This window comes from uncultured Megasphaera sp. (genome assembly GCF_900539295.1).
In the GTDB taxonomy this organism is placed as follows: domain Bacteria; phylum Bacillota; class Negativicutes; order Veillonellales; family Megasphaeraceae; genus Megasphaera.
This window is the reverse complement of record NZ_UQBH01000004.1, coordinates 1-55,179: the sequence shown is the minus strand read 5'-3', so window position 1 is coordinate 55,179 and position 55,179 is coordinate 1. Positions and strand designations below refer to the sequence as shown.

The window sequence follows — 55,179 nt, the reverse complement described above, 5'->3', positions numbered from 1 at the left end:
ACAGAATTTGAAAGTCATGCACGGCAGCCACTTCTGGGCCCGGCAGGACGCCATGAACGAAGACGAAATGATGGATGCCCTGTTCAGCGGCCTTCAGATCGGCGAGAACCTGGCTGAAGAAGGCTATACGGCCGTCGGTCTCGGTAATATCGGCGAACGAGCTCTCCTGACGGCCTTTATCGTGACGGCTGCCTTTTTCCGTGGTCAGTTAGATGAACTTCCGGCGCCGATGAAGGCCGGTCAAAAGTTGGATTCTTTGAAAAAGGTCATCGATGAGCTGGACCTCAATCCGGAAGCTCCCTTGGATTTGCTGCGCCGCGCCGGATCTCCCGATATTGCGGCCATGGTCGGCTTTATCTTGTCGGCGGCCCGGTGCAAAATGTTCATTGTCTTTGACAATGCCGTAACCGGGGCGGCGGTTCTCTTAGCCCGTGCCCTGTGCCCGACTGTCGATGACTATGTCTGCCCGTCGGCCCGGTATCTCGAACCGGTCCACCAGATGCAGATGAAAAAATTGGGACTCAAGCCCTTCGTCGAACTCGACCAGAATCTCGACCAGGGGATGGGATCTGCTATGGGACTTACCATGCTCGATGCGGCTGTTCAAATGATGAACGACAATTTAAAATAAGGAGTCCACTATGAAAACCTTACATCTCGACTGTTTCTCAGGTATCAGTGGCAACATGTTCGTCGGCATGCTCATCCAGGCAGGCGTTCCCTTTGAGGCTTTTCAAAAGGCTATGGCGTCCTTGCAGCTTACGGGATATGAACTCCTGTGCCGCAGTGAAAATAAGTGCGGCGTACAGGCTGTCTATTATAATGTCCTCTTAGATTCCGAAAAGGAAGGACATCACGACCATCATGATCACGACCACGGCCATCATGACCACGACCACGTCCATCATGATCACGACCATGATCATGATCACCACCATCATGATGACGCGGCTTCGGGACACCTCGTCGATACGACCGGTCACCACCATCATCACCAACACCGCGGATTGGCGGAAATTACGCAGATTATCGAAGGTTCGCCCTTAGCGGACGACGTCAAGGCCAAGAGTTTAGCCGTTTTTCAGGCCTTGGCCGAAGCGGAAGCCAAGGTTCACGGTGTCCCCGTCGAAGCCATTCACTTTCACGAAGTCGGCGCCATTGACTGTATCTTGGATATCGTCGGCACGATTTGGTGTCTGAAATACCTGGGCATCGAACAGATCAGTGCGTCGGCCCTTCACGTTGGAAGTGGTTTTGTCCGCTGCGCTCACGGCATCATGCCCGTGCCGGCGCCGGCAACGGCAGAACTCTTAGCCGGCACTCCCTGGTACTCGACGGATATCAAAGGCGAATTGGTTACGCCGACGGGAGCGGCTTTGGTGAAAGTCTTGGCCCATACGGAAGGAAAACCGGCCGACTTTGTCTACCATACCGTAGCCTATGGGGCCGGAACGAAGGATTTGACGACGCCCAATGTCCTGCGCGGCTTTGTTGGCGACGCAGCACCCATACACGGTTAATCTTTCTGATTGTGTCTGCAGAGGCATCTCTTAGGGATGCCTTTGCAGAGGCATCAGACCTTATTTTACTAATTTCTTCTTGACAATTTTCAGGCCCTGTGTTAATATGATTAAGCACTTGTGATTTGTAAAAAATATTTACAAAGGGTGTCGATTTTTCTCGCCTCGGCGGCGGGACAGATCACTTTTTATGCGGAAGTAGCTCAGTGGTAGAGCACCACCTTGCCAAGGTGGGGGTCGCGAGTTCGAGCCTCGTTTTCCGCTCCATTTATTCCTCAATAGCTCAGTTGGTAGAGCAATCGGCTGTTAACCGATTTGTCGTAGGTTCGAGTCCTACTTGAGGAGCCATACAGGGGTGTCGCCAAGCGGTAAGGCAACGGACTCTGACTCCGTCATGCGTAGGTTCGAATCCTACTACCCCTGCCAAATATGATCCACTAGCTCAGTTGGCAGAGCACCTGACTTTTAATCAGGGTGTCCCGAGTTCGAATCTCGGGTGGATCACCACAATCCACGTAACGTGGCCCCTTGGTCAAGTGGTCTAAGACATCGCCCTTTCACGGCGAGAACATGGGTTCAAATCCCGTAGGGGTCACCACATGGGCGATTAGCTCAGCTGGGAGAGCGCCTGCCTTACAAGCAGGATGTCAGCAGTTCGATCCTGTTATCGCCCACCATGAAGAAAGCTGTACAACTTCGGTTGTACAGCTTTTTTTTGTAATAAAAAGGTAAGAGGATACTCTCAGTGTATAGAAAATCCCTTGTCATTGCGGAATTAGTATAATATATTTCTTATGCTCATTTTATATATGCGTAATAATAGGTTTGATTCCCTGGCAATTTGTATTATAATGAAGAATAGTGATAGGAATATTTTCCTTATCATAAGGCCTATTTATCAACAAATTTCTAAGAACTTACAAGGAGTGGTATCCAAATGAGATTTACAGAAGATTTAAAAGCCCGTGTTTCCAAGGCTCAAAAGAAAATTGTCCTTCCGGAAACGAACAGCCGTCGTGTCCTGAAAGCTGCTGAACGCGTTTTGGCTGATGGTTTTGCTAAAATCGTTCTCGTAGGTAAACTGGAACAGATCAAAAAAGATGCTGCTAAATTCCAAATCGATCTCACTGGTGTCGAAGTTATCAATCCGGAAACGTACTATCGGATGGATGAACTTTGCGAATACTTTGCAAAACGCCGTGAAAAGAAGGGCATGACGCCGGAAAAAGCTCGCGACATCATGATCCACAACAACACCTTCTTTGCGGCTGGTCTCGTCGCTCTCGGCGAAGCTGACGGCTGCGTATCCGGTGCTGCTACGACGTCGGCAGAAGTTATCCGTGCCGGCCTTCAGGTCATCGGCCCCCGTCCGGGCAACAAGACCGTTTCCTCGGCATTCATTCTCTTGACGAACACTCCTCAGTACGGCGACAATGGTATCCTCGTCCTCGGCGACTGCGGCGTTATCCCCAATCCGTCGGCAGATCAGCTGGCTGATATCGCCTGCATTTGTGTCGAACGTGCCCGCCGCACCGTTCAGATCCTCAACCCGAAAGTTGCCTTCCTTTCGTACTCCACGAAGGGTTCCGGCGCCGGCGATTCCGTTGAAAACGTTCGCCAGGCCGTTGAAATCTTGAAAGAACGCAACGTCGACTTTGCTTTCGACGGCGAAATGCAGGCTGACGCTGCTCTCGTTCCTGAAGTCGGTGAACACAAGGCTCCGGGCTCGACCGTTGCCGGTCATGCCAACGTCCTCATCTTCCCGAACCTCGATGCTGCCAATATCGGTTACAAGATGGTTCAGCGCTTTGCTAACGCAACGGCACTCGGACCTTTGGTTCAGGGCCTCGACAAACCTATCCTTGACTTGTCCCGTGGCTGCTCGTCTGAAGACGTAGCTGACGTCGTCGCTGTATGCTGCTCCGACGCTATTACGGCTGACTTCTACAAAAAAGAACGTGCCGAACATGAACACGACATGCAGTAAGTTCCATGCATAAAAGAAAAGCCGCTCCTCGGAGCGGCTTTTTTATATATCCTTTGAAATCACGGGTCATTTGACTTTGTGAGTACACCGTGCTATGCTGAATGAGAGGCTGCTTGTGTGGCTGCAAAAGGCGTTGTCCCAAGGAGACAGCGCCTTTTTTGTTCGATCTTAAGGTGTTTTTATAAGGATGTGGCGTATATGAAATCAGTAAAAAACTATGATGTCATCATTATCGGAGCCGGGCCGGCAGGGATTTTTACGGCCTTGGAACTGGCCGATAAGGGCCTCGATATCCTCATGGTCGAAAAAGGCCAGGATATACGGGAACGGATTGCTACCAGCCTGAATCGCGATGCCAAACCGCAGGACCGGGTGCGCAACGTCGTCTGCGGCTGGGGCGGTGCCGGTGCCTTTAGTGACGGGAAACTGACATTGACCACGGAATACGGCGGCAACCTCGATGACTATATGCCTAAAGCCGATTTAATGGATAAGATCCGCTATGTCGACGATGTGTACTGCCGCTTTGGCGGGGCCGACCGCAAGGTATACGGCGATGAAAATAAAGAGCGCATTCGGGAGATAAAGCGAAAGGCCGCTGCTGCTGACCTCAGCTTCATTCCGGCCCGTATCCGCCATTTGGGAACTGACGTCAACGGGCAGATATTGACGCATATGCGCGACTTCCTCGAAGGCAAGGTCGATATCATGGCCGATACGGCTGTGGACCACTTAGTCGAAGAACAGGGGCAAATCAAAGGCGTTTTGATTGACGATCAGTTTTACGCCTGCCGCTATCTGGTCAGTGCCCCCGGAAGGGAAGGGTCGGAATGGTTCGTCGGCGAAGTTGAAAAGATGGGCCTGCGCCTGACGTCCAATGCCGTCGATATCGGCGTCCGCGTCGAAATGCCGGCGGAAGTGCTGGAGACGATTACCGACGTCGTCTATGAATCGAAGCTCATTTATTTCAGCAAGTCCTTCGATGACCGGATCCGGACTTTCTGCATGAACCCCTACGGCTTTGTCGTCGAAGAAAATAATGACGGCTTACTGACCGTCAACGGCCACAGTTATGCCCATAAGAAGAGCGAAAACACGAACTTCGCCATCTTGGTATCGAAGAAGTTTACCGAACCCTTCCACGAACCGATCAAATACGGGAAATATATTGCCAATCTGGCCAATATATTAGGCGGAGGCGTCATCGTCCAGCGCCTCGGCGATTTCCTCGACGGCCGGCGGTCGACGCCGGAACGGATTCAGCGGGGCCTCGTCCGGCCTACCATGACCAAGGCGACGCCAGGCGACTTGTCCCTGGTCCTTCCTTACCGCCATATGCAGGACATCAAGGAGATGCTCGAAGCCCTCGACGCCATCGCACCGGGTTCTAATTCCAGGCATACCCTGCTCTATGGCGTAGAAGCGAAATTTTATTCCAATCGCTTGGAGCTCAGCTCGGTCTTAGAAACGAAGATACCGAATTTCTTTGCCATCGGCGACGGTGCCGGCATTACCCGCGGACTCGTTCAGGCTTCAGCTGCCGGCGTCATCGTCGGTCAGGAAATCCTGCGCCGTGAAGGTGGTAAGGATTAGGATTCTTTAAAGCGATAGCCGGCCCCCCAGACCGTTTCGATGTAGATGGGCTTTGCCGGATCGGGTTCTATTTTTTCGCGGATGCGGTTGATGTGGACCATGACCGTCGCCGTATCGCCTTCGGCGTCAAGGCCCCAGACCCGTTCAAAGAGGCGGTCGCGGCTGAAGACCAGGCCGGGATGCTTGGCCAGAAAGACTAAGAGCTCGAATTCGCGGTTGGTCAGGCTTATTTCCCGACCGTTGACGTATACCCGGTGCTTATCGATGTAGATTTCGAGATCGCCGCTGCGGAGGACTTCACCGTCGCTGTTTTCCTGACGTCCTTTGCCGGTCAGCCGTTCATAGCGCTGGATGTGGGCTTTGACGCGGGCGACGAGTTCCGTCGGGCTGAAGGGCTTAATGATATAGTCGTCGGCGCCGAGGCCGAGACCGCGGATCTTGTCCATGTCTTCTCGCTTGGCCGATACCATGAGGATGGGGACCTCCTTGTCCTCGCGGATACGGCGGCAGATGTGGAAGCCGTCCGTACCGGGGAGCATGATGTCCAGCAGGATGAGGTCGAAATCATCGGCAAGGGCCCGCTCGAGGCCTTTCGTCCCGTCTGTTTCGATGACGCTTGCAATGCCGTTGGCTTCGAGAAAATCTCGTTCGAGTTCGGCGATTTCCGTATTATCTTCAATGATCAGGATGTTCTTCATGATTATCCTCCTCTGCTGCCGGCAAGGTGATGACGACGGTCAGGCCGCCGCCCGGCGTTTCGGCAGCGTATATCGTGCCCTTTAAGGTGGCAATGATTTGTTTGACGATGGCAAGGCCCAGACCGCTGCCTTTCTTCACGTCCGTCCTGGCTTCGTCGGTCCGGTAAAAACTGTCGAACAGCCGGGGCAGGTAGGCCTTAGGGACGCCCGGGCCATGGTCGGCGACGGACAAGGTGACTCGATCTTTCGTCGTCTTCAGACTGATGTCCATGGCAATCGTTTCCGTGTCTTTATATTTCAAGGCGTTTTCTAAAAGATTGTCTAAGACCCGCTGGAACTGCATCCGGTCGATGTTCACTCGTGCCGGTTCAAGGGGCGGCGTATAATGGATGAGGAGGCCGCGCTCTGCAAGGGGCGCGGCATTTTCGGCGGTAAAATCGATAAAATAGTCGCGGAGAGACACCGTTTCCAAGGTAAAGTCGACCTGCCCTAAGTCGAGCTTTGAAAAGAGGAACAGGCGGTCTACGAGTTTTTCTAAGGAGCAGGCATTTTGGTAGATGAGCTCCATATAATGGCGGCGCTTTTCTGTCGTTTTGGCAATGCCGACTAAGATGCCGCTGGCATAGCCTTTTAAGAGGGTCAAGGGGGTCGACAGGTCGTGAGAGATGCCGGCGATGAGTTCCTTTCGATTCTGTTCGTATTTTTCCTGAGCCGTTCGGGCGGCGCGGAGCTGGCGGCGCATGCGGTCGAAGGCGGAGCAGGTCTGGCCCAGTTCATCGCGGGACGAGAAGGTCAGTTTATAGTCGAGGTTGCCCTTTTCGATTTCGGCGGCTGCGGTGCGAAGGGCAGCCAAGGGGCCCAGAATTTGACGCGATAAGAGGCGGGACAGGATGAGGCCGCAGGCGATGATGATGATGCTGGCTGTCCCGACGATGAAGATCAGGAGGTCTTGGATGACGTTTTTGGCCATGCCTTCGCGAATGCCGGTCTTGGCGATGAAGGGCGTATTTCCGGCGGCGATGATCGTCGTTCCGCTGCGAGGCGACGAATAGCGGAAGAAGAAGCCGTCGCCGTCCCAGGTCATGACCGTCTGCTGGCCGTGAGCTTTTTGCAGGACCCTGTCGGCCAGACCGTAGAAGTCGACGCCCGGCGTGACGTAGGCTACCTGGTCGTGACGAATGATGGCCGTTGCAATGCCCAGGCTTTCTAAGACCTGGCAGTCTTCACGCAGGTCATTGAGCTTGAGCGGTCCCGGCCGTTCGGCTTTCACTCGCAGGGAACTTACTGTATATTGAATGGACAGGGCCGGTCCCTTTTCGGGCCACAAGGTCGTCAGGTCGTTGTGAGGCGACGTGAAGCGCAGTCCTGAAATCAGGAGGAAGCCGAGGACCGTCAAGATGAAGATGGGGACGAAGACCATGGTGAAATTGGCGAAGAGCAGGCGGTGTCGTAAGGAAATATCGCGTATGTGGAGCATAGGGCAGCATCCTTTCTGTATGATATTTCTATTATAGCTTGTTTTTTAGGCAGAAAAAAGGACCGGCCGATGGAGCACCTGCCCGGCCTTCCACAAACCGGAGGGGAAATCCGGCTTATGGGAAGCCATTCAGGATACGTCATCGGTCAGTCCTTTTCGGTTAGTCATCAATCTGTGTGTGGATGACCGAGCCGGTTACGGCATCGATGAGAATGTTGTAGCGAACGTTGCCGGAGACGGCGCGGACGCTATACATGGGGTGGAAGCCTGGCTGCATCGGATTCGCTGCCGGCTGCTGGCCTTGTTGCGCTTGCTGCTGGCCCTGTTGTGCTTGCTGCTGGCCCTGCTGTGCCGGTTGCTGACTCTGCTGAGCCGAAGGCTGTTCCTGCTGGCCCGTTGGCGGCGTCATCAGTTCCTGCGGCGGCTGGAGGGCCATGGCAGGTGCATCGCCTTGGCGGCCTTGTTCACCCATAGGACCTCTTTCGTCAGGCTGACCCGGTCTCATGCCTTCGGGCATGCCCTGTCTGTCGTGGCCGTCGCGGTCACGGCCTTTTTCGCGGTCTCTGTCGCCGTGTCGGTCTTTCTTGTGTTCATCGCGGCCGTCATGGTGTTTCATGCTGGCCATGTCAAAGAGGGCGACTTCCTGAAAGTCAAGCTCACTTTCGTCTTTGCCGATGGCTTTGGCAGCGGCAGCGCGAGCCTGTTCTTCATTGATGAGGCTGACGCCTTTTTGTTTGGCCTGGGCTTGGGTCATGTCGGCCATGGCAGCGACTTCTTCGGCATGGCGGGCCATGTTCCGCTGGTGGAGATAGTAGCGGCCGCCGGCACCGGCTAAGGCAGCGACGACGATGAAGGATGCAGCGATTTTTGCATTGCGGGCGGTGAAAATCTTATTTTTGATGGAAATGAGTGTATCTTGCCATTTTTCTTGGGTCATGATGAATTCCTCCTGTCTGTCCTTGCTTCTTCTTGAGTACAAACACAGTATAGCCGCTAAATCTAAAATCGAGCTAAACCGGGGCGTAAGAATTGCAAAAATCGACGAAGGCATAACCCTATGGGCGAAATTATAGTATAATATAGTTATTAAAAGAACCGAATCCCCACAGCGGGTTTCGGTTATCCTTTGCGAGGAGGTGGTTTTATGGAAGATGAATTGAAGTTAACTCATATGGCATCCTGCGCCGGTTGAGGCGCTAAATTAGGGCCAGGGACGCTGGCTCAACTGTTGGAAAGTCTTCCGACACACACTGATGACCGCCTCCTCGTCGGCTACGATAAGAGTGACGACGCGTCGGTCTACCAAGTTACGGACGATTTGGCCATTGTCCAGACCGTCGATTTCTTTCCGCCCATCGTCGATGATCCCTATCTATTCGGGCAGATTGCAGCTGCCAATGCCTTAAGCGACGTCTACGCCATGGGGGCTGAGGCCAAACTTGCCATGAACGTCATGTGCGTCAACTTGAAGATGGGACGTGAAGCCATTCGCCGCATCTTAGAGGGCGGTTACAACAAGGCTTATGAAGGCGGCGTCATCATCACCGGCGGCCACACCATTGAAGATAAGGAGCCGAAATACGGCTTGTCGGTTACGGGCTTTGTGAATCCGCAGAAACTACTGCGCAATTCATCGGCCCGACCCGGTGACGTCCTCATCCTGACCAAGCCTTTAGGCGTCGGCATCTTGATGACGGCAGCCCAGGGAGATTTTGTTGCCAGGCCCCTTTTGCAGCAGCTCTATGACCAGATGGCTCAGCTCAATAAGACGGCTCGGGACGTGATGGTTCGCTATGACGTTCACAGCTGTACCGATGTGACTGGTTTCGGCCTCTTAGGCCATGCCTGCGAGATGGCTGACGGCAGCGAAACGACGATCCACTTTAAGGCGTCGTCCATTCCCTTTCATAAAGAGGCCCTCGACATGGCCGCCATGGGCTTCATTCCGGCCGGTGCTTACCGCAACCGTGACTTTGCTGCCGGCCGCGTTTTGGCGGACGGTATCGATAAAGGGATGATGGATATTTTATACGACCCCCAGACGTCGGGCGGACTGCTCATGGCCGTTTCTGAAAAAGACGCGCCCCTTTTGGAACGGGCCTTGAAGGATTCCCTTCCCTGCGCCGAAGCCATCGGCTATGTGACCGAGCGGGAAGATTCCTCGATTGTGATTGAATAAAACTTACAAAAACGGCTACCTTCGGCACTATAGATAGTGTATAATAATGACGGTGAGTTTTTTTACCGTACTCATGTCAATGATAAAGGAGAGATCAACTGTGATTGAACGCTATACGAAACCGGAAATGGGTCAGATTTGGACAGAATTCAATGAATGGGATACGCTGAAACAGGTCGAAATCCTGGCCAGTGAAGCCCAGGCTGAATTGGGGAACATCCCCAAGGAAGCAGCGAAAGAAATTCGCGAAAAAGCTGCCTTTTCTGTCGACCGCATCCATGAAATCGAAGCGGAAACACACCACGATATTGCTGCTTTCGTCTCTAACCTTTCCGAAAATATCGGGGAAGCCGGAAAGTACGTCCACCTGGGCCTGACGTCGACGGACGTCAAAGATACGGCCTTAGGTTCCATGCTGAAACAGGCTTCGGATATCCTCATCAAGGACCTCGAAGACTTCCACGCCGTATTGCGCCGCCGTGCCGTTGAATTTAAATATACGCCGTGCATCGGCCGTACTCACGGCATCCATGCTGAAGCGACGACTTTCGGCCTCAAGCTGTGCAACTGGATGGCTGAAATCGAACGCGACATCGACCGCATGAAACACGCCAAGGAAACGATTGCCGTCGGTAAGATTTCCGGTGCTGTCGGTACTTATGCCGACGTTGATCCCTTCGTTGAACAATACGTCTGCGAACACCTCGGCATTGCGCCGTCGCCCATTTCTTCGCAGACCCTGCAGCGTGACCGCCATGCCGAATATGTTACGACCTTGGCCGTCATCGCCAGCTCCATCGATAAAATGGCAACGGAAATCCGTCACCTCCAGCGGACGGAAGTCCGGGAAGCTGAAGAATATTTCAGCCCCAAACAGAAAGGTTCGTCCATCATGCCTCATAAGCGCAACCCCATTACTTGTGAACGCATGTGCGGCTTAGCCCGCGTCATCCGCGGCAATGCCCAGGCAGCTTTGGAAGACGTCGCCCTCTGGCATGAACGCGACATTTCCCATTCTTCTGTAGAACGAGTTATCCTGCCGGACAGCACGATCGCCCTCGACTATATGCTCCAGACCTTTACGCGGGTCATCGATAAACTCCTCGTTTATCCCGACAAGATGATGGCCGATCTCAACCTGACGGGCGGACTCATTTACAGCCCGATCATCCTCAACACCCTCGTTGAAAAAGGTGCCGTTCGTGAACAGGCTTACCGCTGGGTACAGCGCAATGCCATGAAGCGCTGGATCGACGGCGAAGATTTCCTGGAAAATCTGAAAAAAGACGAAGACGTTAAGCAGTTCATGACCGAAGCAGAAATCGAAGGCTGCTTTGATGTCAAGAAGATGCTCAGTCACGTCGATACGATCTTTGCTCGCTTTGGCATTTAATTAGTAACCTTGTAAAAACCTGACGACCTGCTTCGGCAGTCTCGTCAGGCCTTTTTTATAGGGTTGTTCTGAAAGGAGGGCGTCATGTATTATTTTGACAATGCGGCGACGACGGCTAAAAAGCCGGAGGCTGTAGGGAAGGCCGTCTTTAAAGCCTTGACAGCCGGCGACGTCGGCAATCCGTCTCGTGGTGCCCACGGATATTCCTTGAAGGCCTATGGCATCGTCTTGGCGGCTAAAGAGAAAATCAAGGCCTTATTTCACGGTCATGATTTATATGACGTCGCCTTTACTCATAATTCTACGACGGCCCTGAACATGGTCCTCAAGGGACTCATCCGTCCCGGCGACGGCGTATTGACGACGGCTTGGGAACACAATGCCGTTTTACGGCCCTTATACCAGTTGGAAGCACTGGGGGCTGAACTGGCTGTCATTCCTGCTGTCGCTTCAACGGGAGCCTTGGTTTATGATCAAATGGAGAACCTGCTGACGCCGAAGACCAAGTGGCTGGTCTGCAATCATGCCTCCAATGTGACCGGCAATGTCCTCGATTTGAATCGTATCAAAGCTTTTTGCCGGGCTCATCATTTGGGGCTCATCGTCGACGTATCCCAAACGGCCGGTGCTTATGACATCGATCTCTCCGACGGCAGGGTGACGGCGGCCTGCTTTACAGGGCATAAATCCCTCTATGGACCGGGCGGAACCGGGGGAATCATCATTCGCCGTGATGTCGAAGTGCTGCCGTTTATTACCGGCGGTGACGGTGTTCATACCTTTGAGCAGGCGCAGCCTTCATCGGTTCCCACTGTCTTTGAAGCGGGGACGGCCAATGTCGCCGGTATTGCCGGCTTGAGCGCTGCCGTCGGCCTTGTTTTGGAAAAGGGGATTCCGGCGATTATGGCTCATCAAGAAGCCTTGGCCCGAGCTTTTATTCCCGCCGTGAAGGCCATTCCCGGCATTCGCCTTTACGGTGATTTTTCCGGCCCCCGGGTCGGCGTCTACAGTCTCAATATCGGTGATGCTGAGTCGGCTGTCGTCAGCGACATCCTGTGGGAGACGCATCACATGGCGACGCGGCCGGCCTATCATTGCGCACCCCTTATGCATCAGGCTTTGGGGACGGCCGTTCAAGGAACGGTCCGCTTTTCTTTTTCCCAATTTACGACCGTTGACGACGTCTTGGCGGCGGCAGAGGCATTAGATGTCATTGCCCGCTCGTAAGCCCTTTTTGACGATTTTGTAAATTTTTTCGGAAAACTTGACTCGATTGGTGTACTAATATATAATGAAATTAGTTATAAAAGGCAAATAGTCAAAATAAGAAAGGTGGCGTCTATTATGGAATATAAATTTTCAATGGATAATTTTGAAAAAGAAGTTTTGAACAGCAGCGAACCCGTTTTGGTCGATTTCTTTGCAACCTGGTGCGGCGTATGCGAAAAGGAAGGCCCGATTATTACAGAACTTGCTGAAGAATATACGGGCAAGGTAAAAATCGGTAAGCTCGACGTCGATGAAAATCCGGCCCTGGCCCAGGATTACGATGTCAGCACGATTCCCAACATGGTCTTTTTCAAAGACGGGAAAGTCGTCGATCGGGCTATCGGTTCCGTTCCGGCCAATGTATTGAAGGGCAAATTAGATTCCCTGCTGAAATAATCCGTTCCTTCTACGGATATTCGAGGTGATTTTTTATGAAAAGCTATTCCTATAAGACCAAGGGAACTTGTTCTCGTGAGATTTCTTTCGCCATCGAAGACGGAAAGCTCCATGACGTCCGCTTCGTCGGCGGATGCCCGGGCAATACCCTGGCTCTCGGCAAGCTTCTTGAAGATGCCGATGCCAAGCGGGCTGTCGCCATCTTAAAGGGCAATCCCTGCGAGGACCGGGGAACGTCTTGTGCCGACCAGCTGGCACTGGCCGTTGAACAGGCCTTGGCTCAGGAAGGGTAATGGCGGTCAGTGAATACGGCATCGTCTTAGTGCCGTCGACGAAGCAGGCTATTGAAGGCGAGCGCCTTGCTAAGGAAGCGGGACTTTCGGTACGCATCATTCCTACACCGGGAAAAATCGATGCGTCCTGCGGTTTTTCTTTAAAATACGAGTTGAATGATGAAGCGGCCCTCACTGCCTTGCTCGACAAAGAGTCGGTGGACTGGGCCGCTTTATATCATGCCTGCCGTCAAGGCCTTGCCGTTTCATATACGAAGATAAAAGAAGGTTGACAAGATGACCAGACATATCGTCATCGGGACAGCCGGTCATGTCGATCATGGCAAGACGACCCTCGTGCGGGCCCTGACGGGAATCGAGACCGACCGGACGACTGAAGAGAAACGGCGGGGCCTGACTATCGATTTAGGCTTTGCCTGGCTGGACCTGCCCGATGGGACGCGGGCCGGCATCGTCGATGTACCCGGTCATGAAAAGTTTATAAAGAATATGGTCGCCGGCTTGCCGGGCCTCAACATGGTCCTTCTCGTCGTCGATGCCAATGAAGGGGTCATGCCGCAGACGCGAGAACATCTCGGCATCTTGACCCTTTTTGGCGTTCGTAAATTTATTGTCGTCGTCACTAAGGCTGACACCGTTTCGCCGGGAGCTCTTGACGCAGCCTTAAATCAGATGAGGCAGGACCTCGGCGGTACGGCGGCGGAGTCGGCACCGGTCGTCGTTACCGATGCCGTAAGCGGCCGCGGCTTACCGGAACTTATTGCTGCCATTCAGCAGACGGCGGAAACGATTTTGCCCCAAGTTTCCGGCGGTCATGGCCGCCTCCATGTAGACCGTTCTTTTTCTATCAATGGTGTCGGAACCATCGTCACGGGTACCCTCCTCGACGGGGCCGTGGAAAGGGGGCAGTCTCTATGGCTTTATCCCGGCGGGCGGCAGCTGCGCATCCGCAATATCCAGGTGCATGAAGAAAGCGTTCCGCGAGCGGAACCATCACAGCGGACGGCTTTCAACTTGGCCGGAATTTCCAGTGTGGACGTCCTCCGGGGATCTGTCCTCTGTACGGTGCCGGATATGACAGCGACGCGTATGATCGATGCCAAGGTGACCTGCCTTGGTGAGGCGCCGCCCCTCGTTCTTTGGCAGCGTGTGCGCCTCCTGGTCGGGACGCGGGAAGTCATGGCCCGTGTCGTCCCCTTGGGGGTTGAGCAGATAGAACCCGGGACAGCCGGATTCTTGCAGCTGCGGCTGGAGCGAGATGAAATCTATGTCAAAAGCGGCGATCCCTTTATTCTGCGTTCTTTTTCTCCCATGCATACCCTGGCCGGCGGGAAAATCCTCGATGCCCGGCCGGAAAAACACCGCCGCTTTAAAGAGGAGCTGCTGACGGCCTTACGGGCTCGCGATGCCGGTCTGAAAGGCGAATTGATTGCTCATTTTTTGCAGTGTTGTCAAGTGCCCTTTTCGACGGCTGCGGCCGTTTCTGCCGGGACCGATCTGCCGCTGGAACAGGTTGAAGAGGCCCTCGAACATTTAAAAAGTCAGGGACTGGCAAAGGAATTTCACCTGGGCTGGCTTCATCTGGAAGCCTTCAAATCATGGCAGGCTCGGAGCCTTTCCATCCTCCATGAATATCATCAAAGGTGGCCCTTGCGCCTCGGCATGCCTCAATCGGAGTGGCGGCAGCGGTTGGGCCTTGGTGAAAGAGAAGGACGGGCGCTGCTGCAATTGTTCTTGTCGAGGAAAATCTGCCGCCTGTCGCGGAATTTCGTGGCGGCTAAGGATTTTCGCCGCGTCTTTTCACTTCGCCAGCGTCAATATCAGTCGGAGATTGAAAAGCGATTGGCTCGAAGCGGGTACAGTCCCGTTGCGATTGCTGACCTCCTTTCTTTGGGGACGGAGGTACCGGAAATCCTAACCGCCTTGCAGGGGAAGAGCCTCATCTTTCTTTCACCGGATTTTGTCTTATCCAAGGACCGGATTCATCGGGCAGCGGAAATCATCGTTCAGTATTTTAAGACGGAGGCGGTCTTGAAAGTAGGAACCTTGCGGGATCTCTTGAAGATTAACCGCCGTCAGGCCCTTTTGATCCTGACCTATTTTGACGGAAAAGGCCTGACGGTGAGAGCCGGCGACGGCCGGGCTGCCGGACCGAAGGCGGCCGACTATGAATCAAAAGGAGAGACTTTTTATGAATGAAGCCATTCAACAGCTGCTTCGCCAGCTGCCAGATGTGGATACCCTTTTGCAGCGCCCGGCTTTTCAAGGGCTGGGAAAGCCTCGCCATGTCATCCGCGATGCCATTCGCACCGTTCTCGATGACTGGCGGCGCGCTATCTTGGAAGGCCGCCGGGAGGAGCCTTTTTCTATGGAGCTTTTTGAAAAGGCCGTTCTTTCTGCGATACAAAGGGCTGATCGGACACACCTGCGCCGAGTCATCAATGGAACCGGGACCATCCTTCATACCAATTTGGGCCGGTCTGTCCTCAGTCCGGACATCGCCCGGCAGATGGCGGACCTCGTCGGACATTACAATAATTTAGAGTACGATTTAGCTCAAGGGAAGCGGGGCCTTCGCGATGACCATGTGCGGGACCTCCTCTGCCGGCTGACCGGGGCCGAAGATGCCCTGGTCGTCAACAACAATGCCGCCGCTGTCCTGTTAGTGTTGGCCAGCCTGGTGCCTGGTAAAGAAGTCGTCATTTCCCGAGGAGAATTGGTTGAAATCGGCGGCTCCTTCCGCATTCCCGATGTCATCGAACAGGGAGGCTGTACCATCCGTGAGGTGGGGACGACCAACAAGACTCATCTGGCCGATTATGAACGGGTTATGGGTGAAGCCACTGGTGCTTTGATGAAGGTCCATACCAGCAACTACCGCATCATCGGCTTTACGGATAGTGTAGCAGCCGCTGACCTGGCTGAACTGGCACATTCAAGAAACCTGCCCTGTATCACTGATCTCGGCAGCGGCCTCTTTGTCGACTTGGAGACACTGGGACTCCCTCATGAACCGACGGTCCGCGAAGCTGTCGAAGCCGGCTGTGACGTCGTTACCTTTAGCGGGGATAAACTTTTAGGCGGCCCCCAGGCGGGCATCATCGTCGGCAAGGCTTCTTATATTGAATCCATGAGACGTCACCCCTTGCTTCGGGCCCTTCGCATCGATAAGATGACCTTAGCTGCTCTCGAAGGGACGCTCATGATATATCGGGACGGTGAAGGCCTTCAGAAGATCCCGACCTTGGCATCTCTCGCCCAGTCTGGCGAACTTTGTCGTACGCGCGGAGAGGCCTTGGCTGCGCTCTTAGGAAAGGAAAATCTTCCCGTTGAAATCACCCTCGTCGAAGTCGAAGATGCCGTCGGCGGCGGGGCCTGTCCCGGTGTTGTCCTTCCCGGCTGGGGCGTTGCTGTCCGGCCGATGACGGTGTCGGCAGCCGCCTTGGAAGAAGGCCTTCGAAAAGGATACCCAGCGATTATTGCTCTCATTCGCCATGAAAAACTGATTTTTTCCGTCCGCACCCTTTCTGATGACGAATTTTCCGATATTGCAGAGGCATTGAAAGCTTTTTTTCGGTCTGAATCATAAAAAAACGCATACGAAACAACCTGTCCCCTAAAGACTGTATCTTTAGAGGACAGGTTGTTTTTGGCAATATAGGGAGGTTAAAGCATAAAGCCGTTATTCTGCAGGAGAGGACTGGCCGATGATTTCCCGGCCTTCGACGAACTGAACTGTCGGATTTTCTTTTTTCTTTTCGATGAGATCGACCATGAGATGCAGGCAGTGCTGTCCGATTTCACCCATGGGGATGTCGACGCGGGACAGGGACGGAATGGCATAGTCGTTGAGTTGAGCCATATTGATCCCGATGGTAAAGACTTCTACTTCTTTCGGAATCGATATGCCCAGGTCGTGGCAGGCGTAGAGCATGCCGTGAGCCAGGACGTCCGATTCGCAGAACATGGCACGGGGCATGCGTTTTTCTTCATAGAGTTTTTTCGTTGCGGCGACGGCACTGGACGACGCCGTGTCGCAGAGGACGATGTTTTCTTCCGGAACGGGATGGCCGTTTTGGGCAAAGGTATCGAGGAAGCCCTGCATCCAAGTACGCATGATGGGGAAGGTCGTATCATGAGTCAAGACGCCGGCGTCAAAAATGCCTTTGTCGAGGAAGTGACGGGCGACGTTGCAGCCAATCTGATAGTTGTCCATGGTGACGCTGCTGTATTTATCCGATTCTCTGTTGAACAGTACCACCGGGCAGGGAATATGGATGGAATTGAGGTAATCCATATCCTTGTTGGACATGTTGGCGATGATGATGCCGTTGAAAAATTCATTTTGCATGGCCTCGAGCTGTTTTTGGAGCTGATCGACTTTATATGGGACGACGGTTAAATGAATTGTTTTATTCTGTTTCATGATTTCTTCTTGGATACCGAGGGTAATACGGGCCAAGTAGTTGATACGAAAGTCTGTTGCCCAGTAGAATGCAATGGCGTAGCTGTCCTTTTGAGCTGACCGCAGCTTCTTTGCCGATTGGTTGGGAACGTAGTTTAAATCTTGTGCAATTTTGAATATACGCTGTTGAGTTTCCTGAGAAATTTTTCGTTCCCGCCCCTTGCCGTTCAGGACGATAGAAACGGTAGCAATAGAAACGCCGGCAGCTTTTGCAATATCTTTAATTGTGGACACGATAGCCACCTCCACTCTTATGTCTATTATTCTGACATAAATTAAACGTTTTTTCAAGGAAATATGTGCTACAGAATGGACAAATATTCACGAGTGTCTGTGTCAGAATTTTTAAAAATACATTTTTTTGTATTAACAGGGGCCGTCATGGCGAAGAACGGCCAATCATGATACAATAAAAAAATAATACAGATGGAGGTTTTTGTCGGCCGTCGATGGCAGCCGTCAAGACCGAAGGGGCAAAAGGGGATATATATGACCGAAGATAGAGAAGCTTATATCAAGCAGGTGCTGCACCAAGTGGACAATTTAGCCAAGCCGCCCGGAAGTTTGGGCCTCTTAGAAAAACAGGCTAAGCAGGTGCTGCTCGCTTGGGGAGAATTTCATAGAGAGCTCCGGCCCAAGCACCTCATCTTTGCAGCCGACAACGGCGTCGTCCGCTCCGGTGTCGTCGCCCAATTAGCCGATATCACTTATATGCAGAGCCGCCACATGGTGGAAGGGACGTCGGCCGTGACCTGCTTCTGCCGCAGTCAAGAGATTCCCTATGAGGTCGTCGACGTCGGTATTGACAGTGCTGATGCCGTCGGTATCGACTGCAAGATTGCCAGGGGGACGCGGGATTTTTCCAAGGAACCGGCTATGAGTGAAGACCAGCTTCATAAGGCGATGGCTGCCGGACGAGAACGGGTGCAGGCGGCAAAGGCCGACGGCATCAACCTCCTGTCCTTCGGAGAAATGGGTATCGGCAATACGACGACGTCGGCAGCGGTGCTTACGGCCCTGTCGCCGAAGAAGATGACCTGGCTTTCCGGTTTTGGTTCTGCCCGGGGAAATTATAAACTCCTTTTCCATAAGCGGAGTGTCATTGCTGATGCCATGGAGCGCTATGAAAGGGAACTCACATCGCCGGAAGGGGCTCTTCGCTGTGTCGGCGGATTTGACCTGGCCGCCTTGTGCGGGGCCATGCGGGCCTGTGCTGACGAAGGCATCCCTTTTTATATCGACGGCTTTATTACGGCGACGGCCTTGGCCTGTGCCGTTGCCATGAATCCTAAGGTACGGGACTTTGCCCTGCCGTCTCATATTTCGCGGGAGCCCGGCATGGCTCAGGCCCTGCGCTTATGCGGCATCGACGAGTATGATGTGCCCTTGACGGCAGGTCTTTCCCTCGGTGAAGGGACGGGAGCCGTGCTGGGTGTCATCCTGCTCAAGACGATGATGTATGCCGTCTGGCATATGGCGACTTTAGACGGCATCAATCAAGAAGCACAGGCACGATACGATCAACGCCAAGGAGATGAACAGCGTGGATGAAGTGACGAGAGAGAAGGCTCGGGCCGTCTTTGCCCGCTTAGGCCTGACGGAAGAACAAGCGGTAGAAATTTTTTATAAACGAACTATCGAGGCGGGAAAGATGCCCTTTGCCTCGAGTGAGGAAAAGACGCGGAAAATTAAGAAAAAACGAATGAATGAACGCTTTGCCGAATGGGACGCTTTCTAATTTGTTTACTCAAATATTACTCGTATATATTGACAAAAATGCCATTTCATCGTATCCTATTAATAGATAATTTTTAAATATCTAGAAAGGTAGATGTATACAGATGGACAAGAAGCAATTCATGGAAATGTGCAAGGCACTCTCCAATGAAACGCGGGTAAATATCCTGATCTGGCTCAAAGATCCGGAAAAACATTTTCCTGGTAAAAAGCTTCATCTGTCTCCAGATACAGCCGACTGCCCTGGTGGCATCTGCGTTGGTTCTATTCAGGATAAAGCTGGGATTTCGCAATCGACGATTTCTCACTATTTGGATATGCTGCAGCGTGCCGGCTTATTGTCGACAGAACGCGTTGGGCGCTGGACTTACTATCGCCGCAACGAACAAGCGTTACAGGAACTATCCCGTTTCATCGGTGAAGACTTATAGCCTGATGATTTCACACACAAAAAGAGCGTCTGCTCGCAGGAGGTATAGAGCCTCGGCGAGCAGGCGCTTTTATTTTGTAATCATATTTTCTGCGGCGAAACCTTTTTGGTTGGCGTAATCCCCTTCGAGGATTTGAATGGGAATAAATCCTTCGTAGACGGTATCATCGGTAATCTGGATTCGCGTCGGTTTGGCGAAAATCAGAATTTTATCGGAGCGGACGAGGGCCCGTATGGTTTCCATGTCGCGGTTGCGGCTGGCTTTCAGGAAAACGGGAATCGTCTCTTTGTCGGGGATGACATAGGTCCCGCGCATCATGAGGTAGCGGCCGCTGCTGGACGGCAGGCGGTGTTCCTTGGGCTGCGCTTCTTTTTCTGTATCGCTCATGGCCGGAACGCCGTCTTGGGAATACTGGGAAAAGTTGACGTTCGACTGATTGGCCTCGCGTTGGCGGTGGATGTAATAAATGGTGAGGAACAGGCAGAGTATGACGAAAGGGAGTAAGAGTATCTTCGTATAATAGTCCAATTTTTTATATTTACTCTTTTCCTTTTCTTCCTCTTCAGACTCCGGCGGTTCAAGGCTTTCTTCATGTCCTCGAAGGGCACCGGCCATGACTGACGATAAAGGGATGCGGTAACTGGAAATGGGATAGAACTCTTCCAGCCAGCTTAGGCCGCAGATACAGGCCATGGCCCGGCTGAGGGCACTGTCCATGTCGACGGTGATGTCCATGCGGTGCAGGATGGACGTCAGCGAGTCGTTGGCCAGATTCGGGATGTATGTCGCAGCTAAGAACTGGAGATCTCGGATGTAAACGTCGCGGACGGGCCATTCCCGGCCTGACGCTTCATAGCTGGCCTTGATGGCGGTAAACAACTCTTCTGAATGATAGGCCGACAGGAAGGCATCTTCGATGAGAAAGGATATGTCTTCATCCCAGACGGCATCAAAAGGCTTGCTGTCTTTCAGCATGGCTTCCGTGACATGTCGGGTTTCAACGGGACCTTCGCGGGGCTTGATGAGATAAGAAATGCCATGGACGCTGCCATCACTAATCCAGGCCAGGGCCAGCCGGCAAATGCTATTCATGTTGTCGTTTGCCAGATCTGCGGCAATGGCGATGGATGAATTAACCTTACGCCGCTGCAGGGATTCCAGCGCCTTTTGGGTGTTGGTATTCATGACGGGCATCCTCCCTGAGTGGATAACTCTTAGTGGCCGCGCTGTTTATAGTACGGACGAAAGGTGCGGCGCTGCCGCTTCGGTGTCTGTTTAAGCTTGAAGTAGTTGTGCTTGACCGTGCGGTTTTTTTCGTCCGTAAAGGTGTTGACTTCAAAGAGATTCAGCGATTCGATGAAGGGCACGAATTTTTTGTATCCGAAATTTCGGACGTCGAAGTCGGAGAACTGTTTGCTCAGGAGATTGCCCAAGGTGCCGGAGAAAATCCAGCCGTTGTCGTCGGAATTTTCTTCGGTCAGCTTGATGAGGGCCTGGCGGATGGTCGAGAAGTCTTTTCCCGGTGTCTTGCCGGAAGGCGCGTCTGCTTCAGGCTGTGCCGGAGTGTGGTCACTTTCGGCTTCGTCAGGATGAGCTTCAACTTCAGCTTCGGTTTTTTCGGGTTTTGCCGTATCTGCTTCTGGTTCCGGAGCAGATTCTTCATGTTCAGCCGGTTCGATTTCTTCGGCATCGTGTTCTTCGGCTTCTTCCCAAAGGACGTCGAGGTAGAGGAATTTGTTGCAGGCTGAGATGAAGGAACGGGGCGTCTTACTTTCGCCCATGCCTAATACGTACTTTTGCGATTCACGGAGGCGCGATGCCAGGCGGGTGAAGTCGCTGTCTGACGATACGATGCAGAAACCGTCGAGATTGCTCTTATACAATAAATCCATGGCATCGATGATGAGGGCCGAGTCCGATGAATTTTTGCGGATCGTGTTGCTGTACTGTTGGATGGGCTGGATGGCGTTGTCAAGGATCGTATTGCGCCACGACGCCATCTGCGGTGTCGTCCAGTTGCCGTAAATTCGTTTGTAGACTACGTCGCCGAGGTTGTTGGATTCTGACAGGATGACGTCAATGTATTTACTGGAAATATTTTCGGCGTCGATGAGAACGGCGAGTTTCATTTCTTGATTCATAGTTGTTTTACCTCTGTTTTCATTACGTTTCATCAATACATGTTGGCCTTAGCGGATAAATTCAAAGCGAAATTTCCGACCCGGTGTAATGGTGTCGATGAGAAATTCTTCTTCAGGCAGGATTTTCGCAGCTATATTGGTCCGTTCTTCCGGCTCAAGTTCTCGTTTTACAATCTGCACTTCGCCCATATAGCGCAGAAAATCGGCATTGTCAATGGTGATGTCGCCGCGGCGGAGACTGCGGAAGCCGGCACTGTCCGGCTCGACGATGCGGCCGTCTAAAAAGCTGCGGCTGCCGCTGGCACGGATGACGTCTCGTGACGGATCGGGGCGTGCCGTAAAGGTATGGGACAGGAGGTCCTGTACGTAGGGTTCGCGGATTAAGAAACGGGCTTTTATGACGACGACGCCTGTTTCTTCCCGGCCGGCGCGGGACAGTTCGCGAAGCTCCGTAAGGGATGGCCGATCGTCACCGATAAAGACCGACTGCAGTCCTAAGGCTGCCAGATGGCGGGCGGCCAGGCTGACGGGCTGACGGCGATGTTCTTCGAGGGTCGGCAGTCCTTCTGATAAAGGGGCTCGGCGTCCCTCACGGCTGGCAATGAAGGCGCCTACGGAAAGCCCGTAGGATTGGAGCATCTTCGTCTGGGCGATGAAATAATCGCGGTCAAGGCCTGTGTGCGGCCTGGGGTAGAAGTTGTGCAGTCCGTCGACGGCTTCCAAGCGAGCTCCTTTTTTTTGTAGCTCTTTCAAGCTGTCTTCCGTCAAGGTCGAAGCATTGAGCTGTACCTTGATGACCTGACTGTAGAGGGCTATTTTTTCGGCATCGAAGCCGTCGTCGAAGCGAACGGTCGTAATGCCGAGCTTGGCAAGTTTTACCGGTTCAACACGGTCCATTCCTAAGAGGGCTGCCGAGGCCGACGAGATGTCGGCGACGACGTCCATACTGTTTTCGCGGGCTGCTTTTAGGACGGCGTCCAGTTCTCGATGAAAGGCTGCGGCATCCGTTTCGGGAATATGGAAAGAGGTGAACAGACGGCGAATGCCTAAGGCGGCCGCTTCTTCAATAAGTCCCGTTTTTTCTCGGATGCTGCCTCGGAGGCCGGGGTAGATTGAAATGCCTGTTTCCATTATTCATCCTCCTTTGGATCATCGAACCCCAGTATATACGTTGCAATGAAGCCGGCTATATAAGCGGCGGCAAGGCCTAGGAGATACATGGGGATGTTGTCCGTTCCGGCAGCCAGGGGAAGGCCGGAAATACCGATTGTGGCGGCGCCGACCATATAGGCCGCCTGAACGGCTCCGCCTACAGCACCGCCGATACAGGCCCCGATGAAGGGACGGCCTAAGGGCAGGGTGACGCCGTAGATGAGGGGTTCGCCGACACCCATGAGGCCGACGGGAAGGGCCGAGGCAATCGTCTTTTTCAGTCCCTTGTTCTTGGTCTTGATGTAGACAGCAAAGGAAGCACCGACTTGGCCTCCGCCGGCCATGGCCAGGATGGGCAGCAGGATGGTCACACCGTATTGAGACAAGAGTTCGGCGTGAATCGGTGTCAGTCCCTGGTGAATTCCGACCATGACCATGGGCAGGAAGGTCCCGCCTAGAATAAAGCCCGTCAGGGCGCCGCCGCTGCCGATGGATTTTGTCGCCGCATAGCCGATGGCTTCGGATAAGTATCCGCCGACGGGCTGACAGATGAAGAGGGCGATGAAGGTCGAGATGACGACGACGGCCAAAGGGGTGACGAAGAGATCGACCATATCCGGGACGATGCGGTGGAGTTTCTTTTCAAGCCATGATGAAAAGAAGACGACCAGGAGGACGGCGATGATGCCCCCTCGTCCAGGGACGAGATTATCGCCGAAGAGGGTGATCTTCGTCAAACCGGGATGGCTCAAGACGGCGGCCATGACGCCGCCTAACATGGGGGAGCCGCCGAATTCCTTGGCGGCGTTGATGCCGACAAAGATATTCAGTCCGAAAAAGGCGGCGTTGCCGGCAATGGCCAGCATCTGGAAAATCGGCTGGGCAGCCAGTGTCGGATCGACCTTCACGGCGACATTGAGCAGTCCTGTAATCAGGCCGCAGGCAATGAAGGCCGGGATGATGGGGACGAAGATGTGGGCGATTTTCTTCAAGGCCTGTTTGGCCGGCGTCGCATTTTTCCGTCGGATTTCTTCGTGCAAGGCTTTGCCGTCAAAGGGGCCTTGCGGACTCTCTTCGGAATCCGTTTGGGGGGCCGGCCGGCGGCCGCTGTCATCGCCGGCGATTTTGGCAAAAGCCTGGTAGAGTTTCGTTGCCTTGCCAGGCCCTACGATGATCTGCCATTCGTCTCCTGACCGGTTGACGCCGAGGACGCCGGGAAGTTTTGCCAAGTCTTCCTTAGTGAAATGTTCGTCCTTTACGGTCAGGCGCAGGCGGGTCATGCAGTTGTAGGCTTTTTGGATGTTGTCGGAAGGGCCGGTGATGTCGTAGATGTCTTTGGCCAGTTTATCGTAATCCATGGTCTGCCTCCTGGATTACGGCGGCGACGTAGCCCCGAGCTGCGGCTAATTTGGCGTCTGCCTCTTTGGCTGATAGGCCGAGGAGGACCATGACGATGGCCGTTTTGGCCCGGCCTCCGCTTTCTGTTAAGGCTTCAACGGCATCCTGGCGGCTGCAGCCGGTGGCAGTCATGACGATGCGCCGCGCCCGTTCTTCGAGCTTCTTGTTGGACGACTTAACGTCGACCATGAGATTGCCGTAGACCTTTCCCAAGCGGATCATGGCTCCTGTGGACAGCATGTTGGCAATCATTTTTTGAGCGGTGCCGGCCTTCATCCGCGTCGAGCCGGTGACGACTTCCGGGCCGACGACGGCACAGAGGTCGATGGCGGCACAGGCCCCGATGGGGGAGTTTGGCGAACAGTCAATGGCGATGGTCGCCGCCCCGACGCTGTTGGCATAGGTCAGGCCGCCGACGACGTAGGGCGTCCGCCCGGAGGCGCTGAGGCCGACGACGATATCGCCGGCCGTAAGGCCTTTTTCTATTAAATCGTCTCGACCGAGATCCGGTGAATCTTCGGCGCCTTCTTTTGCGCGGAAGATGGCGTCATAGCCGCCGGCAATAAGGCCTTGAATCTGATCAGGATCCGTGCTGTATGTTGGCGGGCACTCGACGGCGTCGAGGATTCCCAGTCGTCCCGAGGTGCCGGCTCCCATATAGAACAGGCGCCCGCCCTGGCGGAGACGATCGGCGATGACGTCGACGGCCCGGGCGATGTCGGGGACAATTCCTTTTATAGCTTCGGCGACCTTGTGGTCTTCGTCATTGATGAGGCTTACCATGGCTTCTGTCGGAAGCCGGTCAATATGCTGGCTGCAGCTGTTCCGCTGCTCCGTCGCCAGTGATTCTAGTTCAATCATACAATTCCTTTCTTTCCCTTTTCATCGTAATGATGAGCGGTTTTGCCTTTTCTTTACGAAAGGGCTTATATATCTAATTATAGAGAGTGTTGACAGCAGTTGCAATAGGACTTTTTTCAATGGCCATGCCTTTATTTTTTTGCTGTTTCATGGTATGATTAGTCTGCATGCAGCAGGCCTGTGTGTCATGTGCGCCCATAGCTCAGCTGGATAGAGCAGCAGTTTCCTAAACTGCGTGTCGGATGTTCGAGTCATCTTGGGCGCACCATTTTTTTATCTTTGCAATATTTATCCTTATATAATAGTACCGGAAAGGTGGGTTTCCTCATGTCTGATATGAAGAACCGAGTTGCTTCTTTCCACGAAGAAGTCATGCATGATGCCGATTTTACACTGTCTGAAGCGATTGCTGAAGCAAAACGCTGCCTCAACTGTAAAGTACCTCAGTGCCGTAAAGGCTGCCCCATTGAAAATGAAATTCCGCAATTCATCCACGCCTTGACCCAGGGGGATTTTGGCGCGGCTGCTGCGCATATTTATAACCGCAGTGACTTGCCGGCGATTTGCGGCCGTATCTGTCCGAGAGAAACCCAGTGTGAAGGACACTGCATCCTCGGCAAAAAGGGACAGCCCGTTGAAATCGGAAAACTCGAACGCTTCGTAGCGGACATGGCCCTGGAAGGTAAATTCACGGAGCAGCCGGTCAGCAAGAAAACGGCCGGTACCGTGGCTATCATCGGCTGCGGCCCTGCCGGTATGGCAGCTGCCCGTGAGCTGGCTAAGCGCGATTACGATGTCACCATCTATGAAGCCGCATCTCATCCGGGCGGTACCATGACCTACGGCATCCCGACCTTCCGCCTTCATAAAGAACTGCTTCAGCGGGAAGCCCGGGCCCTGACCGACATGGGGGTCACCATTGAATACGGCGTTAAAATCGGCACCGATAAGAGCCTTGACGAACTGCAGGCTGACTTTGATGCCGTCTTTATTGCCGTCGGAACGATGGATGGCTGGAACCTCGGCGTTGAAAATGAAGACGTAGAAGGCATCGTCGAAGCGGAACCTTTCCTGCGTCAAGTTCAGCGTGCCCAGGATGGAGAATTTGAACCGGACGAACTTCCCGTTCAGGAAGGCGACCGGGTCATCGTCATCGGCGCCGGCAACGTCGCCATCGACGCGGCCCGCACGTCTCTTCGCCTCGGTGCTGACGTTACCATCGTCTACCGCCGGGCTGAAAGAAATATGAAGTGCCTGCCTTCCGAATATGAAGAAGCCAAGGCTGACGGCGTCCGCTTCCAGTTTTATTCGGCACCGAAGGCCGTCATCGGAGAAAAGCACGTCGAAGGTCTGCGTTATGAACGGCAGCAGATCCTCGAAGATGCGACCATGGTTCCGACCGGGGAATTCGGCGTCGTCCCGGCCAATAAAATCATCGCTGCCATCGGCAATAAACCGGAACTTCCGATCATTAAGTCCTTCGGTGTTTCTTCCAATGACGACGGCTATATCGCCGTCAAGGATACACCCTACGGCATGACCAGCAAGGAAGGCGTCTTTGCTGCCGGCGACATCGTCCACAAACCGCAGACCGTCGTATTGGCTATGCGCGAAGGCCGTAAAGCGGCTGACGGCATCGATCAGTATTTGAAAGCTAAGAAACTTATGGATGCAGTACGAGCTTAGGGGGCAAATAGGATGAGTGAGTTGATTCGTCAGATTCTTAAAACTAATGAAAATTTCGTTAAACAGTCCTTGTCACAAGGCGGTTTCGACGACGTCAGCAAATATCCGCGCCGCCATCTGGCTGTGTTGACCTGCATGGACACACGCCTTTTGAATTTCCTGGAACCGGCCATGGGCCTTGCCCGGGGCGATGCCAAAATCATAAAAGTTGCCGGTAATACGGCCTTTGAAGACTTCGACAGCGTCATCGGCAGCCTGATGGTCGCCGTCTACGAACTGCATGTCCACGAAATCGTCGTCATGGGTCATGATGACTGCGGCATGCTGCACACGACGGCGGACAGCCTGTGCAGCCACATGGTCGAAGAAGGGGTCGACGAAGCTGCCATTGCGGCCATCCGACCGAAACTTCAGCAGTGGGCCGATCCCGTTACCGATGTCGATACGTCGGTCTGCGATACCGTACGCCGCCTGCGGGCAAATCCCTACTTACCGAAATCCCTTACCATTTATGGAATGGTCATCCATCCCCATACCGGAGAAATCCGCGTCGTCGACGATGGAGAAGACCGGAAATAGGAGGTCTTATGAGTTTAGTAACAGAACGCATGAAAGAACACGCCGCTGTCTTAGAAGCGACGAAGGAATTAATTCCTGATATAGAAAAAGCCGGGGCTCTCATTAAAGATGCCCTGGCTTCAGGCCACAAAATCCTCTTTTGCGGCAATGGCGGCAGCGCCGCCGATTCGCAGCACCTGGCTGCTGAAATCGTCGGTCGTTTTCAGAAAGAACGGCCGGCCTTTCCGGCTATCGCCCTGACCGTCGACACGTCGATCCTGACGGCCGTCGGCAATGACTACGGCTTCGATACGGTGTTTCGCCGTCAGGTCCATGCCCTTGGCGAAAAAGGCGATATCTTGGTCGGTATTTCGACGTCCGGCAACAGCCGAAACGTTTTGGAAGCCATCGAAGAAGCCCATGCAAAAGGGCTTACGGTCATCGGCATGACCGCTTACGGCGGCGGCAAGATGAAAGATGCCTGCGACATCTGCCTGGCTATTCCCGCGAAGGTAACGGCACGGGCTCAGGAAATGCATATCATGATCGGCCATATTCTTTGTGAAATTGCTGAAGAAGATATGTAATTAACTGACGACGCTCTGGAACTGCTTGTTGTCTCTGATCTTATCGAAATGGCTCTGTGTCCGGGCGGCTTCCTTTACGGCTTCGCCGCCAAGGTCGATGGCCTGCTTCAGATAAGGCAGGGCTTCGTCAGCTTTTCCAAGGTCGCCGTAAATCGTGGCGATGCCGTAATAACTCCAGGTGTTGCCCGGATCTGCGGCGATGACATTTTTAAAATACGTAATGGCCTTATCGTACTGGCCGTCTATTTTATAGGCCAGGGCCAGATTATAGAAGGAGGCCATATCCTTTGGCGCTAACTGCAGGGCTTGCTCGATGAGGGTAATGCCCTGTTCAACGTCTTTTTTATTCCCGGTCCCATTGCCGCGCATGGCTAAGGTGATGCCTTTGTTGCTGAGGGCCTGGTAGTTGTCAGCATCGAGGTCGATGGCTTTGTCGAAGTATTCAATTGCTTTGTCATAGTCTCCAGCCTGATATTTTTTCAGCCCTTCATCGCTGGCGGCCTTGGAATCGGTCTTGATGGCCGGAGCAGAAGGGGCTTTCGTGGCCTGTATGGGTTTTGCCTGCTGCGACGATAGCGTCTGGGGGCTGCACCCGCTGGTCCACACGGCGGCTGCGGCTAGGAGCAGGATTACTGCGTATTTTTTATTCATCGTTATTTCTCCTATTCGTCAGTCTGGAAAACATATGAAACATATTATAAAAAAATGGGATGTTCTTCTTGTCGCCGTCCTCCTCGCCTTATCCTTTATTCCGGAGGGCATCTTCTATCTGACCGGAAATGATGCGGCCGTTCACGATACGTATGCGGTCATCCAAGTTGACGGAAAAGTCTATAAAGAAGTCCCCTTATCAGGTCATCAGGGAACTGATGTAATTCCTATTAGAACCGATGATGGCTATAATCTGGTCGTCGTCAAAGATGATACCATCGGCATCGTCGAAGCGGACTGCCCGGATAAGATCTGCATCAGTGAAGGCTTTGTCAGCCGGCCCGGCGCTACCGTCGTCTGCCTGCCTCATAAGCTGCTCATTGAAGTCAAATCTGCCGGAGGAAGTGAACCGGATGTCATTCCGGCTCATTAGAGGTGCTCATGAAAAAAACATTTCGCATCATCATGTTGAGCCTGTTTATCGCTCAATCCTTAGTCTTATATATCGTTGAAGGCATGCTGCCCGTACCCTTTATTGCACCGGGGGCAAAGCTTGGCTTGGCCAACTTGATTACGGTCATCGCCCTCTATGCCCTGCCGCGAAAACGGGATGTCTGCCTTATTCTCTTCGTCCGCGTCCTTCTGGCAGCGGCCTTTGGCGGTGGCGTCAATGCCTTCTTTTACAGTGTTGCCGGTGCTGCTTTGAGCCTGGGCAGCATGGTCATTCTCAAGGCATCGGGAAAATTTTCCATCCTCGGCGTCAGCATGGCCGGCGGTATTTTCCACAACTTGGGACAGGTCATCGTCGCCTCTCTGGTCGTGGCCAATCTTAAGATCATGCTCTACCTGCCGATTCTGTCCGTAGCCGGTGCCGGGACAGGGCTCCTCATCGGCCTTACGTCGGTGTTTACCCTTCGCCATTTGAAAAAACTGCCTGTCTATAAAAGACTGCAGGAATAATTCCATATCATGCGGTGATGTCAGGGCTGCAAGGTGATCGAGTCCATGACTTGGTCGGCTAATTTCACCTTATCTTCCTTACTGCCATCGCAGGCGACGACGACAATCCATGTCACGGGCCCGTCAGAAAACCCAAGCAGGCGGCCCTGCATGGATTTTTTTTCGTAAGTAAACGTTAAGTTTTGAGAGACCGCAGGCAGACCCTGGAAGGTCGTATCCTTGCGGCTGATGGAGACGTCGGAAACGCCGAGCTGGGCTAAGACGGCCTTCGATGTGGTTTCAACGGTCCCATTCAAGTTCTGCCGGATGGCCTCGCTTTCCTTGAGCTGCAGGTCATCGGCCATGTTTCGGACGTCGACGCGGTTGGTGTAAACGGCGATGTAAAGGCCGGCGTCGTTCTCGCCATAGAGGCGGCTGCCTTCATAGTAAGGCTTGGCGGCCGGGGCGACGGGAATGGGGACGTCGAAGCTTTGCAGATTGCCCGGTAATTTTATGGAAATAGCTGAGCCCATGCCTTCAACTCGTTTTTCTTTTAGCGTGATGGTATAGCAGGCTGTCAAGGTAAGGGCCAATATGGGCAGCAGTACCGTCAGAATCAGAAATCGGATTGGCTTGTGAATCATATCGTACCTCGCAGAGGGAAGATGATGGTGAAAAGGCCTTTAGGGACGATCATTTACGGGCTTCGCGAAAGGCATCGGCCAGTGAAAAGGTCAGGGGGCCGGTCACTTTCGTCGCGTCGATAATGGGCTGCATGATGCTGCGGAATTCGTCACTCTTCTTGGATAATACATATAGTTTTGAAGTGTTGCGGGCATCCCACAAGGCGTCGTGCATTTGGCCGTCAAAGGTTTCTCCCAAGGTGCTGACCGCTTTGTCGAGGGAGATGACGTTGTCCAGACCGAGTAAATTGCAGTAAATCTGTTGGAAATTCTGCCAGTGACCGAGCATCCAGCGGACGCGCTCGTCTTCTTTGGAGTCAACGCCTTTTAAACGGAGTTCACTGTCGAGCTGACGCCAGTCATTTTCGCTCCAGGCGTACATCTCATAGTCATTGGGACAGCCTTCGTTGCACCAGTCGAGAAAGTGCTCGAAGGCCTGGCGGAAATGAGGCTTTCCTCTTAACATTTCCATGGTAATGCCTGTCAACTCCTGGCAAGTCTGATTCATGGCCGTCGTGTATTCCGGCATTACGTATTCTTTATACGCCGCGATTTCATTGCCTTCTTCGTCTATCTTGACTGCACCGATTTCGATGATTTCCCCTTTACACGTGCGGCGCGCTTCTTTTTGATCGCGCCCGATAGGATTCATCTCGAAGTCGACGAATACTGCTTTCATATGTCAGGCTCCTTTCTGATTCATGATGATAATTTTAATTATACCATAAGAAAAAGGCCTCGTGCATCAGATATTGTGCACGAGGCCTTGTTACAGCCGATTTTTTCAAGAAAAGAAAGGCTTTTCTTTCTGTCTTCGATTAGAAGGCCGGGAGAATCGTTCCTTGGAAGTGGTCTTCAATGAACTGTTTAATCGGGGCGGACTGGTAGATCGCGAGGACCTTTTTATAGGTTTCGTTGTTTTCATCGCCTTGGCGAACGACGAGGACGTTGGCATACGGAGAATCCTTCGATTCGACGAGGAGGGAATCCTTCTGCGGGTTCAGACCGGCCGGGATGGCGTAGTTGGTGTTGACGCAGGCCAGATCCGTATCATCGAGGGAACGGGGAATCTGAGCGGCATCGAGTTCGACGAACTGGAGATTTTTCGGGTTGGCCGTAATATCCGTTACCGAAGCGTCTACGGAGTTGCCGTTCTTCAAGGTGATGAGACCGGCCTGCTGGAGCAGGAGCAGGGCCCGGGCGCCGTTGGTCGGGTCGTTCGGAATCGTTACCTTAGCGCCGTCGGCGACGTCTTTGAGGTCTTTATATTTATGAGAGTAAACGGCCATGGGCAGGATAATCGTCTTGCCGATGGATACGAGTTTTAAGCCCTGTTTTTTTACGACGTTGTCGAGATAGGGCTGATGCTGCATGGAGTTCATATCGAGGTCTCCGTCGGCCAGAGCCTTGTTGGGCTGGACGTAGTCATTGAATTCGACGACTTTGATGTCGAGGCCTTGTTTAGCAGCTTCTTTGGCGACTTCTTCCATGACTTCTGCATGGGGACCGGCGGTGACGCCGACTTTGATTTCTTTTTTGTCACCGGAGGACGCGGAGTCGTTTGAGGATCCGCAGCCGGCGACGGCCAGGCAGGCCGTGGCAATGAGAAGGGCAGCGAAGACTTTTTTTACAGTTATTTTCATGTCAATCATATCCTTTCTGAAAGTAAATGGAAGTTGTCGCTCAAAAAGAAAAGCCGTCATACAGATGACGGCTCGGATTGCGATTGGTTCATCTGCCGGTAATATACCGCTGGACTTGGCACCTATCCCGATTGGGGGTTGCCGCAGCGTCATCGGGCCATTCCCTCGGCTGCTCTTGATGAAAGACAATGTGTTGTTGATGGTGTATATAGTACCATTGAGAGAATACACTGTCAAGTCCTTTTTTGCCTTTCTTGAGAATTTTTTGTTCTCATGGTATAATGAACCTACTCATCGGAGGGCTTTATACCCGTATTGTATCAGGCTGGATAAGATGTCGCAGCAGCCATTGTCCGGAGGTCCTGCAAGTCCGTATATTTGCAGGTCGATGTAAGGGCAGTCAGGTCTGTTGTGGTTTTTTATCCGGCTTTTTTTGCGCACATAGCTTCGAGGTGATAAAACATGCAGTTTGAACGGGATTTACATTGGCAGATTTATTCGGCAAAAGCCTTTTACTTTATCGGCGGTTTCGGCTTTACGACCTGGGCGTCGCTCATTCCTTTCTTAAAACGACACCTGGCAATACCGGCTGACCACTTGGGCTTTCTCTTGCTGGGAATCGGCCTCGGGGCCTTGATCATGATGATGATGGCCGGTACCATTGCGGCCCGCCTCGGCTGCCGTCGTTCCTTGACTATCGCCGGCCTGTGCATCGCTGCCTTTTTGAATCTCTTGTGCTATATGCCAATCTATGGACTGGCGGTTTTTACGGCCGTTTGTCTCGGTGCCTCTTTGGGTCTCATGGATGTCGTCGTCAATATCAACGGTATTTTTATCGAACGCAAAGTTCGTACGCGCATCATGTCCGGCCTGCAGGCCATGTGGTCCTTGGGGAATTTTATGGGCGCCGCCTTTTTTGCCTTCCTCCTCCAATTCCATCTGCCCTGGCAGGGTGTGGCCTTTGCCAGTTCGGCCGTCATCATGGCCTGTGTTTTCTTTTTCGGGCCTCACTTGCATAATGAACGCCAAGCGGCTCAGAAACGGCCGTACTTCATACGGCCTAAGGGCCAGATCGCCGTCATCGGTCTTATTTGTATGATCGCTTTTCTCGTCGAAGGGGCCATCGATGACTGGAGCGGCGTCTTCATGACCCTTGAAAAGGGCATCGATATCTCCCGGTCGGGCTTGGGGCTGACCTTATTTACGGCTTCGTCCTTCATTACTCGTCTGGCAGGGGATACGCTGACCATGCATTGGGGACCGCGGCGCCTTCTTGCCCTGTCCCTGCCCGTTGCCTTTTTTGGATTTATCGGACTCTTGACGATCAGCGAAGGCTGGCTGCTCTTCCTGTCCTTCATTTTGATCGGCCTCGGTACGGCCAATACGGTCCCTATTTTCTATTCTCTCTTAGGTCGGCAGAAGGTCATGCCTATTTCTGACGCCGTTTCGTCGGTCAGTACCATCGGCTACGCCGGCATCCTCCTGGCGCCGGCTCTCCTTGGCTTTATCGGCCGGACCTATTCGCTGTACGCGTCATTCAGCCTGGTCACGGTCCTCTTAGTCGTCATGGCAGCCATTTCCTTGAAAATCGTAAAAGAATAATCGCTGCCGCCGGAACAATCGGGGCACAAAAAATTACGGCCTTATGAGTAATCTCTCATAAGGCCGTAGTTTTTTATGCGTCGATGACTTTTCCCGGATTTAAGATACCCTTCGGGTCGAGGGCGCGTTTGATGGTCTTCATGATGGTTAGTTCGCCTTTGGGTGTGAACTGTTCCATGTATTTCAGCTTTTTAGCGCCGATACCGTGTTCGCCGGCCAGGCGGCCGCCGACACTGTAGGCATAGGCGTATACTTGCTGATGGAATTCTTCGACGTTTTTGTCCCACTCTTCGTCGCTCATATCCATCTTGCAGAGGACGATGTGCAGGTTACCGTCACCGATGTGGGCATTGATTTTGACTTCAAAGGGATAATTTTGACCGATGTCCATGATCTTTTCAATCGTTCCGGCAATCTTATGAACCGGAACGACGACGTCGTCGGTCAGGAATACCTTGCTCTGCAGTTCGACTGAGGTCTGGCAGTTGCGGCGCATGTTCCAAATGCGGTCGTCGGCTTCGAGAACGTTTACGGCACCCGATTCTTCGCAGATCGTGCAGACTTTGTCCATCTTGGTGTCCAATTCGTCTTCCTGGAAGGTTTCGACGGTGATGATGACGTAAATGCCGTCGTCGTAATGGGGCATGTCCTTGTAATGGCAGTAATCGGCACAGCCGCGGACGTAAGAGTTGTCCATGTATTCGACGCTGGTCGGGTCGATACCGGCCTTCATCAGCTTGGGAACCATGTGCAGGGCTTTGCGCGGGTCGGTGTAGACGGCCAGGACATCGAAGCGGTACGGCGGCAGGGGAATGAGCTTTACCGTCACCTTGGTAATGATGCCCAAGGTCCCTTCACTGCCGATGATGAGCTGTTCCAAATCGTAGCCGGTCGAGCTCTTTTTGAGGATGCGGCCGCATTCGACGATGTCCCCTGTCGGTGTGACGACTTCCAGGCAGTAGACCTGGTCGCGGGTGACGCCGTAGCGGACGGCGCGGAGGCCGCCGGCATTGGTTGCCAGATTACCGCCGATGAGGCTGCTTTCAGCGCTCGACGGGTCGCCGGCATACATGAGGCCGACTTTTTTTGCTTCGTTCTGCAAGTCGATGGTACGGACGCCGGCTTCGACGGTCATGTACATGCCGTCTTCGTTCAGTTCGATGATTTTATTGAGGCGGTCCATGCAAAGGACAAGGCCTCCGCAGACCGGAATGGCTCCGTCGGCAAGACTCGTGCCGCCGCTGCGGACGGTAATGGGAAAGTCGTACTCATTGGCAAGTTTCACGATGTCCGAGATTTCTTGGGCGTTGGCCGGCAGGACGGCGGCGTCCGGAACGTGGAACATGGCCGGATTCGTTTCGTAGTCCGTCTGGTACTGCAGGAGCAGGTCACGGTCGGTCTTAACATATGTCGGGCCGGTGATGGCCTTTAATTTTTCAATGATTTCAGGCGTAATAGGCTGATATTCTTTCACAAGAGGAAACCTCCTTTAAATTGTGTTGTCTTATTCTACCACGCCATCCGTCCTTAGGGAAGGTTTTTAGAATTTAAAGTCGATCGTTGCCGAGACGCCGACGCCCTGGACGCGGCTCAGATTGCTGACGTCCGTCGATTCAATCGGGATCAGGGCATTGGCACGGGCGATGCCGTTAAAGGAAGCTTCGAGTTGGGCGACGGCCTTTACTTTATCGACCTGAGCCGTCGGTCCGACGACCTGGACGGCACCGATGTATTTGCCCGTGCCGACACTGACGATGGGGACGACTTTCGTCGCGTAATCCGTGCCGACGCCGTTCTTCATGAGCAGCTTATTGAGAAAATCGTTGATGGAGTCGCCGTATTTGGATACCAAAACGGTGATGCCGCCGACTTTTAAAATAGAGCCGAGGTTGAAGGCCTGGACGGCGGTGCCGCCGGCAAAACCGAGCAGGGATGCGATGGTTACAGCTGCGATAACTTGTTTTTTCATAGAAAATACCTCCTAACGGTGTTTGGGAAGGGAACTGCCGCGGGCTAGTGAAGCCGCTGCGGCGAAAAGGCAAAGGACAGACAACAGGAGAAAAGAGATGTGAAAGGCGCTTAAGACGCCGTCTTTGTAGGCTGCGGCCTGTTCCGTTTCAGCCGTCATGATAAAGGTGACGGCTGCCATGCTGAAGGCTTGGCCTAAGTTGCGCGACAGGGCCAACACACTCGAGGCGATGCCGTGATGCATCTTTTTGACAGAGCCCATGATGGCGCTGTTGTTAGGTGCTCCAAACAAGGCGGCTCCCATGCCGATGACAGCCAGGCACAGTGCCCCTTGGCCGACGGAGAGGTCGGGGAGGACGGCAAAGGCCAGAAGTCCCGGTGCGGTCAGGAACAGGCCGAGGGAGGCAATGCCCCGCGGTCCGTATTTGTCGGATAAATCGCCGGCTCGCGGCGACAAGACAGCCATGACCAAGGGCTGAATCAATAAGACAGCTCCTGAGACGGCCGGTGTGAGGCCGAGGATGACCTGCAGGTAGAGGGACAGGAGAAAGGACACGGCATAGGTCGCACTGTACTGGATGAGGGCGGCCAGGTTGGACATGGAAAAGGTCAGGCTTCGGAATAAGTAGAGGGGAAGGAGCGGATGAAAGGACCGCCCTTCGTGAAGGACGAAGATGACCGAAAGGACGAGGCCGGCGTAAAAGAACGAACTGTTGTCTGAAAAGGATGACAGGCCGTATAAGGTGCAGAGAATGGCACTGACGGACAAGACGGAACTGACAGCATTGACGAAAGGAGCCCCGTTTTCATACCATTCTTGTCGGACAGGACGGATGAAAAGGTATGAAAGGAGGACCAGGGCTGCTGCCAAGAGAAAGATGCAGCGCCAGCCGATGAATTCTGTCAGGGCACCGCCGATGACCGGGCCCAATGAGAGGCCGAGATAGGTCAAGGCGACGGCCTGGCCGAGAATATGGCCGTGGCGGGATTCGTCTGTCGTCGCCAAGAGGAGCGGCATGTATGATACATAGATGCCGGCCAGGGCGATGCCTTGAAAGGCCCTGAGGCCGATGAGAAGCGGCAGGGTTTGAGCAAAGGCCGCTGCTGCCGACGACAATGCCAGAATCACTAAGGACGCAGAGTACGTCCGCCGCCGGCCGTGGACGTCGGATACCTTTCCCAAGGGAAGGAGAAAGGCCGCCGTCGTCATCAAAAACAAGGTGACGACCCAGCTCATGCGGTCCGGCGTCGTGCTGAATTGATCGGCCATGACCGGAATGGCGATGTTGATCGACGTAGACAGAAAAGGGCCGACGAAACTTACCAGGCAAATCGAATAAAAAATACGCTTTTCTGTCGTCATCACTGCACCTCACTAATGTCACTGTCATAGCTACATTATACCAGTATATGCGGGCAGGGTGAATGAATTATTAAAAATTTGCAATTTTCTAACACGGGGACTGTCTTCTTGAAAAATGAATTTTTCCAGCTATAAGAGATGTAGAATTTGGAGATTTATGGTATAGTAAAAGAAAAATTACCGATAAAGGAGGTTGTTTTCTATGGATTTAGGACTTGGCGGCAAGGTCGTCGTCATTACCGGCGGGACGGCCGGCATCGGCCTTGCGGCTGCCAAAACTTTTTTAGCGGAAGGCGCATCGGTAGCCGTCTGCGGCCGGTGTCGGGAACTTCTCGATGAAGCCGTAAAAACACTGGGAGAGGCTGTCTTTGCCTGTCAGGCTGATATGACCGATGAAGCCGATGTTTCTGCCTTTGCCCATCAGGTCTATGCTCATTTTGGCCGTATCGACGTGTGGGTCAACAATGTCGGCGCCTCCTTTGTCCGTCAGGGCGATTGGTATACGCCGTCTGAAATAGACGCTCACTACGCGGTCAACTTTAAGTCCGTCGTCATGGGCAGCCAGGCAGCGATTCCTTTTTTAGAAAAGCAGGGCGGTGTCATCATTAACGTATCGTCCCTGGCCGCCCGCTGTGCGACCTCCGGGCGGGCGACGCTCTACGGGGCCATGAAGGCTGCCGTCGTCAACTACACCAATACCCTGGCCGGTGAAGTGGCCGCTAAGGGAATCCGCGTTCTGGCTATCATGCCGGGATTCACCTTGACCCCCTTAGTGGCAGCGACTATCGACGAAGGTGAACTTCAGAAGCAGGTCAAAGAATGCCTGCTCCGCCGTCCGGCCAGTCCGGAAGAAATCGCCGGTCCCATCGTCTTTTTAGCCAGTCGGCAGGCGTCGTATATGAATGCCGCTGTCCTGGAGGTATCGGGCGGACGCAACGTGACCTTGAACCCGGGTTACTCCTACGGTGACTGATCTATTTTTTACGAAAAATAAAAAATCTTTTTTGAAACTATACTTGACAAGGTATGTTTTAAAGTGTACTATTGTTGTAGACATTGAGAAATGCAATGACCAAAACAAGTACACATAGGATGAGACAACAGAGAAGACGGGTCACCGGCTGAAAGCCCGTTCGGCCTTGGAATATGGTGGAATGCATTTGGGAGCAGGATGAAGGAATTGAGTATGTCATCCCGTATTACCGACGTTACCGGTTTCGAGTGGCAGCTGCAGGCTGCAATTCAGAGTGGAACCGCGGTCCGCCGTCTCTGTTGTGGAGATGGGCGGCTTTTTTTGTATGGTTTTCTGATTAATTGGATATTGAAGCGCAGGGGGATTTATAATGACACAAAGCAAAAAGGAATTAGTCTTAGCGGCTATGGATGGAAAACAAGTTGAACGCGTACCTTCCGGATTTTGGTTTCATTTTTTAGACGATGAAATTCATGCCAACTCCTTTGAACATCCGGAATTGATGGAAAAAGTCTTTGCCGGCCAGACACGCTATATCGACGAAGCGAAACCGGACTTCGTTAAAATCATGACTGACGGATTTTTCCCGTATGAAAATGAAACGGCCATGAACCTCAAGACGGCAGCTGATTTTAAAAATATAAAGCCCTTAGCCGATGACGACAAGTGGTTTACCCAGCAGATTGACTATGCCAAACGCCTTACCGAACGCTATGGCGACGAATTGGCTATGTTCTTCAACGTGTTCTGTGCCGGTACGACGGTTAAGTTCATGCAGGCCGACCTCGATGCCAGCGAAGCCTTCCTGGCCAATGCCGTCAAGGAAGACCCCAAAGCCGTGCGCCAGGGGCTGGACGTCATTTCCCATGATTTGGCTAAACTTGCTAAACGCCTGATTACCGAAGGCGGTGTTACCGGCATTTACTTCAGCCTTCAGAATTTACTGGGCATTTCGCCGGAACTGTATAAAGAAGTGCTGGAACCGGGGGAAAAGGAAATCTTAGCTGCTGCCAACAGCGTCAGCGACTATAATATCCTCCACATCTGCGGTTATGCAGGCCACCGCAATGATCTTTCCTTCTATAAAGATTATGATGTAAAGGCCGTAAACTGGGCCGTTGTCGTAGAAGGCGTTTCCATTCCGGAAGGTCGGAAAATCCTGAACAATCGGACGGCTTTAGGCGGCTTTGGAAACTTAGACTCTGAATTGTTGTATAACGGCTCGAAAGAAGAAATTCAAGCCGAAACGAAGCGGATCTTGGCAGAAGCCGGTCGGCAGGGAGTCCTTCTCGGCGCAGACTGCACCGTTCCGCGTGATATTGATTGGAAACATTTTGAGTGGGTTCGTGAGGCTGCCCGATAGGCAGAGAGAGGAAGATGAAAATGAAGTTTACCATGAAGAAGTTAGGAAAAGCCGTCTTGACGGCAGCATTAGTCGGTGTCGTCGCAGCTGTTTTGGCAGGCTGCGGTAAACAAAGCGATTCTGCCGCCGGCGGCGGAGACGGCCAGAAAAAGGTCGTCAACGTAGCCTTTACCAATTACTATGTGCCCTATGACTTCGTAAATGACAGGGGCGAGCCCGACGGCTTTGAAGTTGCCGTCATGCAGGAAGTAGCCAAGAAACTGCCTCAGTACACCTGGAAATTTACACCGACTTCCGACGATGACCTTCTCATCGGCGTCGAATCGGGCAAATACACCATCGGTACCAAGGGCATTTGGAAAACGGCTGCTCGGGAAAAGAAATATATCTTCCCGAAAAACTACATCGGTGCCAGCGTTATCGGCTTAGTCATCCGCAAAGCCGATGCTGACAAGATTCATGATATGGATTCCTTTGCCAAGTACAGCGGCAAGCTCGTTCCCATTGCGCCGCAGGATGCCCGCTACATGGTCATCGATACCTACAACCAGGAACATCCGAATCAGCAGATCAAGCTCCAGTCGTCGGAAGCTTTCCAGATTGCCGACGCTTACAGCTGGGTCATGGAAGGCCGCTATGACGGCTACCTCGAAGTTGAGTTGAGCTATAAGAACAACATCGTCAAAGACGATGCGCCGTACCATAAGTTTAACGACAGCCTGACCTATATCCGCTATAAAGGCATTCCGACTTACCCCTTGTTCAACAAGAAGGAACAGCAGTTGGCTGACCAGGTCGACCAGGCTATCGACGAACTGCGCAAGGAAGGCAAGATCGCCGAACTGGAACAGAAATACTTCGGTGAAAGCTTGTCGAACTATATTACTCAGTAAAGGCGAAGGAGGACGTTTTGATGGATACACGTGTATTTAATCCGTCTGTCATCTTCTCGGTTATGCCGGATTTATTGTCGTATCTATCGGTAACGCTGCTGGTAGCCGTTTCAAGCATCGTATTGGGGTCCCTCCTGGGGATGGGCCTGACCTGGGCCAAACTCGGCCGTCACCGGGTTTTGCGCTGGCTGGCTCACGGGTACACTTATATTATGAAGTGTACCCCGCCGATCGTGCTGCTGTTCATTGTCTTTTATGGACTGCCCAAGCTGATAGAATCGATGACGGATTATGATATTAATGATATGAATCGGGCTCTGTTTGCAATCATTACCTTTACCCTGTTGTTCGGGGCCTATATTTCAGAAGTCTTTCGGGCCGCTTATGAAGCCGTGCCCAAAGGGCAGTATGAAGCCGGGGTCAGCATCGGCATGACGCCGTTCCAGACCTTTTACCAGGTCCTCCTGCCTCAGGCGGCTTTGATTGCCCTGCCGAACTTTGGCAATTCAACTATTAACCTGCTGAAGGAAGGAGCCTTAGCCTATACGATTGGCCTCATCGACCTGATCGGTAAGGGAAATTTAATTATCGCCCAAAATTTTGGAGCCTATAGTATTGAAATTTATTTGGCCTGCATGATCATTTACTGGATCATGACCCTTATCGTTGAAAAAGGCTTTGCCCTCCTCGAAGGCAGCCTCGATAAGGGCGTTCATTTAGGCCACGCCCGGGCGGGAGGAGGTGAGCAGTAAATGGAACTCGATTATGGTTTTATGATTGAAACCTTTTATAAGGTTTGGGACGGTATCGGCGTTACCTTAGGGCTGACGGCCCTGTCGCTGCTCATCGCCCTGCCTATCTCTTTTTATATGGCCGTCATTCGCCTGAGAGGGAATAAGTTGGGGACGGGAATTACGCGATTTTACATCTCCTTTGTCCGCGGGACGCCTTTGGTTCTGCAGATCCTTTTGATGTACAGTTTATTGCCTAGCTTCCTAAACTTTGCCCTGAAATCCATGGGTTCGTCCTTCAATATCTTTGAAAGCGTCAACCCCTTCTGGTATGCCGTCATCGTCTTTTCTCTCAATACCATCGCCCTGTTGGCCGAGGTATTCCGTTCGGCTCTGATGAGTATCGATAAGGGACAGATGGAAGCCGGCGTATCCATCGGCCTGTCAGAGTGGCAGACTTATCGCCAGATTATCATCCCCCAGGCCATGGTCGTCGCCTTGCCAGCGGTGAGCAACATTACGGTCAATTTAATCAAGGGGACATCCCTGGCCTTCTTGATGACCGTCAAAGACGTATTGGCCATCGGGAAGATTGCCGCATCTTACGGCTACAATTATATCGAAGCTTATTTGGACGTCTTCGTCGTTTACATCATTGTCTGCACGATTGTCCAAATCGTTTACCGCATAGCCGAAAAACGAGTCGGCGCCTTCCGTGCCGTGTAAGGAGATAATACCTATGTTAATGTCTATTAAAAACGTCCGTAAAAAGTTTGGCGGCGTAGAGGTCTTAAAAGACTTGAATATGGAAATCGACAAGGGAGATGTCGTCGTCATCTTGGGCCCGAGCGGCTCGGGAAAGACGACCTTCCTGCGGTGTCTTAACTTTTTAGAACGGGCCGATGCCGGTCAGATGGAATTTGCCGACATGAACATCGATTTGAGCAAGCCTTCCGATAAGGAAATTGCCGCTGTTCGCAAGAAGACGGCCTTCGTTTTCCAGGGCTACAATCTGTTTGCCAATAAGACCGTTTTAGAAAACGTCATGCTCGGCCTGACGACGGGCCGCGGCATCCCCAAGGCCGAAGCCGAACAGACGGCACGGGATGCCTTACAGCGGGTCGGCATGATCGACCGGGCCGACTACTATCCGGCTCAGTTATCCGGCGGCCAGCAGCAGCGTGTCGGCATCGCCCGGGCTATCGCCGTCAATCCCGACGTCATCTTGTTTGACGAACCGACGTCGGCCCTCGACCCGGAACTGGTCGGTGATGTGCTGAAGGTCATGCGTGATTTGGCTAAAGCCGGGACGACGATGATCGTCGTCACCCATGAAATGAAATTTGCCGCCGACGTGGCGACTCATGTCATCTTTATGGATGGCGGCGTCATCGTCGAAGAAGGCTCGTCGGAAGATATCTTCCGCCATCCGAAAGAAGCGAGGACCAAGCAGTTCCTGCACCGCATTTTCTGTACGGCCTTCGATGCACCGGAATTAGACTGAAAAATTGAATAGAAAGAATTAAAAAAGACGATCGTATCCCTCTGTCACCCCTTCAAGGGGAGGAGGATAGGATCGTCTTTTTTGGACGTGTATCTTTGGACTGTTTTTAGCCGACGATAGAGATGATTTCTTCCGGTGCGTCGACGAGAATCTTGGCGCCGTGGCGCTTCAGAAACTCTGCCGGGCGAAAGCCCCAGGTGACACTGATGCAGTCGAGGCCGGCGTTGTCAGCCGTTTGGATGTCGATTTCAGAGTCCCCGACGTATACGGCCTGTTCCGGCGCGACGGAAAGATCAGCGAGGGCCTTTTTGACCATGTCCGGTGCCGGCTTGCGGCGAATGTCCGGCTGTTCGCCGAGGACCTTGTCGAAGAGGTCCGGAAAATAGTCGGCTGCCAGGCTTTGTACGGCCGGGTCCGGCTTATTCGATACGACGGCGACCTTGATGCCTTTTTCGCGGAGGCTGCGGATCATGGTACTGATGCCGGCATATTCACCGGTCTTCACGGCGCAGTGGGCGGAGTAATAGGGCTTGTAAATATCCTGAATGCGGACGATTTCCTGACTGTCGAGTTGGGGCGTGATTTTGTCGCCGGGTTGACCGACGGCTTCGAGTTCGTCATACGAGGCGAGGCCTTTTTCGATGGCTAAGGTCCGGGTAATGGCGACGGTGACGCCGCTTCCGAAAAAGTTCCTTACATCGGCTGTGGTGTAATCGTGTTTATGACCGGCCTTTTCTAAGGCATAGTTTAAGGCATCGGTCAGGTCATCTAAGGTGTTGAGGACGGTGCCGTCCATATCGAAAATAACGGCGCTGTATTTTGTGGTTGTCATTGAGAGCCTCCTGTGCTGTTTAGCTTTCCATTTTGCGCGGCCTCGTTAGGTCAGGCTGCTTTGATAAATCTTTTCCAAGTTGTCCCGCATGCGGTCGACGTAAGATTTGCCGTCTTCACTGGTTTCCATGGTGTGAATCGTTTCGACGCGGGCACCGACTTCGCGGGCCAGGGTTTCTGACGTTTCGGGACTTACCATGTCTTCGACGAAGATGGTCTTTACGTTGTGCGCCCGGCAGTAGTCGGCGAGCCGTGCCAATTGCCTTGCACTGGGCTCACCGCTGGAAAAGACGGACTCGACGCTCTGCTGGGTCAGTCCGAAGTCGCGGCATAAGTAGGCAAAGGCCGCGTGGCCTGTGACAAAATCTTTGCGGGGGGCCTTGGCGAATTTGCCGGCATATTCGTCCTGCAGGGCTTGGAGCTGACGGTTATACTTTTCGGCGTTCTGTTGATAGTAGGCTTTGTTTACCGGGTCGGCCTCGGATAAGGCGTCGGCAATGTTGGTAACTTCCTGCTGGGCATTGATCAGGCTGAGCCAGATGTGAGGATCGTAGTCGCCGTGATCGTGTACCTCTTCTTCATCGGTGAGTTTAATGGGCGTAATGCCCTTCGAGGCGTTCACGGTATGAAGAGACGTGTTTTTGGCGGCGTCGACGACCTTATTCGCCCACGGTTCCATGCCCAGGCCGTTGTAGACGAAGAGCTGCGATTGGCCGAGGCGCTTGATGGTCTTCGTCGTTGGCTGAAATTCATGAGGCTCTGTCCCGTCGGGAATGAGAGTGTAGACATCGACTTTATCGCCGCCGACGGCTTGGGTGAATTCTTTTAAAGCGTCAAAAGTGACGGCGACCTTTAGTTTTCCGTCGTCCGGCGTATCGGCTGTAGTACCGCAGCCAGCCAGGATCAGCAGGCTCAGGGCAGCGGCGAAAAGCAGTATGAGCCGCCCGAGGCGACCAGGGTGATGTGATGACATAGATACCGACCTCCTATGGCGTTCATCGTATCACGGACGCCTTTTTTTGTCAATTACTTGCAAATGCCTTGCATTTTCGTTTGCGTCGGGATATAATAAACTACCGATAATTTTATGAGAGTGGAGGCAGTTATGATCGATTTACAGCACGTTTACTTCTCCTATGAACACGGCGAGTATTTGCTGGAAGATATCAATATGACCATTCGTAACGGCGACTACATTTCTGTCGTCGGTGAAAACGGCAGCGGCAAGAGTACTTTGATTAAACTCATCTTGGGGCTCCTCGTGCCGAGCCGCGGTGTCATTTCCAATACCTACCGCCATCGGGCCTATGTGCCCCAGCGCTTTGAAACCTTGAACAGTCAATTTCCCATCACCGTTTGGGAAGTGCTCAACTGTTACCGTCAGGTCCTCCATTTGAAGGACAAGGGCCTCATCCGGACCTGCCTGGAACAGATGGGAGTCTATGATTTAAAAGACCAACTCATCGGCAGCTTATCCGGCGGCCAGTGCCAGAAAGTCCTCATTGCCAGGGCTCTCATGGGTGACCCGGATTTGCTCATCTTTGACGAACCGTCGACGGGTATCGACGTCCGCAGTCAGGAAGAACTGTACCCCTTTATTAAGGATTTAAATGAGAATAAAGGGATTACGGTCATTACGGTAGAGCACAACTTGAAATTTGCCGTTCGCAACTCGACGAAGCTCTTTCACGTCGTCAGCGGCTGCGGCCATTTCTGCTCGCCCAAGGCCTATCTCGATGAATATATGTCGGTTACGATGGGAGGGGAACACTGATGTTTGAATATGCCTTTATGCAAAATGCCTTTATCGTGGCCATCCTCATTTCTATCGTCTGCCCCCTCATCGGCATCTTTCTCGTCCTGCGCCGCTACTCCATGATTGGCGACGCCTTATCCCATGCGTCCCTGGCCGGTGTTGCCGTCGGCCTGCTCCTCGATTGGAATCCCGTTCTCGGCGCCTTTGGCCTGACCAGCTTTTTCGGCATCCTCATCGAAGTCTTGCGCAGCCGTTTCAGGCGCTACGCCGAACTCATCCTGGTCATCATCTTATCCCTGTCCGTGGGTCTTGCCATTACCATCATCAGTGCCGGCCTGGTTCACACTAATGTGGAATCCTTCTTGTTCGGCAGCATCCTCACGGTCTCGACGGATGATGTCTACGCCGTCATCGCCCTCAGCGTCGTTTCCATGGCCCTCATTGCCAAGCTCTATCCTCAGCTGGTCATGCTGACCTTTGATGAAGACGGGGCTCAAATCGCCGGCGTTCACAGTAAACTCGTCAATTATATTTTTTCCGTCCTGGTAGCGGCGACGATTTCCGTATCCATCCGCATCGTCGGCATTCTGGTCATCAGCTCCCTCATCGCCCTGCCGGTAGCGGCAGCTCTGCAGCTGCGGAAAGGCTTCCGTCAGACCTTGATGTACTCTGTCTTATTCAGTTTCATCGACATCTTGTCGGGCCTCTTCCTGTCGTACTATATCGATGCCGCTCCCGGCGGGGTCACGGCCCTGACAGCCGTCGCCGTCTTGGTCCTGGTCATCATCTATAAAGAAGGAATCCTGTCATTTAGAGAAAAGAGGCGTCAGTCATGAGTGATTCTTACAAAGATTGTCTGCGCCGATACGGTCTGAAGAGCACCAAGGCCCGCAACGGCGTCCTTGCCATCTTAAGCCGTCAAGAAAGCGTCGTCACCGTTGAAGCCGTTTACACGGAGCTCCTCGAAGGCGGGGATAAGGTCAGCTTTTCCACGGTCTATCGCATCTTGGAAATGTTTACCAAGCGGGCCTTGACGGAAAAAGTCTTTCTTCCGGATGAAGGAAAATACGGCTTTTCTCTGCGCCGTCCGGGCCATACCCATCGTTTAATCTGTTTACAGTGCCATAAGATCGTGGACTTATCTCACTGCCCGCTCCATGATTACGAACGGGACGTCGCTAAGCAGACCAATTTCGATATCGTCAGCCATAATTTGGAACTTTACGGGTACTGCCCGACTTGCAAAAAGAAGCTCCCGCCGCCGGAACGGTAGGAGCTTTCGCTGTATCAGCGGATAAACTTGATGAAATTGTCTTTGCGCGGGGGTGCAGCCGGTTCAGGGCCGTCACCGTAGCCGACGATGCAGTGGCCGACGCCTGTCAGGTGCTCCGGAAGTCCCCATTCACGGAGAAGAGCCTTTCCTTCAGGGAGCTCAAATTCTTCCTTAGCCCTGTTTATCCAGCAGGAACCGAGATGAAGCGCTGCGGCAGCATTCATGAGATTGCCTAAAATAAGGCAGCCGTCGGACCAGGCGTTGGGGGATTTTTTCATATCGGCCAAGACGACCAGCGCTGTCGGAGCCCCGTACAAGGGGTCCGAATCGGTTCCTTTTATTTTTGCGTTCATCGCCGTCAGGCGGGCTAAGGTGTCCGTGTCTTGGACGACGACGATCGTACAGGGTTCAATTCCGTTGGCACTGGCGGCGTTCATTCCGGCTTGGAGAATAAGATGGAGGTCTTCATCGCAGACTTGGGCTTTTTTGTATCTGCGGACACTTCTCCGTGTTGTGAGGGTGCGAATCGTTTCATTCATAAAATCACTCCTTGAACTGCTGCGGCAAGCCGATTTCGGAGGCTCACCGCCGTGAATATGTATCAGCCTCATTATAGGGGATTGCTCCCAGCGGAAAAAGAGCAGAGATGAGACAAAAAAGGAATCTTTTTTCCCGTCGGCAAGTCTCCGGCGGCGATATCTTATATCTTTCGCCATTACTGGCGATTTGATGGAAAAATATGCTATAATAAAACGATTAGATAGTGATGAAGATAGTATCTAGGAGCGATTGCATTGAAACCACAAGCACCGAAGCTTTCACAGGAGTATATTCAGCCGTTGGCCGATGTTTTCAAAGTGTTGGGCGATCCGACGCGGCTTCGTATTTTACGCCTTCTCATGGATGGAGAAGTCTGCGTTCGCTGTATTTCTGAAGAACTTGGCATGGGGCAATCAGCCGTATCTCATCAACTGCGGATTTTGCGGGATGCCCGCTTGGTTCAGTTTCGGAGGGACGGAAAGAACGTACAGTACTCATTGGCCGATGCCCACGTATTTACGCTGCTCAACGTCGGGTTGGAGCACGTCGCCGAATAAGGGGGGCCTATGTATCTTTGTGTAATGCGCCACGGAAAGGCACAGCCTTTTTCTTTGAAAAAGCCGGATAAACTGCGGGAATTGACGGATAAGGGGTGCTGGCAGGCGGCATCCATGGCCCAATGGGCATCCTCATGGTGGCCGGAGGGGAAAACGGCTCTCTGGGTCAGCCCCTATGTACGGACCTGCCAGACCGCATCTTATTTGGAACAGGAGCTGCCCATTGCGCAGTTCCATACCCATGAAGCCCTGGCTTCGGGAGATCTGGTCGCCGTATACGACCAAATCCTTAGTCAGGAGAAATCAGACGTCGTCTGTATCGTCGGCCATTCACCCTTCCTCGACCGCTGGGTTCAGGCTTGGACGGGAACGGCCGTCGACTTCAAGACCGGCAGTATGGCTCTTTTGGACTTTGACGTCCATGGCGGGCGAATCGGTTCGGCATCCTTGCTTTTTTATGTCCATCCCAAAGCACTTAAATTTTGGGAAGCGTCTCGTAATAAATAACGATGGTTGGAGGTTTTATCCATGATGAAACATGTATTGTCTATAGCCGGTACCGATCCGTCCGGCGGGGCCGGTGCAGCTGCTGACTGCAAGACCTTTTGTGCCCACGGCTGTTTTGCCTTGAATGTCATTACGGCCGTTGTTTCGCAGAACACTCAGGGCGTTCGCGGCTATATGGACGTTACGCCGGAACTCATTGCCTCTCAGATCGATGCCGTATTTGAAGATATCGACGTCGACGCCGTTAAAATCGGCATGGTCAGCGTACCCGAAACGATTCGAGTCATTGCCGAAAAATTAAAACAGTACCGTCCGGCCTTTGTCGTCGTCGACCCGGTCATGGTAGCTACCAGCGGCCATCGCCTGCTGGCGCCGGAAGCCGAACAGACCTTAAAGGACGTCTTGCTGCCTTTGGCTGATGTGCTGACGCCGAATCTGCCGGAAGCGGAAGTCCTGACCGGCCGGAAAATTGAAAGCTTCCAGGATATGGAAGAGGCTGCGAAAGCCATTGCTGCCATGGGAGCCAAGGCCGTTTTGGTAAAAGGCGGCCACCGCATTGCCGATGCGACGGATGTCTTGTTCGACGGCAAGGAATTCCATTATTATAAGGGAAAACGCATTGAAAGCACGAGCACTCATGGCACGGGCTGTTCCCTGTCGAGTGCCATTGCCTCCAATTTAGCCAACGGCATGACCTTATCCGATGCCGTCCAGGCTGCTAAAACTTATGTCTTTGAAGGGATCGCCCATGCAGAGCCCATTGGCAAAGGCCATGGTCCGATCCATCATTTCTATGAATTATATAAGAAAGCAGGTGTGAATTGATATGAACATCACATATTCTTTGAAAAAGACCTGCTGCCTGGTCATGACGGCAGCTTCTATTGGCGGCGCCGCTTTGGCAGCAACGCCTCAGGATACGTATGAAGAAGCGGCCCGCAATATGGCGGCCCATCCCCAGGGGGCTTATACCCTGACCTTAGGAATCAAGATGCCCTTCGTCGGTGACGGCGCCGTCATTAATCAGATCAATATCCAGGAACGGCCTTTTGTCGTCGAATCGCAAGTAAAGACCGAAGGCTTTGCTGCCCAGGCCATGGATAATATTCCTCAGAACAAGGCTTATGGCGTCCAGAACGGGAAAAAATTCGACGTCTACTATATGGGCCAGGAAAAAGACGGCCAATGGATGAAGAAAAGCTATGACTTAAAGGATTCTAAACCCATTTCCAGTTATTTAACCAGCGACCACAACGTCCTTGCCGGCGTAAAATCGGTGACCCGTGCCGGCGGCAACGACTATCATGTCGTCTTTGATGCATCCCGCATCTATACGGCCTCGGATGAAGCCAATTGGAAGAAGGAAGGCATGACCGATGAACAGATCCGCGTCTTGGCCAAAGTCCTTCAGGGCCTGCAGAAAGTCGGCGACGTTCAGACTGTCGTTACCATCGATCCTTCGACGAAGCGCATTTCCCGCATCAGCCTGCCTTTGACCGACCAGCTCCGCAGCCTGGCCTTGACCTTAGTCGATGAATTCGGACGCAATGACGCTGAAAAAGCCGTATCGCAGTCCTTCATTAAAATGAGCGAAGTCAATTTGACCGTTGATTATACGGCCCTGCCCGAGGGAGCGCAGCTGACCGTTCCGGAAAATATTATAAAAACGGCTAAAGCAGAAAAGTAAATGTAAAATTTTTGTGTAAGATTGAAGGATTATTCAAAAAAAATAAGCTGAATTGTTGACAGCGTCCCGGAAATAACGGAAAATATGGTAGAAGGAATTATTTCCAATACTGTTCGTTATATCTTCATATAGGATAGACCTGTAGCTCCGATAGGGGGCTCCGGTTGGAACGGATACAACTATATTTATTTTTAGGAGGTATATTTTGGCTAAAAAAGAAAAACTCATGGTAATTCCCTTAGGGGGCTTAGGAGAAATCGGCAAGAACATGACGGTTATCCAGTACGGAAACGATATTATCGTCATCGATGCCGGTCTGGCCTTCCCTGATGACGATATGTTCGGCATCGACCTCGTCATTCCGGACATGAGTTACTTGATTGAAAACCGGGACAAAGTACGGGCTGTCGTCATTACCCACGGTCATGAAGACCATATCGGCGGCCTGTCCTATTTGCTCAATGAAGTAAACGTGCCCGTGTACGCAACGAAATTAGTATGCGGCCTCATTGAAGGGAAGCTCAAAGAAAATCACATTACGAATTACACGCTGAATGAAGTTCATCATGGTGACGAAGTACAGATCGGCTGCATGAAAGTCGGCTTTATCCACACCAATCACTCCATTCCTGATGCCAGTGCCCTTTATTTCCGTACCCCTGTCGGAACGATTGTCCACACGGGGGACTTTAAAGTCGATATGACCCCGGTCGACGGGAAACAGATGGACATGCACAAATTTGCAGAATTAGGACGCCGCGGCGTACTGCTCCTGATGTCGGACAGTACCAATGCTGAACGGCCGGGGTACACTGAATCGGAAACGACTGTCGGCCATGCCTTCCGCAAGGCCTTCCGCGCAGCTAAGGGTCGTATTATCCTGGCGACCTTCGCCTCGAACATTTCCCGTATCCAACAGGCTATCAATACGGCCATCCAATTCAAGCGCAAGGTAACCGTTCTCGGCCGCAGCATGGTCAACAACGTTCAGGTTGCCATTGAACTGGGCTACCTCGATGTGCCCGAAGGCGTCCTCATCGAACCGGATGAGCTCAACCGTTATCCGGCCGATCAGGTCCTCATCCTGACGACGGGCAGCCAGGGCGAACCGATGGCCGGGTTGTCCCGTATGGCATCCAATAACCACCGCAGCGTCAGCATCATGCCCGGCGATACGGTCATCATTTCGGCAACGCCGATTCCCGGCAACGAAACCGGTGTCGGCCGTACCATCGACAACCTCATGCGCCTCGGTGCCAATGTCATCGCCGGCCGGGATAAGAAAATTCACGTATCCGGCCATGCCAGCCAGGAAGAACTGAAGCTCATGCTGGGCTTGATTAAGCCGAACTATTTCGTCCCTATCCACGGTGAATACCGCATGCTCCGGACTCACGGCGACTTAGCTGTCATGATGGGCGTCGACAAAGATCACGTCCTCATTGGCGACAATGGACAGATTTTTGAGTTTTCCAATCGCTCCGGCCATAAGACGGGCCATGTCAATGCCGGCCGCGTCTTCGTCGACGGCCTCGGTGTCGGCGACGTCGGCAACATCGTCATCCGCGACCGCCAGCAGCTGGCTATGGAAGGCGTGGTCATCGTCGTCATGACCTTGGCTAAGGGTACGAGCCATCCTTTGGCCGGCCCGGATATCGTATCCCGCGGCTTCGTCTATGTCCGCGACTCTGAAGAACTGATTCGCGAAGCTCATGACCGGGTAGCAGCCGTTCTCGAACGCTGTGAAGCCGGCAACATTCGCGAATGGGCTGTCATCAAGTCTCAAGTACGCGATACCCTCAGTCGGTATCTCTATGAAAAGACGCGGCGCCGCCCGATGATTTTACCGATTATTATGGAAGTATAAAACGTGAAATATAGTTGTACTGTGACAGCGGAGGCATCTCTTGTCTCCGCTGTTTCGCAGTTTTTACCGGAAGGGGGAAATTTTATGGAGCAGAAGCGTGTTACGCCGCTGACGACGGCCGGTTGCTTTGCCGCCATAATGCTGGTTTTTGCGCTTCTAAGTACATATGTACCTGTTTTTTCTTTTTTTGGCTACTTCATCATGCCCGTGCCGATGACGATTATTTTTATGAAGTACGGCCTGCGTTATGCCCTGCTGCTCGGCGTCACCGTCGGTGCCCTTATGAGCGTGTTTATCGATCCGATTACAGCGCTCTATCAGCTCATTATCTTCGGCTCTGTAGGCCTTGCTTTGGGAATTGGCTTTCGCCATGAATGGCCGGCTGTGCGCCTCTTGGGAACGGTCGCCGTCGTGCTGGCCGGAGCCTTTGCCCTTACGTGCCTGTTGGCTTACGTCGTGATGGATATCAACATCTTTACCCAGCTCAACGACTTCTTTACGCAGCTCATGGATACCATGGCGGCTCAGTATAAGTCACAAGGGATGTCCGATGTCCAAATGACGGAATCCATGGCCCAACTGGCGCAGGTGCGGGAATTGCTGCCGTCTCTCCTGCCCATGTTCTTTGCCTTGGGCATGCTTATCATGGCCTATATTCACATCGCCTTTTCCCAAGTTATCCTGCGGCGCCTGGGCTTTTCGGTCCAGTCCTTTTTGCCTATTCGTTATTGGGAAATGCCTCGTTGTATGATATACTTATATATATTGGCCTTGGTCATGAAGTATTGGGGCGTTACCCGGGAGATCGACTGGCTGAATATCATCGGTATGAATCTCTCTCAGATTGCCTACTTTTTTCTTTGTGTTCAGGGGATTGCCCTTATTTTGTACCTCATCAGCCGCCGTTTTCAATTGGGAAATGGCCGGCAGGCCCTGATCCTCATCTTGTTTTTTGTCATGCCTGTTTTTTCGTATGCGGCCTTTGTGGCCGGCATCTTCGACATGCTTGCGAACTATAGAAAAAAAGATTACACGCGTTAGTGTGCAGGGGGCGGAACCATGTTTAAAAATTTGCTGTCAAGACGGTCTGACGGACCTTTTTTCCTGATTGCTGTCTTGCTGATTCTTGTCATTGCCGTCTATAATTGGATCGTTGCCTTACTGGGCGTCATCCTCATCGGCGGCGCCTATGTCCTGACCCGCAAGAATCACAATGAGCGCAGCCGAGAAATAAGTCAGTTTTTCGATGCCATTTCGCGCAGTGTCGATCAGGCATCGACCTATGCTGTACAAAACCTGCCGATCGGTATTGCCATTATCGATATGCAGTCGAATCTCTGCTGGGCCAACAGTGTTTTTCGCGATTGGGTAGGCGATATCGACAATGATCAGAAGCTGGATCATATCATGCCCAATTTGAAAGTTGATAAATTTTGGGGGAAATCAGGTTACTTCTTTGAACATATTGGGGAACGGTACTACCGCGTCGTCTATAAATACCTGCAGACGGAAGCGGCGGAAGACGATAACTACCTCATCCTTTACTTTGAAGACATTACCGATACGGAACGGCAGAAGCTGAATTCCCTGGCCGCCGTTCCCGTTTTTTGTGATATTGAAATCGATAATATGGAAGAAGTCGCCAAGGGCATGACGGCCGTCCAGCGGGCGACGCTGGTGACCAATGTCAATAATGCCCTCATCGGAGAACTTTCCGGTTTCCAGATTCTTGCCTCGCAACAGCATATAGGCATATTTCAGCCGAGCACGTTTAAAGCCGAAACCGACGGCCATGCGAATCAGATGAGAAGGCTCGATTGCCAAAAGCGTGTTGTATGAGGTATTGGCAGCTGGGATTCTGGACGCTGCCGCAAACGTATTAATCTTATCGCTGGTTTCGTTCTCATAAACAGAGATCAGTGTCTGGATGAAGTTATTCTCCGTCAAGCTCTGACCACCAGAGTTGACCCGGACAAAAATATCTGCGACATTTTCCTCATCTGCGTTATAGCTAATCTCCAAAGTAGGCAGAGAATAATCGGACAGATTCAGTAGAGCATTGATGCTATCTTCGATTCTATCTTCTTCCTCGTCTGTTAACAGCGGAAATTCCTTCTTACTACGGCCTTCGTTAGCCTCCCTGATAAAATGACGCCGCAGAGAACTGATGGAATTATCCTCTTTTGCCAGAAAAACATCACTGATGCGGCTGATCCACTCAGTGTCCTTTTCATATGCCTGAGACCATACGGCAAATTCACGAGTCAGCGGATTATAGGAGATTTTGATCTCACGATCTGCAAAGTTCTTGTCTTTCACCTTAACAGCAAACATAGCTGCAACAAGGGCGGTCAGTCGCTGCTGTCCATCAATGACAAGTTCTTTGGGTTCTTCGTAAGTCTTTGAGTTATCACCGATTGTACTCTTTTTGCTTTCGTAATCCGCCGGAGACTCCCAAAGCATAATGTAGCCAATAGGATACCCTTTGAGCATGGAGTCAAAAAGTTCACGGACTTTATTATCTTTCCAAACAAACGGACGCTGAAGATCAGGTAAACCGATACGACCATTGCGCACATCCTTGACCAAATCTCCTACTTTACTGGGGATATTCTTGAACAATTCATTTCCCATACGGAACCTCCGGAAAACTTCATTTTGCTTGCTGCAATTTCTCTCTAAAAGTCTACCATAAGTGGTGTCCGTTATAGTGGACACTTAGGATTTCAATTTGTATGTTCTATTGCGGTTGCCGCCTTCGGTAATAATGATTTCTTCTTTCACCATTTTTGTAAGCACTGCTCTGGCACGAGGACTGCTGATCTCCAACAGATCCGCAATCGTTTTACAATCCGCTTGAATCTCGTGGGTCAAGTATTCGATGACGGATTGTTTTTGCCTGCTGTAAATTGTGGAATTGCTTGCTTTTATCGCTTGCTTTTTATCGCTTGCCTTTTCAAAGGCGAGCGATAAAATTGTCCGCTCTGGCTCCAGTTGCTCTGTAATCTCCGGAGTTGTCCAATTTTGCTCGCGCCAGACGCGGAAGATATTCGGAATGCCGCTACCAGCACGCTCACCAATATCAATCAGGTTGAACATCTTCAGCATCGTTCCGTTCCGCGGATCAGAAACACCACCGCTTTTTGCGGCATCAATTTCGATGCGGAAGCTGCCCGGATTAGACATCGTAATGCTGTTACGCTTTTTGACGATGACCAACCCCTGTCTGCCGTAATAATCGGCATTCACCAAACAGTTGGCCAGTGCTTCACGCAGTGCCTGATGCACTGGGGTATCATCTATACGGGTACCACCGTCCATTTTGAAGGGCACCTTAATATCCTGAATCAGCTTGTTGTAGACCCGGAAATAGAAGTCATACACATTGCCGCTCCAGTCTCCGGAGGAGGAGATGATACGGTCAGTCCAACGGGTATCAGCGTCATACTGTTCCTGATAGTCCAGAAAGTAAGCGTTGAATTCCCGCACAATATCGTATTCGTTGCCGAACATGAGAAGTCCGGCAGAAGTGGGATGCTTTTTCCCATCAGAGCCGATGCCCACGGCACCCAGCTTCAGGAGGAAATCTTCATCCTCCAAGGCTTCCCACACATGGCCGGGACGGGAGAGGCGCATCCTCTGGCGATAGCTGCGGACGCTCTCCTGATTGAACACTGTCAAGTCCATCTCGTTCAGAACCAGCATATCCTGCGTCTTTACCGATGCATCGCGCACCATGGCCTGATATTCTTCCTTGGTGCAGCGGTAGTCACCCTCTCCGTTGCGGCGATAGGTGCAGAGAGGGTTACCATCTACATAAACCGGCTTATAAGAGCGCTCTGCACGGGGAACATTGATGACCACAATATGGTTGCCATCCACCTCCTGGACAAATACGTCCTTGGAGGACAGCACATTAACGCTGGTCTTATTGGGGTTATTGACGATGTCCCAGAACTCCTTAATGAGTCTGTCAGGGTCGGGCAGATCTACCGTGTGCAGGGATTTATCCGCCCATTCTTCCACT

General features: G+C 52.5%; 58 protein-coding genes, 7 tRNA genes and 1 riboswitch (1 of these 66 only partly in view). Of the genes, 43 read left to right on the top strand and 22 right to left on the bottom strand.

Features of this window, described 5'->3' with window-relative positions; all coding sequences use genetic code 11:
- The 10 genes from QZQ46_RS02220 to QZQ46_RS02175 form a co-directional block, all read left to right on the top strand.
- Nucleotides 1-631: the 3' portion of a nicotinate-nucleotide--dimethylbenzimidazole phosphoribosyltransferase gene (locus QZQ46_RS02220; RefSeq protein ID WP_296826386.1), read on the top strand. The gene continues 371 nt to the left of window position 1, outside the view; the window shows 631 of its 1,002 coding nt (coding positions 372-1,002); its start codon lies beyond the left edge, outside the window; it ends in the stop codon at nt 629-631.
- Nucleotides 632-641: 10 nt separating this feature from the next.
- Entirely contained in the window at nt 642-1,520 is an 879-nt protein-coding gene (locus tag QZQ46_RS02215; protein WP_296826385.1) for a LarC family nickel insertion protein, read from the top strand.
- Nucleotides 1,521-1,712: 192 nt separating this feature from the next.
- A tRNA-Gly gene (locus tag QZQ46_RS02210) sits at nt 1,713-1,787 on the top strand.
- Nucleotides 1,788-1,792: 5 nt separating this feature from the next.
- Nucleotides 1,793-1,868 (top strand) — tRNA-Asn (locus QZQ46_RS02205).
- Nucleotides 1,869-1,871: 3 nt separating this feature from the next.
- Nucleotides 1,872-1,946, top strand: a tRNA-Gln gene (locus QZQ46_RS02200).
- A 5-nt stretch (nt 1,947-1,951) separates the two neighbouring features.
- A tRNA-Lys gene (locus QZQ46_RS02195) sits at nt 1,952-2,027 on the top strand.
- A 15-nt stretch (nt 2,028-2,042) separates the two neighbouring features.
- Nucleotides 2,043-2,118 (top strand) — tRNA-Glu (locus QZQ46_RS02190).
- 3 nt (nt 2,119-2,121) lie between these two features.
- Nucleotides 2,122-2,197, top strand: a tRNA-Val gene (locus QZQ46_RS02185).
- A gap of 260 nt (nt 2,198-2,457) precedes the next feature.
- Entirely contained in the window at nt 2,458-3,507 is a 1,050-nt protein-coding gene (pta, locus tag QZQ46_RS02180) for a phosphate acetyltransferase (RefSeq protein WP_296826383.1), read from the top strand.
- Between the two features lie 198 nt (nt 3,508-3,705).
- Entirely contained in the window at nt 3,706-5,100 is a 1,395-nt protein-coding gene (locus QZQ46_RS02175) for an NAD(P)/FAD-dependent oxidoreductase (protein ID WP_296826381.1), read from the top strand.
- Here QZQ46_RS02175 and QZQ46_RS02170 read toward each other — a convergent pair.
- From QZQ46_RS02170 to QZQ46_RS02160, 3 genes are all read right to left on the bottom strand, one after another.
- A complete protein-coding gene (locus QZQ46_RS02170; RefSeq protein WP_296826379.1) occupies nt 5,097-5,798 on the bottom strand; it encodes a response regulator transcription factor in 702 nt (233 codons plus the stop codon). The two genes, QZQ46_RS02175 and QZQ46_RS02170, sit on opposite strands and share 4 nt — an antisense overlap.
- Nucleotides 5,776-7,275, bottom strand: coding sequence for a cell wall metabolism sensor histidine kinase WalK (locus QZQ46_RS02165; protein ID WP_296826377.1), 1,500 nt, complete (start codon nt 7,273-7,275; stop codon nt 5,776-5,778). Before QZQ46_RS02165 ends, QZQ46_RS02170 begins: the two co-directional genes overlap by 23 nt.
- 160 nt (nt 7,276-7,435) lie before the next feature.
- Nucleotides 7,436-8,212 (bottom strand): hypothetical protein, encoded by a 777-nt coding sequence (locus QZQ46_RS02160; protein WP_296826375.1) that lies wholly within the window; start codon nt 8,210-8,212, stop codon nt 7,436-7,438.
- A gap of 207 nt (nt 8,213-8,419) precedes the next feature.
- On the opposite strand from QZQ46_RS02160, the gene selD reads away from it, so the two are divergent.
- The 8 genes from selD to selA all read left to right on the top strand — a co-directional run bounded on the left by selD (nt 8,420) and on the right by selA (nt 16,394).
- The gene (gene selD / locus QZQ46_RS02155; protein ID WP_296826373.1) at nt 8,420-9,454 is read left to right on the top strand and encodes a selenide, water dikinase SelD; all 1,035 of its coding nucleotides are present in this window, start codon (nt 8,420-8,422) and stop codon (nt 9,452-9,454) included.
- Between the two features lie 100 nt (nt 9,455-9,554).
- Nucleotides 9,555-10,847, top strand: a complete 1,293-nt coding sequence (gene purB / locus QZQ46_RS02150; RefSeq protein ID WP_296826371.1) for an adenylosuccinate lyase — start codon at nt 9,555-9,557, stop codon at nt 10,845-10,847.
- A gap of 84 nt (nt 10,848-10,931) precedes the next feature.
- Nucleotides 10,932-12,074, top strand: a complete 1,143-nt coding sequence (locus QZQ46_RS02145) for an aminotransferase class V-fold PLP-dependent enzyme (protein ID WP_296826369.1) — start codon at nt 10,932-10,934, stop codon at nt 12,072-12,074.
- Between the two features lie 117 nt (nt 12,075-12,191).
- Nucleotides 12,192-12,512 carry a thioredoxin gene (gene trxA / locus QZQ46_RS02140; RefSeq protein ID WP_296826367.1) on the top strand — a complete coding sequence of 107 codons (321 nt, stop codon included), beginning with the start codon at nt 12,192-12,194 and terminating at the stop codon, nt 12,510-12,512.
- Between the two features lie 35 nt (nt 12,513-12,547).
- On the top strand, nt 12,548-12,805 hold the full coding sequence (locus tag QZQ46_RS02135) for a TIGR03905 family TSCPD domain-containing protein (RefSeq protein WP_296826365.1): 258 nt from the start codon (nt 12,548-12,550) through the stop codon (nt 12,803-12,805).
- Nucleotides 12,805-13,077: a DUF3343 domain-containing protein gene (locus QZQ46_RS02130; RefSeq protein WP_296826363.1), complete on the top strand. Its 273-nt coding sequence runs from the start codon at nt 12,805-12,807 to the stop codon at nt 13,075-13,077. Before QZQ46_RS02135 ends, QZQ46_RS02130 begins: the two co-directional genes overlap by 1 nt.
- Before the next feature lie 4 nt (nt 13,078-13,081).
- Nucleotides 13,082-15,004, top strand: coding sequence for a selenocysteine-specific translation elongation factor (selB, locus tag QZQ46_RS02125; protein WP_296826361.1), 1,923 nt, complete (start codon nt 13,082-13,084; stop codon nt 15,002-15,004).
- Nucleotides 14,997-16,394: an L-seryl-tRNA(Sec) selenium transferase gene (gene selA, locus QZQ46_RS02120; protein WP_296826359.1), complete on the top strand. Its 1,398-nt coding sequence runs from the start codon at nt 14,997-14,999 to the stop codon at nt 16,392-16,394. The genes selB and selA overlap by 8 nt, the downstream gene beginning before the upstream one ends.
- A gap of 93 nt (nt 16,395-16,487) precedes the next feature.
- On the opposite strand, the gene QZQ46_RS02115 is transcribed toward selA, so the two are convergent.
- Nucleotides 16,488-17,504, bottom strand: coding sequence for a LacI family DNA-binding transcriptional regulator (locus tag QZQ46_RS02115; protein ID WP_296826358.1), 1,017 nt, complete (start codon nt 17,502-17,504; stop codon nt 16,488-16,490).
- A gap of 255 nt (nt 17,505-17,759) precedes the next feature.
- Here QZQ46_RS02115 and QZQ46_RS02110 point away from each other — a divergent pair, with 255 nt between their 5' ends.
- The 3 genes from QZQ46_RS02110 to QZQ46_RS02100 all read left to right on the top strand — a co-directional run bounded on the left by QZQ46_RS02110 (nt 17,760) and on the right by QZQ46_RS02100 (nt 19,438).
- Complete coding sequence (locus tag QZQ46_RS02110) at nt 17,760-18,821, top strand: nicotinate-nucleotide--dimethylbenzimidazole phosphoribosyltransferase (protein ID WP_296826356.1); 1,062 nt, start codon at nt 17,760-17,762, stop codon at nt 18,819-18,821.
- Entirely contained in the window at nt 18,805-19,008 is a 204-nt protein-coding gene (locus tag QZQ46_RS02105) for a type II toxin-antitoxin system RelB/DinJ family antitoxin (RefSeq protein WP_296826354.1), read from the top strand. The genes QZQ46_RS02110 and QZQ46_RS02105 overlap by 17 nt, the downstream gene beginning before the upstream one ends.
- 103 nt (nt 19,009-19,111) lie before the next feature.
- Nucleotides 19,112-19,438 carry a helix-turn-helix transcriptional regulator gene (locus QZQ46_RS02100; protein ID WP_296826352.1) on the top strand — a complete coding sequence of 109 codons (327 nt, stop codon included), beginning with the start codon at nt 19,112-19,114 and terminating at the stop codon, nt 19,436-19,438.
- Nucleotides 19,439-19,507: 69 nt separating this feature from the next.
- On the opposite strand, the gene QZQ46_RS02095 is transcribed toward QZQ46_RS02100, so the two are convergent.
- The 5 genes from QZQ46_RS02095 to murQ are packed head-to-tail and all read right to left on the bottom strand — an operon-like array spanning nt 19,508 to nt 24,990.
- On the bottom strand, nt 19,508-20,623 hold the full coding sequence (locus QZQ46_RS02095) for a hypothetical protein (protein WP_296826350.1): 1,116 nt from the start codon (nt 20,621-20,623) through the stop codon (nt 19,508-19,510).
- Between the two features lie 29 nt (nt 20,624-20,652).
- A complete protein-coding gene (locus QZQ46_RS02090; protein WP_296826348.1) occupies nt 20,653-21,579 on the bottom strand; it encodes an NYN domain-containing protein in 927 nt (308 codons plus the stop codon).
- 48 nt (nt 21,580-21,627) lie between these two features.
- The gene (locus tag QZQ46_RS02085; protein ID WP_296826346.1) at nt 21,628-22,710 is read right to left on the bottom strand and encodes a DUF871 domain-containing protein; all 1,083 of its coding nucleotides are present in this window, start codon (nt 22,708-22,710) and stop codon (nt 21,628-21,630) included.
- Nucleotides 22,710-24,089, bottom strand: a complete 1,380-nt coding sequence (locus QZQ46_RS02080; RefSeq protein WP_296826344.1) for a PTS transporter subunit EIIC — start codon at nt 24,087-24,089, stop codon at nt 22,710-22,712. Before QZQ46_RS02080 ends, QZQ46_RS02085 begins: the two co-directional genes overlap by 1 nt.
- Nucleotides 24,076-24,990, bottom strand: coding sequence for an N-acetylmuramic acid 6-phosphate etherase (gene murQ / locus QZQ46_RS02075; protein WP_296826342.1), 915 nt, complete (start codon nt 24,988-24,990; stop codon nt 24,076-24,078). The genes QZQ46_RS02080 and murQ overlap by 14 nt, the downstream gene beginning before the upstream one ends.
- A 191-nt stretch (nt 24,991-25,181) precedes the next feature.
- On the opposite strand from murQ, the gene QZQ46_RS02070 reads away from it, so the two are divergent.
- From QZQ46_RS02070 to gmhA, 4 genes are all read left to right on the top strand, one after another.
- Nucleotides 25,182-25,258: transfer RNA gene (locus QZQ46_RS02070), tRNA-Arg, on the top strand.
- Nucleotides 25,259-25,317: 59 nt separating this feature from the next.
- Complete coding sequence (locus tag QZQ46_RS02065; protein WP_296826340.1) at nt 25,318-26,676, top strand: NAD(P)-dependent oxidoreductase; 1,359 nt, start codon at nt 25,318-25,320, stop codon at nt 26,674-26,676.
- Nucleotides 26,677-26,688: 12 nt separating this feature from the next.
- On the top strand, nt 26,689-27,255 hold the full coding sequence (locus QZQ46_RS02060; RefSeq protein ID WP_296826338.1) for a carbonic anhydrase: 567 nt from the start codon (nt 26,689-26,691) through the stop codon (nt 27,253-27,255).
- A gap of 8 nt (nt 27,256-27,263) precedes the next feature.
- The gene (gene gmhA / locus QZQ46_RS02055) at nt 27,264-27,821 is read left to right on the top strand and encodes a D-sedoheptulose 7-phosphate isomerase (protein ID WP_296826336.1); all 558 of its coding nucleotides are present in this window, start codon (nt 27,264-27,266) and stop codon (nt 27,819-27,821) included.
- On the opposite strand, the gene QZQ46_RS02050 is transcribed toward gmhA, so the two are convergent.
- Nucleotides 27,822-28,472: a tetratricopeptide repeat protein gene (locus QZQ46_RS02050; RefSeq protein ID WP_296826334.1), complete on the bottom strand. Its 651-nt coding sequence runs from the start codon at nt 28,470-28,472 to the stop codon at nt 27,822-27,824.
- 34 nt (nt 28,473-28,506) lie between these two features.
- On the opposite strand from QZQ46_RS02050, the gene QZQ46_RS02045 reads away from it, so the two are divergent.
- Together QZQ46_RS02045 and QZQ46_RS02040 are read left to right on the top strand one after the other, a co-directional pair.
- The gene (locus QZQ46_RS02045) at nt 28,507-28,905 is read left to right on the top strand and encodes a NusG domain II-containing protein (protein ID WP_296826332.1); all 399 of its coding nucleotides are present in this window, start codon (nt 28,507-28,509) and stop codon (nt 28,903-28,905) included.
- An 8-nt stretch (nt 28,906-28,913) separates the two neighbouring features.
- Complete coding sequence (locus tag QZQ46_RS02040; protein ID WP_296826330.1) at nt 28,914-29,432, top strand: Gx transporter family protein; 519 nt, start codon at nt 28,914-28,916, stop codon at nt 29,430-29,432.
- 20 nt (nt 29,433-29,452) lie between these two features.
- On the opposite strand, the gene QZQ46_RS02035 is transcribed toward QZQ46_RS02040, so the two are convergent.
- From QZQ46_RS02035 to QZQ46_RS02025, 3 genes are all read right to left on the bottom strand, one after another.
- Nucleotides 29,453-30,055: a hypothetical protein gene (locus tag QZQ46_RS02035; protein WP_296826328.1), complete on the bottom strand. Its 603-nt coding sequence runs from the start codon at nt 30,053-30,055 to the stop codon at nt 29,453-29,455.
- A 49-nt stretch (nt 30,056-30,104) separates the two neighbouring features.
- Nucleotides 30,105-30,773 (bottom strand): 3'-5' exonuclease, encoded by a 669-nt coding sequence (locus QZQ46_RS02030; protein WP_296826326.1) that lies wholly within the window; start codon nt 30,771-30,773, stop codon nt 30,105-30,107.
- Between the two features lie 139 nt (nt 30,774-30,912).
- Complete coding sequence (locus QZQ46_RS02025) at nt 30,913-31,737, bottom strand: MetQ/NlpA family ABC transporter substrate-binding protein (protein WP_296826324.1); 825 nt, start codon at nt 31,735-31,737, stop codon at nt 30,913-30,915.
- An 85-nt stretch (nt 31,738-31,822) separates the two neighbouring features.
- Nucleotides 31,823-31,922: riboswitch (SAM riboswitch) on the bottom strand.
- A gap of 277 nt (nt 31,923-32,199) precedes the next feature.
- Here QZQ46_RS02025 and QZQ46_RS02020 point away from each other — a divergent pair.
- Nucleotides 32,200-33,339 (top strand): MFS transporter, encoded by a 1,140-nt coding sequence (locus QZQ46_RS02020; RefSeq protein WP_296826322.1) that lies wholly within the window; start codon nt 32,200-32,202, stop codon nt 33,337-33,339.
- A gap of 73 nt (nt 33,340-33,412) precedes the next feature.
- On the opposite strand, the gene QZQ46_RS02015 is transcribed toward QZQ46_RS02020, so the two are convergent.
- The 3 genes from QZQ46_RS02015 to QZQ46_RS02005 form a co-directional block, all read right to left on the bottom strand.
- Nucleotides 33,413-34,813, bottom strand: a complete 1,401-nt coding sequence (locus QZQ46_RS02015; RefSeq protein ID WP_296826320.1) for an FAD-binding oxidoreductase — start codon at nt 34,811-34,813, stop codon at nt 33,413-33,415.
- A gap of 66 nt (nt 34,814-34,879) precedes the next feature.
- Nucleotides 34,880-35,308, bottom strand: coding sequence for a hypothetical protein (locus QZQ46_RS02010; protein WP_044502885.1), 429 nt, complete (start codon nt 35,306-35,308; stop codon nt 34,880-34,882).
- A gap of 12 nt (nt 35,309-35,320) precedes the next feature.
- On the bottom strand, nt 35,321-36,670 hold the full coding sequence (locus QZQ46_RS02005; protein ID WP_296826318.1) for an MFS transporter: 1,350 nt from the start codon (nt 36,668-36,670) through the stop codon (nt 35,321-35,323).
- A gap of 202 nt (nt 36,671-36,872) precedes the next feature.
- On the opposite strand from QZQ46_RS02005, the gene QZQ46_RS02000 reads away from it, so the two are divergent.
- The 6 genes from QZQ46_RS02000 to QZQ46_RS01975 all read left to right on the top strand — a co-directional run bounded on the left by QZQ46_RS02000 (nt 36,873) and on the right by QZQ46_RS01975 (nt 42,134).
- Complete coding sequence (locus tag QZQ46_RS02000) at nt 36,873-37,643, top strand: SDR family NAD(P)-dependent oxidoreductase (RefSeq protein ID WP_296826316.1); 771 nt, start codon at nt 36,873-36,875, stop codon at nt 37,641-37,643.
- 370 nt (nt 37,644-38,013) lie between these two features.
- Nucleotides 38,014-39,006, top strand: a complete 993-nt coding sequence (locus QZQ46_RS01995) for a uroporphyrinogen decarboxylase family protein (RefSeq protein WP_296826314.1) — start codon at nt 38,014-38,016, stop codon at nt 39,004-39,006.
- A 20-nt stretch (nt 39,007-39,026) separates the two neighbouring features.
- Nucleotides 39,027-39,899 carry a transporter substrate-binding domain-containing protein gene (locus QZQ46_RS01990; RefSeq protein ID WP_296826312.1) on the top strand — a complete coding sequence of 291 codons (873 nt, stop codon included), beginning with the start codon at nt 39,027-39,029 and terminating at the stop codon, nt 39,897-39,899.
- Nucleotides 39,900-39,919: 20 nt separating this feature from the next.
- Entirely contained in the window at nt 39,920-40,651 is a 732-nt protein-coding gene (locus QZQ46_RS01985) for an amino acid ABC transporter permease (RefSeq protein WP_296826310.1), read from the top strand.
- Entirely contained in the window at nt 40,652-41,356 is a 705-nt protein-coding gene (locus QZQ46_RS01980; protein WP_296826308.1) for an amino acid ABC transporter permease, read from the top strand. It begins immediately after the preceding gene.
- A 13-nt stretch (nt 41,357-41,369) separates the two neighbouring features.
- Nucleotides 41,370-42,134, top strand: coding sequence for an amino acid ABC transporter ATP-binding protein (locus QZQ46_RS01975; RefSeq protein ID WP_296826306.1), 765 nt, complete (start codon nt 41,370-41,372; stop codon nt 42,132-42,134).
- Nucleotides 42,135-42,240: 106 nt separating this feature from the next.
- On the opposite strand, the gene QZQ46_RS01970 is transcribed toward QZQ46_RS01975, so the two are convergent.
- Nucleotides 42,241-42,966 carry an HAD family hydrolase gene (locus QZQ46_RS01970; RefSeq protein ID WP_296826303.1) on the bottom strand — a complete coding sequence of 242 codons (726 nt, stop codon included), beginning with the start codon at nt 42,964-42,966 and terminating at the stop codon, nt 42,241-42,243.
- A 45-nt stretch (nt 42,967-43,011) separates the two neighbouring features.
- Nucleotides 43,012-43,938, bottom strand: a complete 927-nt coding sequence (locus tag QZQ46_RS01965; RefSeq protein ID WP_296826301.1) for a metal ABC transporter substrate-binding protein — start codon at nt 43,936-43,938, stop codon at nt 43,012-43,014.
- Nucleotides 43,939-44,070: 132 nt separating this feature from the next.
- Here QZQ46_RS01965 and QZQ46_RS01960 point away from each other — a divergent pair, with 132 nt between their 5' ends.
- From QZQ46_RS01960 to QZQ46_RS01950, 3 genes are read left to right on the top strand one after another with little or no spacing between them, the layout of a single operon-like run.
- Nucleotides 44,071-44,739, top strand: coding sequence for a metal ABC transporter ATP-binding protein (locus QZQ46_RS01960; protein ID WP_296826299.1), 669 nt, complete (start codon nt 44,071-44,073; stop codon nt 44,737-44,739).
- Complete coding sequence (locus QZQ46_RS01955; RefSeq protein ID WP_296826296.1) at nt 44,739-45,557, top strand: metal ABC transporter permease; 819 nt, start codon at nt 44,739-44,741, stop codon at nt 45,555-45,557. The genes QZQ46_RS01960 and QZQ46_RS01955 overlap by 1 nt, the downstream gene beginning before the upstream one ends.
- Nucleotides 45,554-45,994, top strand: a complete 441-nt coding sequence (locus QZQ46_RS01950) for a Fur family transcriptional regulator (protein WP_296826294.1) — start codon at nt 45,554-45,556, stop codon at nt 45,992-45,994. Before QZQ46_RS01955 ends, QZQ46_RS01950 begins: the two co-directional genes overlap by 4 nt.
- 14 nt (nt 45,995-46,008) lie before the next feature.
- Here the strand turns inward: QZQ46_RS01950 and QZQ46_RS01945 are convergent, their stop codons facing one another.
- The gene (locus QZQ46_RS01945) at nt 46,009-46,533 is read right to left on the bottom strand and encodes a nitroreductase family protein (protein ID WP_296826292.1); all 525 of its coding nucleotides are present in this window, start codon (nt 46,531-46,533) and stop codon (nt 46,009-46,011) included.
- A 255-nt stretch (nt 46,534-46,788) separates the two neighbouring features.
- Here QZQ46_RS01945 and QZQ46_RS01940 point away from each other — a divergent pair, with 255 nt between their 5' ends.
- The 6 genes from QZQ46_RS01940 (at nt 46,789) to QZQ46_RS01915 (ending at nt 52,193) form a co-directional block, all read left to right on the top strand.
- Complete coding sequence (locus tag QZQ46_RS01940; RefSeq protein ID WP_296826290.1) at nt 46,789-47,091, top strand: helix-turn-helix transcriptional regulator; 303 nt, start codon at nt 46,789-46,791, stop codon at nt 47,089-47,091.
- A gap of 9 nt (nt 47,092-47,100) precedes the next feature.
- Nucleotides 47,101-47,598, top strand: a complete 498-nt coding sequence (locus tag QZQ46_RS01935) for a histidine phosphatase family protein (RefSeq protein WP_296826288.1) — start codon at nt 47,101-47,103, stop codon at nt 47,596-47,598.
- A gap of 21 nt (nt 47,599-47,619) precedes the next feature.
- Nucleotides 47,620-48,423, top strand: coding sequence for a bifunctional hydroxymethylpyrimidine kinase/phosphomethylpyrimidine kinase (thiD, locus tag QZQ46_RS01930; protein WP_296826286.1), 804 nt, complete (start codon nt 47,620-47,622; stop codon nt 48,421-48,423).
- A 1-nt stretch (nt 48,424) separates the two neighbouring features.
- Complete coding sequence (locus QZQ46_RS01925) at nt 48,425-49,285, top strand: hypothetical protein (protein WP_296826284.1); 861 nt, start codon at nt 48,425-48,427, stop codon at nt 49,283-49,285.
- A gap of 205 nt (nt 49,286-49,490) precedes the next feature.
- Nucleotides 49,491-51,152, top strand: a complete 1,662-nt coding sequence (locus QZQ46_RS01920) for a ribonuclease J (protein ID WP_065360383.1) — start codon at nt 49,491-49,493, stop codon at nt 51,150-51,152.
- 84 nt (nt 51,153-51,236) lie between these two features.
- Nucleotides 51,237-52,193, top strand: coding sequence for a YybS family protein (locus tag QZQ46_RS01915; protein WP_296826282.1), 957 nt, complete (start codon nt 51,237-51,239; stop codon nt 52,191-52,193).
- Nucleotides 52,194-52,310: 117 nt separating this feature from the next.
- Here the strand turns inward: QZQ46_RS01915 and QZQ46_RS01910 are convergent, their stop codons facing one another.
- The 3 genes from QZQ46_RS01910 to QZQ46_RS01900 form a co-directional block, all read right to left on the bottom strand.
- Nucleotides 52,311-52,556 (bottom strand): hypothetical protein, encoded by a 246-nt coding sequence (locus QZQ46_RS01910; protein ID WP_296826280.1) that lies wholly within the window; start codon nt 52,554-52,556, stop codon nt 52,311-52,313.
- A 39-nt stretch (nt 52,557-52,595) separates the two neighbouring features.
- A complete protein-coding gene (locus QZQ46_RS01905) occupies nt 52,596-53,786 on the bottom strand; it encodes a DUF262 domain-containing protein (RefSeq protein ID WP_296826278.1) in 1,191 nt (396 codons plus the stop codon).
- Nucleotides 53,787-53,870: 84 nt separating this feature from the next.
- Nucleotides 53,871-55,179: ATP-binding protein (locus QZQ46_RS01900; RefSeq protein ID WP_296826276.1), on the bottom strand; the 1,309-nt coding region annotated here is incomplete at its 5' end.

What these genes read in the sequence shown, in the direction of transcription:
- QZQ46_RS01955 (WP_296826296.1), top strand. Translation starts at nt 44,739, where the DNA reads ATGTTTGAATATGCCTTTATGCAAAATGCCTTTATCGTGGCCATCCTC.
- QZQ46_RS01950 (WP_296826294.1), top strand. Translation starts at nt 45,554, where the DNA reads ATGAGTGATTCTTACAAAGATTGTCTGCGCCGATACGGTCTGAAGAGC.
- QZQ46_RS01935 (WP_296826288.1), top strand. Translation starts at nt 47,101, where the DNA reads ATGTATCTTTGTGTAATGCGCCACGGAAAGGCACAGCCTTTTTCTTTG.
- QZQ46_RS02095 (WP_296826350.1), bottom strand. Translation starts at nt 20,623, where the DNA reads ATGAATACCAACACCCAAAAGGCGCTGGAATCCCTGCAGCGGCGTAAG.
- pta (WP_296826383.1), top strand. Translation starts at nt 2,458, where the DNA reads ATGAGATTTACAGAAGATTTAAAAGCCCGTGTTTCCAAGGCTCAAAAG.
- QZQ46_RS02025 (WP_296826324.1), bottom strand. Translation starts at nt 31,737, where the DNA reads ATGAAAATAACTGTAAAAAAAGTCTTCGCTGCCCTTCTCATTGCCACG.
- QZQ46_RS02105 (WP_296826354.1), top strand. Translation starts at nt 18,805, where the DNA reads ATGAACAGCGTGGATGAAGTGACGAGAGAGAAGGCTCGGGCCGTCTTT.
- QZQ46_RS02065 (WP_296826340.1), top strand. Translation starts at nt 25,318, where the DNA reads ATGTCTGATATGAAGAACCGAGTTGCTTCTTTCCACGAAGAAGTCATG.
- QZQ46_RS02160 (WP_296826375.1), bottom strand. Translation starts at nt 8,212, where the DNA reads ATGACCCAAGAAAAATGGCAAGATACACTCATTTCCATCAAAAATAAG.
- QZQ46_RS02100 (WP_296826352.1), top strand. Translation starts at nt 19,112, where the DNA reads ATGGACAAGAAGCAATTCATGGAAATGTGCAAGGCACTCTCCAATGAA.
- QZQ46_RS02040 (WP_296826330.1), top strand. Translation starts at nt 28,914, where the DNA reads ATGAAAAAAACATTTCGCATCATCATGTTGAGCCTGTTTATCGCTCAA.
- QZQ46_RS02030 (WP_296826326.1), bottom strand. Translation starts at nt 30,773, where the DNA reads ATGAAAGCAGTATTCGTCGACTTCGAGATGAATCCTATCGGGCGCGAT.
- QZQ46_RS01945 (WP_296826292.1), bottom strand. Translation starts at nt 46,533, where the DNA reads ATGAATGAAACGATTCGCACCCTCACAACACGGAGAAGTGTCCGCAGA.
- QZQ46_RS02085 (WP_296826346.1), bottom strand. Translation starts at nt 22,710, where the DNA reads ATGGAAACAGGCATTTCAATCTACCCCGGCCTCCGAGGCAGCATCCGA.
- QZQ46_RS01995 (WP_296826314.1), top strand. Translation starts at nt 38,014, where the DNA reads ATGACACAAAGCAAAAAGGAATTAGTCTTAGCGGCTATGGATGGAAAA.
- QZQ46_RS02060 (WP_296826338.1), top strand. Translation starts at nt 26,689, where the DNA reads ATGAGTGAGTTGATTCGTCAGATTCTTAAAACTAATGAAAATTTCGTT.
- selA (WP_296826359.1), top strand. Translation starts at nt 14,997, where the DNA reads ATGAATGAAGCCATTCAACAGCTGCTTCGCCAGCTGCCAGATGTGGAT.
- QZQ46_RS01915 (WP_296826282.1), top strand. Translation starts at nt 51,237, where the DNA reads ATGGAGCAGAAGCGTGTTACGCCGCTGACGACGGCCGGTTGCTTTGCC.
- QZQ46_RS02130 (WP_296826363.1), top strand. Translation starts at nt 12,805, where the DNA reads ATGGCGGTCAGTGAATACGGCATCGTCTTAGTGCCGTCGACGAAGCAG.
- QZQ46_RS02215 (WP_296826385.1), top strand. Translation starts at nt 642, where the DNA reads ATGAAAACCTTACATCTCGACTGTTTCTCAGGTATCAGTGGCAACATG.
- gmhA (WP_296826336.1), top strand. Translation starts at nt 27,264, where the DNA reads ATGAGTTTAGTAACAGAACGCATGAAAGAACACGCCGCTGTCTTAGAA.
- QZQ46_RS02080 (WP_296826344.1), bottom strand. Translation starts at nt 24,089, where the DNA reads ATGGATTACGATAAACTGGCCAAAGACATCTACGACATCACCGGCCCT.
- QZQ46_RS01910 (WP_296826280.1), bottom strand. Translation starts at nt 52,556, where the DNA reads ATGATCCAGCTTCTGATCATTGTCGATATCGCCTACCCAATCGCGAAA.
- QZQ46_RS02170 (WP_296826379.1), bottom strand. Translation starts at nt 5,798, where the DNA reads ATGAAGAACATCCTGATCATTGAAGATAATACGGAAATCGCCGAACTC.
- QZQ46_RS02005 (WP_296826318.1), bottom strand. Translation starts at nt 36,670, where the DNA reads ATGACGACAGAAAAGCGTATTTTTTATTCGATTTGCCTGGTAAGTTTC.
- QZQ46_RS01975 (WP_296826306.1), top strand. Translation starts at nt 41,370, where the DNA reads ATGTTAATGTCTATTAAAAACGTCCGTAAAAAGTTTGGCGGCGTAGAG.
- selB (WP_296826361.1), top strand. Translation starts at nt 13,082, where the DNA reads ATGACCAGACATATCGTCATCGGGACAGCCGGTCATGTCGATCATGGC.
- QZQ46_RS02045 (WP_296826332.1), top strand. Translation starts at nt 28,507, where the DNA reads ATGAAACATATTATAAAAAAATGGGATGTTCTTCTTGTCGCCGTCCTC.
- QZQ46_RS01990 (WP_296826312.1), top strand. Translation starts at nt 39,027, where the DNA reads ATGAAGTTTACCATGAAGAAGTTAGGAAAAGCCGTCTTGACGGCAGCA.
- QZQ46_RS01960 (WP_296826299.1), top strand. Translation starts at nt 44,071, where the DNA reads ATGATCGATTTACAGCACGTTTACTTCTCCTATGAACACGGCGAGTAT.
- QZQ46_RS01980 (WP_296826308.1), top strand. Translation starts at nt 40,652, where the DNA reads ATGGAACTCGATTATGGTTTTATGATTGAAACCTTTTATAAGGTTTGG.
- QZQ46_RS01970 (WP_296826303.1), bottom strand. Translation starts at nt 42,966, where the DNA reads ATGACAACCACAAAATACAGCGCCGTTATTTTCGATATGGACGGCACC.
- QZQ46_RS02110 (WP_296826356.1), top strand. Translation starts at nt 17,760, where the DNA reads ATGACCGAAGATAGAGAAGCTTATATCAAGCAGGTGCTGCACCAAGTG.
- QZQ46_RS01965 (WP_296826301.1), bottom strand. Translation starts at nt 43,938, where the DNA reads ATGTCATCACATCACCCTGGTCGCCTCGGGCGGCTCATACTGCTTTTC.
- murQ (WP_296826342.1), bottom strand. Translation starts at nt 24,990, where the DNA reads ATGATTGAACTAGAATCACTGGCGACGGAGCAGCGGAACAGCTGCAGC.
- QZQ46_RS02090 (WP_296826348.1), bottom strand. Translation starts at nt 21,579, where the DNA reads ATGAATCAAGAAATGAAACTCGCCGTTCTCATCGACGCCGAAAATATT.
- QZQ46_RS01925 (WP_296826284.1), top strand. Translation starts at nt 48,425, where the DNA reads ATGAACATCACATATTCTTTGAAAAAGACCTGCTGCCTGGTCATGACG.
- QZQ46_RS02165 (WP_296826377.1), bottom strand. Translation starts at nt 7,275, where the DNA reads ATGCTCCACATACGCGATATTTCCTTACGACACCGCCTGCTCTTCGCC.
- QZQ46_RS01905 (WP_296826278.1), bottom strand. Translation starts at nt 53,786, where the DNA reads ATGGGAAATGAATTGTTCAAGAATATCCCCAGTAAAGTAGGAGATTTG.
- QZQ46_RS02135 (WP_296826365.1), top strand. Translation starts at nt 12,548, where the DNA reads ATGAAAAGCTATTCCTATAAGACCAAGGGAACTTGTTCTCGTGAGATT.
- QZQ46_RS02035 (WP_296826328.1), bottom strand. Translation starts at nt 30,055, where the DNA reads ATGATTCACAAGCCAATCCGATTTCTGATTCTGACGGTACTGCTGCCC.
- QZQ46_RS02000 (WP_296826316.1), top strand. Translation starts at nt 36,873, where the DNA reads ATGGATTTAGGACTTGGCGGCAAGGTCGTCGTCATTACCGGCGGGACG.
- QZQ46_RS02145 (WP_296826369.1), top strand. Translation starts at nt 10,932, where the DNA reads ATGTATTATTTTGACAATGCGGCGACGACGGCTAAAAAGCCGGAGGCT.
- QZQ46_RS02010 (WP_044502885.1), bottom strand. Translation starts at nt 35,308, where the DNA reads ATGAAAAAACAAGTTATCGCAGCTGTAACCATCGCATCCCTGCTCGGT.
- thiD (WP_296826286.1), top strand. Translation starts at nt 47,620, where the DNA reads ATGATGAAACATGTATTGTCTATAGCCGGTACCGATCCGTCCGGCGGG.
- QZQ46_RS02175 (WP_296826381.1), top strand. Translation starts at nt 3,706, where the DNA reads ATGAAATCAGTAAAAAACTATGATGTCATCATTATCGGAGCCGGGCCG.
- trxA (WP_296826367.1), top strand. Translation starts at nt 12,192, where the DNA reads ATGGAATATAAATTTTCAATGGATAATTTTGAAAAAGAAGTTTTGAAC.
- QZQ46_RS02050 (WP_296826334.1), bottom strand. Translation starts at nt 28,472, where the DNA reads ATGAATAAAAAATACGCAGTAATCCTGCTCCTAGCCGCAGCCGCCGTG.
- QZQ46_RS02020 (WP_296826322.1), top strand. Translation starts at nt 32,200, where the DNA reads ATGCAGTTTGAACGGGATTTACATTGGCAGATTTATTCGGCAAAAGCC.
- QZQ46_RS01985 (WP_296826310.1), top strand. Translation starts at nt 39,920, where the DNA reads ATGGATACACGTGTATTTAATCCGTCTGTCATCTTCTCGGTTATGCCG.